Origin of the sequence: Oribacterium sp. HCP28S3_H8, assembly GCF_052064775.1 — a bacterium.
In the GTDB taxonomy this organism is placed as follows: domain Bacteria; phylum Bacillota; class Clostridia; order Lachnospirales; family Lachnospiraceae; genus Oribacterium.
Genome location: NZ_JBQHUZ010000004.1, coordinates 288357 through 331669, shown reverse-complemented (window position 1 = coordinate 331669; position 43313 = coordinate 288357). Strand labels below are relative to the sequence as shown.

Genomic DNA, 43313 nt, shown 5'->3' with positions numbered 1-43313 from the left:
ACCTCCGGTTAGTTTTTTGTTTGAGCACTTAAAATTTTACCCAAAGGTACTAGTCATGTCTATTTTTTTATTCGGTTTTAAAAGAATTTGCGCAATTAATTATACGTTATCTTAAGGTAAAATATTTATTCTCATCTTTTGTCAGGTGAACGCAGTGCCATGGATCGATTCTTCGATCAATGCCTTGTTATCTCCCTGCATGGCAACAGCTACCGGGGGTTCAAGATGCGGAAGAGATACGGGTATTGAGAAGAGGAGTGAAACCCATCACCTCTGTTTGAACTTATGCCACTCATGTCTTGCTACATATACGAATAAAATCCCGATCAGATACCCCATCACATCGAACGGAATGTCTGTGATGTCGAATTCGCGTCCCGGGACAACGATCTTACTGAGCTGGTCACATATCGACACAACAGGCGCATTCAATGCACCGGAATTGCCAAATGATCTTCTCTGAGAATTCACCATATGCAATCAACAGCGATGTCTTCTCTTTATGTCTGGCAATGTAAGGCATGGATAGCCTTTATCTTCCAGTAATGCCTTATGAGCCATATCGTCATCATCAAGTGGAACCGCCTCAATGTAGTTTGGATCTAAATCTAGTTCTATGTCTCCAAAGTTGGTCAGCTTTAAGTAATCTACTTTAGAGGCATTTTCCATCAAATGTAACAGCTCTTTTTCGTCAAGCGTATCTATAAATTTTAAGTTTCCTATTTTGTCCATGTCATATGATATTTGAATCTCACACTCAGTTTCTGCAATTGCCCTTTTAAAGCCGATTTGCGTATATGCATATATAACCCACTCACGATCTTCGGAGTCCCATACTGACCGATCTTCATCAAAAACTGTTCCTTCACCGTCCACTAGGCATCTCGCTAAAGTCTTTATGATGATTTTATCATGTGTAATTTTTAAAGCCGTTACTATGTCCGGATCACAATTAACTTCTGAACTATATATATTGTTTATTTCTGGTCCTTCCTCAAAATCATATTTCTCGGTTCCGAAGGCTTCTACTGCAAATCCATCTTCAGCTCTTTGGTTAAGCTCTTGCGCATTTGCTTCAAGTATCTTATTAATGAATCTGATAGGTAGTATTGATTCGTCTTGTTCTAATAATTTCATGGCATCATCAATACCTTTACAAATGACAATTTGATTAAATCCCTTGATTGTATTTTCCCAATCTTTGTCATCAGAAATCAAAAGCAACCTACTCTCGCTATGTTCCTGCAGATATGATATTATTGAGCTCAGAACAAAAGCATCTGGAAATTCATATTTCTTTTTCCCAGTCTCACTAAACGGGGGCATAGATGAGAAATATCTATTAAATACTTCCTTTGGATCCGCATAGTGCAACATGATTGCTGAAGTGTAATTATTCTTATAGGCGCTATAAAGATCCTGTGCAATATTAATCTTATCTATTGGTAGTTTTGACTTGATCTCGTAGTACTTGAGCAATTTCTCATTCTCACGCAAATTCTTCTTCAATTCCAAAACTTGCCTCACCAGAGTGGAATCCTCTATATGCTTCTTTACCTCTTGGTCAAGAATATCGGATTGTAGCAGAGTGATGCCCTTACTTCGTAGTTGCTCAAAAAACAAAGGTAATGTAGATGAGCGAATTCCTAAGAAATCACTATTGTTTTTGATAAAAATATTTGTATCTATTATTGCCGTATTTATATAGGTATTTTTTTCCATGTGATTGTGCACCTTCGCCCAGATCGTATTAACATTCCCACCGTCGCATGCTAATCACCTTATGTCCCATACTCCTCTGCCGCCAGAGATATGAATCGTCTCGCCTGCGAGCATATCACCTGCATCGCTAACAAGTAATTTCGCGTATGTGGCAATCTCATCTGGGACAATCATTCTTCCGAGTTTATTATCCTCTGAATAAATGTAAACGGTAAATAATCAGTGCTTTTCTGCCCGAAAAAAGGATCGCTTCTCAGCGACTCTTTTTCCGACAGATCTCTGGTAATTCTTCCGACCAGGGAAGCAGCCGCTCCATGCTGGCAGCTTCGTCCTCATCGGATTGAAACTCACCAAGCTTTGGAAGTTCGGTGAGCAGATACTCGAAGTATTGATACAGGTTAAGGCTGTTGGCCTTGGCCGTTTCAACTAAGCTGTATATCACGGCGCTGGATTTTGCTCCGGAGATGGTGTCACACATCATCCAGTTTTTCCGTCCGACTGTGAAACCTCTGATTGTGGCCTCCGTGCGGTTGTTGTCCAGCGGAATCTCTCCGCATTCAAGGAACGTCAGGAGATATGATTCCTGGTTAAGGCAGTACTGGAGGCCTTCCTGGGTCTTATCACTCATCAGGATGCTCTTATCTTCTGATATCTTATGAACCCACGCAAAGAAAGCGTCAACAAGAGGACGTACTTTATCCATACGTTCCTTCTGACGTTCTTCAGGGCTAAGGTCCTGCAGTAGTCCTTCCGCATGATAGATAGCAGCTATCATGCGGATCGCATCTTTTGCGATGGTTGCCGGGAGCTTTACCTGCCTGGACTCTGCTGCTTTGACTGCATCGGAGAACTTCCTTCGGGCATGCGCCCAGCACTCGGCGATCTTTATGTCTTTTACCTTTCGGTCCAGTGTTTTGTAACCGCCGTAGCCATCGCAAACCAGGTATCCGGAGAAGCCTTTCAGGAACTCCAGCGGATGATCGCTGCCTCTGGTCTTCTGGTATTCGTAAAGGACAATCGGATGGTCAGTATAATACTGACCGGTCCGGTAGATCCACATGTAACTTTTGGCTCCTGCTTTCCGACCGTCTTTTGTTACTTCAACGGTCGTTTCATCCGCCTGCAGGACCTTATACTCTGAGATGAGTAGTTTCCGCAGGTAGCTGTAAAGCCTCGAGAGGTACCGGTCTGTACACTTGATCGTCCAGGATGCCATGTTTTGCTCTGAGATATGCACGCCGTTTCTATCGAAGTCTTTTTCAACCCTTCTGAATGGGACAGCGTTGACATACTTGGCATTGATAAGTGCTGACTCCAATGACGGGCTCACAATGCTTCCGCGAAGCAGATAAGGAGGTGTTTCACCTTTTACAAACTTCGGAAGACCGGTCTTGCTGCGATAGACAGCGACATGCGTTTCCTCAACTTTCCAGCCTGCGGGTATGAAGACCAGTCTCTTATAGACTTCATCATCCATCCGGCGGCAGTTGTCGAGAGAACCGAATTCCCGGATCCTTACTTCTTCCGGAACGTCATTCGTAGGAAGCTGGATGACCGGAATACCTTTAAGATCAGCCTCTTTCTTTCCCTTTGGACGTGGTTTTCTGATCCGGACAACGGTCTCGATCGAAGGCTCTTCGGGATCCGGGTTCTGATCATGGATTGCTTCGGCTTCATTAAAGTAGATGTTGCCGTCCGCATCGAACCATCCCTGGCCTTCCTGCTCACTTAGCTTTTCCGTGTGCCTGCCAAAACGATAGTTGTTGGCGATCGCGATCTGCTCGGTCAGCTTGTCCAGCTTTGCATTGACAGAAGCAAGCTGCTCCTGCATGGACAGAACCATGAGTACGAGCGCTTCCTTGGAAAGCTCATTCAGTTTTTCAGGTGTATAGTTCTTATCCATGATGACCTCCGAATACGAACTTATTATACCTGAAAGCCTTATAAACAGCCACTTTCAGCCGCTGGGGCTGTCGTCATAATGCCTACGGACCAGACATCGCAGGACGGCATCAGAAGAAGGTGATATACAGTTGTCAAAGATCATTCCTGCTTTTCCGGACGCTCACATACAGTCATACATTGAGCGTCAGAGCTGTTAACAGGAGATTCGAAAAACGATTCCGGGTACCATTGGAGTGCCTCAGAACACAGAAAAATTTCTCCGTATTGCACAAACAATTCATCCAATACGCTTCGGATGGATCTCGCCGATCAGTCCGGATTGTAGTGGATTAAAGCCCTTCATCAGCTCGGCGAACTGTTCCCGTGTCAGCTGTTTAGCTTCGGCGACAGTCCTTGGCCACTGGTATCGGAATCCTGGAGCAAGCCGCTTATAAAGAAGGAGAAATCCATCTCCTTCGAAATAGAGCCCTTTGATCCGGTCACTCTTTCTTCCACAAAAGAGGAACAGGGTTCCTTTCTCTGTCGGAGTAAGATGGAACTTCTCCTGAATCAGGAAGGCAAGTCCATCGATGCCAAGTCTTAAGTCGGTGTAGCCGCAGGCAATGTAGATCTTTGAAACACCGACTGCATCCTTAAGCATTGCGAATCACCTGAAGGACATCGGTAAGAAGCTGTCTGGATGTTCCTTCTGAGACACCAATCGTGACTCCGTTTAAAGTAATGGTGAGCTGCATTCGGAAGTCACTTGATTGTTCGAACCCTGGCAGCGCAGGCTCCGCTGAATTCACCTCAGCAAACACTGGAGTATTGCTCTGGAGGATTTCAGCTCTCAGCTGTTTCCTTCTATAGTAGAAAGTCTTTGTACTGATCTGGTTCTGGCTGCACCATTCGGCAACAGATAACCCACTTGAAGATTGCTGCTGGACCATGGTCATCCAGGATCTGTGTTGAACTTTCGTAACCAATAACTCGGCGCCCATAAGATTCCCCCTTTGTCTTAAGGTTCTTAAGAACCTCAAGAATTGTCTAAGGGGATTATCCCAAAATCAGGGCATGACAAGAAGACACTTAATATTTACCGTTTACGAATAAATGCTGTCTCCCTCATGAATTCCAAGCAGCGGTGTGGCAGTTGACCCGGGAGCGATGGCATTTACAATGATTCCTTCCGGCGTCAGGATTTCTGCTAGCCCTTTTGTCATGCCATTAATTCCCCATTTTGAAATGCCATATGGAGACCAGGCAGGCTCTGATCCTCTGGAAGAAGAAATCAGAAGAATATGCCCTTTCCTCTGCTTTTCCTTCCAGTATTTTGCCATTTCGACACAAGCGAAATATACACCTTTAAGATTGATGTTCATAACCCGGTCATACTCACCCGGTGTCATTGTCCAAAGATTAGCATTCTCACTGTGAACTCCCGCAGAATTGACAAAAATATCAATGCTACCAAACTTAGTTTCTGCTTCTTTGATTGTGGAGCCAATAGAATCTGTGTTAGATAGATTGAAGATAACTGACTCTACACCTCCATCAGGAAACTGTTTTTTACATTTTTCCAGCTTCGCGGTATTTGTTCCACCCAGAATCACCTTGCATCCGCACGCATGTAATTCTTTTGCAATAGATATTCCAATACCTCCGCTGCCACCAGAGATCAACGCCACCTTCCCTGCGAGTAGCTTCTGCTCTGATACCGGCTTCTCAACTGGAATGATTTTCTTTTCTCTTGTTGCTCTTATAATAGATAAAACTGCACCTTTAATTCCCATCATTCATCACTCCATTGTATCCTTGGCAAACGCTTTTTCAGCATTTTGTAATGAACGCTTTGCAAAATATACTGGCAAATAAGATTTCAAAACGATACCAATCTTCTGCTTTGAAGAAAGGTGTGAGTGTTTTATAACCAATGGCTCATAACGTTTTAATTCTTTTTTTGCTTTCAACAATTCCTCATAATATTTCATTTCTTCCTTTGCCCCAACAATGTACATGAGTAAGTTGAAATAGTTAGTCCAGATATGCCAATTAAATGCTTCTGTTATTTCGGGCGACTGCAATTTGATTTGATCTTTAATATAGAAGATATTATTTAATGAACTAATTCCGTTTTTCACTTCTCGCTGTGTGCACCCACTATTAGGATTATTCAATCTATAATCATAAACTTTTCTATGTCCTACAGCTACACGTGGTGATGCTTGAGCAACCATAGCAGAGAAATAAAGTCCTTCTCCAAACCATGCAACCGAAAATGTGATATGATTTTCCTTTATAATATTCGCCTTGTAGAGCTTGTTCCATGGACCGACGGGAATAATGAATGTATTAATAATACCTGCGACTGCTTCTTTATTAGTCCAAATTCGAACATTATCTGTATCATTTTGTTTACGATCTCTGGTAGTAAATATACTGTCAGTCATCGACATATCAGCATTGTTGTCTTCAAGGATTGATACAAGATACTCTACACAATCGGATTCAAGCCAATCATCCCCATCGGCAAACATGATGTATTCCCCAGTTGCTTCTAACAAGCCTTTATTTCTGGCAGAGCACGTTCCTTCATTTTTCTGATGGAATGATTTAAAGCGACTATCTTTTTTCGCATACTCGTCTGCGATGATTCCGCTGCGATCAGGGGATCCATCATCGATGAATACAACTTCTAAGTCACGATATGTCTGGTTTAAAATAGAATCAGCCAGCTTTCGTATATATTTTTCCGATTTATATAATGGTATGATAATTGAAACCTTCATAAATTCTACTCCCGATTTTATTTTTATACTTAAATATAAGTCCAATTTGGATTTTTATATGGTTAATATTGATAGGCATCTTTTTTCTTGAACCACCCTCTATATTTTTATAGTCAGACAATATCTGATCTTTCTCTGAGAAAGTCGATTGATATCGCTTTAATCTCTGTGTCCATATGATCAAGATAATCTACAATCTCAATGAAGTTTGTTGGGCATATGTCAATACATGCCGCAGCTCTATGTATACTGATAAATTTCACCTATTATCTGCATAAATGCTTATCGCTTGGCCTTTCTAAAAATACTAAGTAAAATAGGCTTCCATGAATCTTTAAATAAGAAAATTGCGGTAACTAGTAAGATAACCTGTACTCCAAAAGCCACATGCCCTTTCATATAGGTACAAAATGAGGACAATAGCAAAATTACTGTTCCTCCTATAAATTCAATGTTATTGATTTTATATATAATATATTTTCTGGTATGTACCATTCTGAATAAAAATACCAGAAAGTAGCTAATACAAGTAGCTAATGCAGCACCATATACTTGTATGATTGGTATCAGAATAAAATTTAACGTCACATTAAAAGCAGCTCCAAATATACCCGAAAATAAATACCCAAAACCATCTTTATGAACCGTATAACTCGTTGCTATAAAAGTCCCTAATGTCAAGTAAACACAGCCTATGGTTAAGAAAGGTATGTATTTCCATGCAGTAAAGTAATTAGCCGATACATATATTCTTAGAAACAGCTTCGAGAATGTCAAAATAGCTATGCCTACTAGCATAATAAAACCTGTCAACGCTTTAAACACTTTATTATTATACTCGCTCTCATCCACAGCATTTTGTTCTCTGATTGCAGAATATCCCCACGCTTGATTAAAGACCTGAGTTAATGTTATTACAAGCGTCGGCAATTTATAAGAGATAGCATAGATACCGTTTGCTGCTATTCCTACCATCCCGGTGACCATTATGCGATCAGATGAATTCATGATCCACCACATAAATGAATTTGGAATCAAAACAATTGAATATCTGACCATCTCTTTAAGTAATGGAACATTTATTCTTCTAATTTGAGATTTAGAAAGGCTTTTTCCGACAACAATCGCATACAATGCGGTTATAAAGTTGGCTAAAATATATGCCATTAGGTATCCTTCAATACCTCTAGAAAAAACAACAAGTAAAACGACATTGAAAACAGCAATAAGTAAAGTATTAATTATGTTTCCAATAGAATATTGTAACAGCAGTTCTTTTCCTCTCAAGTCACATAGAAAGAGTTGACTAAATGCTGATGAAATCACATAAAAGTAAGTAAATATCGAATAAGCGGATAAGCTTCCAAATATTTTACATATTGGAATAATAATAATACCAAATAAGCTTCCTACTAATAGTACGTATATACCACATCTTGTTATCATTTTATGGTCTGCATTTTTATCAAGTGCAAACCGCATCACTGATTCTCCAATATTCAAAGTAATTATGGGTACTGCCACTGTACTAACCGTAGTAATAAGATCAACTGTACCATATTGACCTGTTGTTAAGGCATTAGTATAAAGAGGTATCAAAAAAAATGAGATGAATTTTGAGCCCAGATTACCTATTGTAAAAAGCATGGTATTTTTTAACAAATAATCTCTTCGTGAATCCGTATTCATATAATGCAATTCCTTGAAATTTATATACCTGCAGCAGAAAGGTAGTCCATAGTTTTATTTCTGTTTTCCATGATTATGGAATCAAATTTTTTATAGTCATCACAATACTCAAGTCTATTTCCTATCATTTCAGCATTGGAAGCTACATGTTCACTCAAATTCAATCTTTTTACGAGATCCTCTAGTTTATTCTTATTACTATCTCTGATTATGACAGCAAATTTTTTATGAAAGATACTACTAATTACAGTCCCATGAAATGTATCTGTGACTACACATGCTGCATTGTCAAAATAATGCAAAGCTTCAAATGGGTCAACAATGATATAATCATCAGCCCAATATTGAAAAGATCCTAGACATACCGTTTTTAAATTATGATCTTTTGCAAATTTCTTAATCGCTAATATCTCGTACTCATCGGATATTCTATTTCTATAAGAATATATAATCATATACCGATTTTTATATCTGAAGCTGGAACTTTCTTTGTAATGCACATCATTTTGAAAGTCATATATAAGTACTGGATCCAAATTAATCGTAGCTTTTTTATTCGTAATACCAGTGACAAACTCGAAAGTGTTTTTATCACGCACTGAAATACTATTAAGATTATTTAGATATAATCTGATCTTTTGTTTCCATTCGGATGACAAGTCGTCAATCGTAGAATATCCGCATGATGCTGCGTAAGATATGACTTCTCTAGAATTATGAAGACCGCCAAAAAAATCAGGAGAAATTCCCCATGGGTTAGATGGATTAAAATTAAAGACCTCATCGCTTCCAATGATGGTTAAATCTGCTGGTTTGTCAAAAACAAGATGGTTTGTTACGCCCAAATATTTTCTGAGTGAATCAGCATACATCCTTTCGAATTTTTTCTCTTTCTGTTTAAATATCAATCTATTTATACAGTATTTATCAATGCGTTTATTTTTTGAGGGTACAATTGGTTTACATGTCTTGGATCCAGGTTCAGGGTCAATGAAAGTAACTTTATGTCCAAGTGTTTCAACGGTCCTTTTTAATGCATAGGCCTGGAGAAAAGATCCGTAGTTATATACCCTATGCATTGTTAAAATATTAATATTCATATTGGGTTAACCCCTTGTCTGTTTTAATTTTACTGTTCCAAAGTAAAGATAATCCCAAGAAAAAATATGCTGATAGGTTAATTTCTACCATAGAACAAATAGCCATGCCGTAAATAAAAGCCATAATGGGATAAGATGTTCGATAATCACTCTTATTTGAACTACTGAAAGAATGAAAGCAGACCGCTAAGAAAAAAACAGTTCCAATAATACCATAGTCAAGAAGCATCTTTAATAATCCATTTTGAGCATTCCCCCATGTCAATACGTCTTCTACTATGGTCGAATTAATCCCATAGCCAAATATTGGTTGTCTATTTATCGCATTGATTGCAACGTAGTACATATCCAGTCTTCCAGAAAGCAGTTTTGTTGTGTGCGAATATGTTTGAAAAATATTATAAAAGAATTTGTTGCTCAATAATACATTTGTTCCAACTAGTAAAAATGTTGACCCTATAAATATAAATACGAATACAATTGGCTTAGAAAGAAATACACATACTTTGTCTCTTTTTCCAATGAAAAATACTATTATACCAATAACTAAACAACCTATTGTTCCAGTTACACAAGAAATAAATCTAGTTAAAGCTAAAGTATATAGCAAAAGAATCCAAAAAAATCGCTTCTTAATTTTAACATCTTTAATAAAGTAATTCTGATTAAGAAACAATGAGAGAAAAAACATGTGAATATATGATAATGTAAATTTTGAGCCAAGCAGATACAAATTTAATATGCCATTTGATCCTATACCTTTCCCTCCTGTAAAGAAGACACATAGATCACCAATAATAGCTAATAGAGAAAAATAGGTAAATAATATATTAGCAACATATTGATATTTAGTTTTATTTGATATTTGTTCTGTAATAATAAATATCAAAACATACTTCAATCCTGTAACTATGGCATTTATGGTTCTTGTTCCGGTTTTAACATTTATATATGTACATATAACCGACACAACCATGAATAGAATTATACTTGCATTTTCATATATTACTTGTTTTTTTACAGGTCTACTTAGCAGCCAAATAACAAGTAATATTTCCAATGTAAGACTAAATATATTATTTGCCGTTTGTGAAATGTATGGTATTGGAGTTAAAAGAAAACATACTAAAATATATATAAATGTAGTTATCTTTATTTTCACGATTTTATCCTATATATTAAATTTATTCTTAAGCTGCATAGTCAATATTAGAGCAGTAGTATTATGATGAAAAACCATACTATTCACTATCTTTGACTTCACAGCAACTGATTTCCTGTCAAAACGGTTCATGCATTGACATACATAAGGGTCAAAGCAAATTTCATTTATTCTTTTTCTTACGATATTTTTTTGATTAATGTTTTGCTTTACTTCTAGTTTAATGCAGTATCTTGTAATAGATAAAAATGTATTTAATATTCTTTGCTCACCGATATAATAGATTCCACAATTTTTTGCCCTCCTAATTACTTCCTGAATCATTATCTTTTGTTGGTTAAAACGTTCAGGATTATATTTAGTTGTCAAAGAGTCTTCATTATCATAATAATGATATCCGACATCTGTGGATACTACCGTCCGCGAACTTAATGGATAATAATCGAAATCAAAAATAAGATCCTCACTTATAAATTCTCGTTCCGAGTGGAATTTCAAATCATATTTTTTAATAATTTCCGTTGAGAACAGTACCATGCAGACGGACATTTCAATATAATCAGATCCGTTTGGAAGTTTACCGAGCATTCGAACAAGAATATTATTCTTGACTTCATCTCCCTCGTACTCTCTTCCAGCGCAAACATTAATATGTTTTTCTTTTCTTGTCTTGTGTACTTTGGTATGTCCGCCAAGACAAGTGTCTGCATTTTTTTCTTTTAGACATAAATATAAGGACTCAATATGATTTCTTTCTACTGAATCATCTCCATCTACAAACGTTAAGTACTTTCCAATAGCTTTTTCAATACCTGCATTTCGTGCGCTTCCCAAACCACCATTAGCTTTATGAATCACTTCTATTCTGGAATCTTTTGACGCATACGCATCACAAATATTGCCGCTACTATCTTTTGATCCATCGTCAACAAGAATAATCTGAAGATTCCTGTAAGTCTGATTAATAATACTATCTACGCAGCGTCTAAGATATCTTTCAACATTATAAACTGGCACAATGACACTTATTTTATCCATTTCAAAACCCATAAACTTTTTCCAGTTCCTGCACAGTCCCTGTGATAGAATATCCCTTTTGCGAAATTACTGATGGTGCTGATAATCTTACATTGACTCTTCCTTGTTCTAATATTCTTTTTGCCCATACTTCAGCACTCAGATTTAGCGGAAGCATCCGCGCATTATCAGTAATCATTATCTGCTTATCGATTTGATCTGAGAAATAGCAGGGCAATCCTTCACACTGTGCTTCAACGCCAACAATAGGAAGCCCCTCGTATAAAGAGGGCATTAAAAAGACATCAAATGCACTGTAATAATCTTCTGTCCGGGGCTGCTTTCCGGTATATATAATTGAATTATTAATGCCCATTTCTTGACCAAGATCTTTTATCCTATTCTCATCTTCACCTGTTCCCACAAGCATTAGCTTGGCTTCTGGATTAATTTTCAATATTGCCTTAAAAATTTTCAGAATAAACGGATGGTTTTTTTGCTCAGAAAAACGCCCAACGTGTCCAATTACCAGCTCCTTACCAATCCCATACTCATTCCGTACCATGGATCGATTAATCGGATTAAACGTGAATCGTTTAGTATCTATTCCATTGATAACTATTTGAGTATGGTCAGCCTCTTTCATTCCAAACAGCCATTCTGCCGCCACCCTTGAACACGCCAACCGTTTGTATGTAACTTGATTAACAACCGTTCTAAATATTTTATTTATGCATGGTGAATACCCATTTCCATTATGGCTATGGCTAATTACTTTAATTCCATATTTCTTACAAAATGGATAGGCATAAAGAATCTCAGCTGTCGATCCTGACTGAAAATGAATATAATCATACTTATGTCCATTATCAGCATAGAATCTCTTTAGATCTGCAATACATCCGATGGGATTCTCTTTATATTTCCGAACAAAGAAAAAGTGCTGCTCGCCATCGTCGTAGAACTTTTCTATTTCCTTCTGAAATACACAATGATCCGATCCATGTACCAAGTAATCGTATTTATACTTTGATTTATCAGAAAAGATAGTTGTGTTATAGATAAACGTCTCAACGCCACCCATCCGTTCTGTTAAGCCTATTATTAATATTCGTTTCGGTTTGTTCATTTATCTTAACCTTTGTAACGCTAAATACATCTTTTGATACGGAAGATTCACCTTCAACAATCGTTTCATAAATCCGGTCTTCCATCGGCATTGAAGGAAATCATTTTTCAATTCGTTTTTGTGTAATATGTAATGTGTCATCCCCTTGGGCGCAGCCAGCCTTTGTGTGATACCTTCATCGTAAAACTCCATATCAGCAAAGAGTTTTAAATCATACGAATTTGGATCTGTTCCGGTCTCATAAATCCCGGCAAAAAGCTCAGACGGCTTATATTTAAATTTGCTCAGTAATGAATCTCTAGCTGCTATAGAAACAAAATCAATGGCTCCATGCTGGATTTCCTTGATTTTCAGATAGTCCTCTGTAGGTTTCCCATCTTTGAAATATTCATATGGATATCTCTCTGCAACTACTCGTCCATTTTCACTCTTATATCTTTTAACAGAGCCTCCCTGCTCCAAAAATAGGGTTTCAAATAATCCCACGAATGAACTCCGACAGTCAACAGCATGTGGATTATGTTTGAAGTCAAACAAATAGCCGTTTAAATCCAGATCAAGTCCGTCCACTTCATTTTTCTTATAGAAGTCAGCGACACCAAGATAAAATCCTGTGATCTGATGCTGGATCTCAAGTTTATTCAGAGTTTGCGTCAGATAGCGCTGCATGCTTCCGGCATAGCCAATATCTACAATGCCAAATTTGCCTAAAACTCCTTCCTGTTTCAAATACTCAGTCAGAAGTGAATACTCCTTTTTAGAATTTTCTATAATGTCCGTTGTCAGATCTGTAAGCAACTGCTTTAATTTTTCATCCAAAAAAATAGTTCTTCGGTCAAATATCGTGTCCCTATGAAAACCATACTGGTCCAGCTGTTCTTGATAACGATCAATATCCATTCCCAGACCATCAAAGATAGATTCTATTGAAACAAGCTTGGCATTAACTACCATATTCAGAATTGTCTCAAAGGAATAATCCATCCAGAGGATTGGGCCTCGAAGACTTCTCCTGGAAACCTCAAGGTACTTTGTTTCAATGGAATGGTCCTCAACACATATATCATAGGCTTTTTTCATAATGTAACCATCTCTTGCAAGAAAAAAGAGCTTCGTTATTCCTTTTTCTTTAGCTACATCATGAATCCAATGTGCATAGCCCCACAAAACTTTTCCAAACTGAGCAAATCCAAATTTGTAATATGGATCATTTGTACAGGGCACAACGTTATTGATGAAAGTATTAAGATAGTTCATGCGCAGAGATGAATAGTTCTCATCTCCACGATACTTAATATTTTTTGTATATCTCGGTATCTGAATTGCCTTGACCCCGAGTTTTTGAGGTTCTGCATAGTCGCCAGCTTTGGAATCACCGATATGTATTAATTCCCTTGAATTAATATGTTCTGTATTAACTAAAAGAGTAAACAATGAACCATCACTTTTTACGGCTTGCCTCGAACTCGAAAGGTACAACCTCTTATACGAAACAACACCTATTTTTTCGAGCAATCTCTCAGTCGTTTCCTGTGGCCAATACATATCGGATGTGATAAAAACCGTTTTACCTTCTTTCAAGCATCTATTGTAAACGTCTATCACAGGACGGTTAGGAATAAGAAGCTGAAATTCTGTGTTTAGCTCTAGATCTTTCAGTTTCTTTCTTTCGGATGCAGGAAAGTAACTATAGATATCTTCCATAGTTACTTCCTTTCTGCCACTATTTACTAGACCTTTTCTAGCCTCTCTTTCTGCTCTGATCCGCTTGTCTGCAAAACCTTTACCAACTATGCGTTCCATTAGTCTGAACACATCAGTTGGATTTTCTACATTGCGCTTGACAAGAGTATCAAAAATATCAAAGGAAACATACTTATATGGTTTAATCTTAAGGTAGAGTTCATCGGCATTAATTGAGCTACCACTATTCAATTTCTTTTGTACGGTGCTCTTAAAGCTCATATACTCTCCTATCTCTTTCGAACATCATCTTGTATAACCACGTAATGGGCCTTAGTCTTTCTTTTTTATAATCCGCATCGGATTTCCCACAACAGTGCAATTATCTGGCACCGGTTTCGTTACTACTGCTCCTGCCCCGATTGACACGTTGTTTCCAATTGATATATTTCCTATAACTACAGCATTAGCATAAACACTTACATTGTCGCCAAATGAAGGAGTGTCCACCCCCCCCGATTTGGTTTTCGGATTTCTTCCTATAGTTACGTTCTGATACACATTAAAATTCTTTCCCGCTTTATTGCAGACTATTACATCACCTACTCCGTGGTAAATTACAAACCCACCTGCAATATCTCCCCAAATATCAATCTTATGATTTCTAAGCAGGATCTGAGACAAGTAATAAACTAAGTAATGCTTTTCATGCCATAATCTAAAATAAAAAACCGAGCGAAACGGAAGACTTACGTTTAGCAGGTAATTAATTGACCGCAGCTTCTGCTGACTATCAAATGCTGATAAATAATTACTAGAAACCTCATCTTGAAAAATAAGCCCTTTCATAGATGCATCAAAATTCAATGATATGATGGGGAGAAATGTTCGTATGAATCCCAAATAAGATATTGCCCTTTTGATATTTTTGTATCTCATCTCTTTTTTCCATTGTTACCAACCAGCTCATTAGCTAGTTCTTCAAACTTCTCACAGAACTTTGCATTATTATCCATTCCTCCACCGTGCATACCGGCGGACAATTTATCGTATTCTTTTATGATATCTCCCAGCTTCTCAATATCTTCCACGACAATCAGATTGCCGTATCTTTCCTTGACAGCTCTTGCAAAGAGAACCTGATGATCGTTAACATGCTCATTGAACTTGCTCTGTCTAGGTACGACGATCGGAATTTTTCCAATCTGGAGAGGCATAATAAAAGACGATGGACCTCCGTGAGTAATGACAATTCTGGCCCGTTCTACATACTTTCCCATGTCCTGAAAAGGAAAGAGTTTCTGCCACTTGCAGTACTTTGGCTCATACGTAGAGAAGCCAGTCTGTATCACCACATCCTCTGTGATCACACCGTCTCGTTTTAATTCGTCGATTTTTTGTACCAATCGATTGAAGGGCTGTTCGTGAGTGCCCACTGTAACAAATATCATCAGAATATACTCCCCAGATTAATAGCTTTAGGATAGATTTTCTTCATTTCCTCCCACTCAACGATGAACTTATCCGTAACTGGATAAACCAATTTGCCGCTTAGTGTGGATTTATCAATACGGTCAAAGACCTCTATGTACATCGTCTTGGCTCCGAACATTTTCCCAAGCCAGAAGAACGGAACCGCCACGGCAGCACCAGAAGAGATAATAAGATCAGGCTTTTCTTTTCTAAGCACCTTCCATGCAAGTCGTGTATTAATGAGAAGACCTTTAAGGGAGCGATTTGTCGGATAATAGCAGGGGATCATCCTCTCATCCTTGAGAAGGCTCTTTGCATCTTCTTTATCAAATGTGACCCAGAATCTTTCTTGTTTTTCCCAGAATGGCTTAAGCATATACAGATGGGTTAAATGCCCACCTGATGAGCCCACTAAACATATCTTCATCCTAACTTTCTTTACCCCCTCTATAATCTCACCCTGCTATTCCAAAGCAGTAAATCTTCTATAATTGAAATGCGCTACCATATGCTTACCAAGAACTCCAGTCCCTACTCTTCCATTCACCCGCGGGTCTAATCATTCTCTCGCCTGTCGATCGCTGACCAACCCGTGAATGAATGCCATAGTGTGAAATACAAACAATCATAAGCAAGCGCTTGTTAAGCTCAGTGAAGAAAAGGCACCTGTCTTCTATCCATCAATTATTTATGCTCGTATTATGCTAGTACATTTTCTCTTAATTTGCAAGCATAAAAAGAGACACAATGCTTTTGCCTTGCATTATGTCCCAAGATTATATCATATTATTATCAATTTCTCTACTTACTTATGCGTACATATCTTCGCTGTCTCCGCCCTGCCGGTACAGCTGCAGGGTGCGCTGGGCTTTTAAGCAGATCTGCTGGCGGAGGCTCACGGGTTCGAGGACTTCGATTTCGTCCGGATATCGAAGTGCCCAGTTGAGAACATCTGCTGCCGGGACATGGACACGCACGAGGAGCTCCGACATACCATTCCCTTGCGGACTCTTGCGAATGGATTCGATCCGGTAGTTTTCGCCGATGCGCTCGGTCAGTGCGTCCCTGTGGGCAGCTTGCATTCGCAGAAGCACAAGGCTCGCGGGATCCGAGTCATGTATGCATGCACGGATTTTATGGAGATTCAGGCCTTCGCGGTATTCCGGGAGGCTGTGAAGCTCGGTCCGTGGTTTACGAAGCAGGTAAATGTCGCTCATGCGGTCAATGCGGAAGCTTCGGAGGCGTTTGCTGGTTTCATCGTAGGCGATGAGGTAATAATGATTCTGCTCGATCAGGGTGAGGTATGGGCTTACAATATTGGAGTTAAGTGTGGTGCGTGTGAGGCGTCCGTCAAAGCTAAGGATGTTATCAAAAAAACTCAGCATGCGGCGTTTCTCGATGGCGGATTCGATTTCCGGGAGGGCCTTGCTGATCCGGCTGCTGTGGTGTTGAGTCTGCGGCGTAAGGCTGAGCGGATCTGCGGTCCCCGGAGTGATTTTGTCTGCAGGGCTCAGGGTAATTAGTTCTGCAGGTTTCCGCCCGAGGGGCATAAGTCTTGCGCTGAGTTTCTTTTTCTCCTCATCTGTCAGGATGCTGCTTGCGTGGATGAGGTCTACCATGAGTCTCAGATCTGCGGCGCGAAACTCCGGGTTCATAAGGCAGCAGCCATGTGTGTCGGAAAATACGTCATAGCCAAGTTCCCGGAGGTAGCTGTATTGATTGGTGATGGTACGGCGGTCGATTTTGATGGCGTACCGCTGACGGAGCTCGTTCAGGATATCCTGCTGCGTGATCCGATGCTCCGGGTCCGTGCGGCGTTTCAGGATGTCCAGGATTAAGATGTTGAGATTTACCTTACTGGTTAAATGGTAAGTATTCATTGGCATAGAGCCGTCCTCCTTTGGTGAGATGAAGGTTCAATGTAGATTAAACCTTGCCATTTATGAGTGGATATCCGGATATGTTTTAGATTGTATAATACTTATATAATCTCGTAAATATCCAGCATTTGTTTTGGTGTTTGAAAAGTTGCTGTGGTACGGCAGGTTTTTGAGGTTTGCGCGCCGGGATGCGCGGGAATACACGATATTTTTGCGCATAAAAAAACAGGTCAGAAGCAGGATTGCTTCCAACCTGATGGATAAGATAATGGCACTATAAAAAGTTCAGAATTTATATTTTACTGCAGTTGATCCTTAAATAATGCTTTTTCTCCAAAATACTGTTGCCATTTTGCTACAATCATATCACTATAGACTTCAATAATTTTAAGGATTTTTCTCAAATCCTTAAGTGGAATTCTTGAATTATTATTTGCCACCTCAGCACTTCCATCACTCAAAATCCAGATTTTAGTACTATTGGCACTTATCTTCTTACCTATGTGAACGTGAATCGGTTCCATGGGGTATCCTTCGTTACTCCAAAAGAAAATGATATATCCATAGGCTTCAAAACATTTAGGCATATTTCGGATCCTTCTGAAATTCCAATGCAAGTAGTCCTGCTTTGGCTACATGCTCCCACAGTTGATGTAATTCCTCTGTATTATAGCCAATGACATTCGTAAAACTGCCTCCCGGATAGTTACACTGTGCAGACTTAAAATCTGTTCCATCATTATTAGGCTGTTCAAAATAAATGGTCACGTATTCTGATCCGCTCTTTTTCTTTTTGATATCAGAATAAGTTATTTCCAGACCATTATCAAAAGATAAAAATGGATGATGTTCCATACGTTCCCCATATCCTTTCTGCCTTTGTGCGCATGCTGGTCGCTATTTCTCCTGTAATTATCACAAAAAGATTTAGTACTTTCCGGGTCCTGATACATAAAGAGTATCACACTTATCCTGCTTTGGCTACATGCTCCTGGAACACAATGTCAGGTTTTTAAGCGTTGGCTTGAAGGGCCTTAGTCATTCCCCCATCAATTTTTATTTGCGCGGGGGAGAATAAATTTCTCTCGAAATCAATCTTTTGCCACTAGTCCCCGAACCTGGTATTATCTTTAAAAAAGATGCCGCCTGTTGGCATCTTTTCTGTTTTTTGATGCCGGAGACCGCATAAATCCGTGCTTTTCCAGGCGTATAAAAAATCAGTGAAATCCGCCGGATTCCTGGTTAATCTTAATGTACTGCTTAAATTCCAGCCGCGCAAATATTAAATTTTAATATATTTGGATTTTGGTTACAATTTGGACCTTGGATTTTAACTTCGGATTTTGATTTCTGATTTTGGCTTCAATTAGGATTTTATAGATTAAGGAGAGATATATATGTTTTATTACCAGAAACTGATTCAGGCTTTTGCCGACATGGGGAAGACGATGTACCAGCTGGAAGAGAAGGGTCTGATCAGCCGCAGCGAGCGTCTCGCTCTTGAGAGCAATGGTGATGTTAATACGCGTCTCCTTGCGGTGCTTTTTAAGATGCTGGAAAGTGAAACGGATCCGATGCGTCTTGTACAATATGTCCCGGATCCAAGTCGCATTATTTTGCCTGAGCTTCCGGACAAAAGCTACTCGGATGCGCATTACCGGAGGCTTGCAGAGAGTCTGACCAAGTCTGACCGCGACAGAATCGTAGCCGGGATCCGCTATCTCCTCGCGGAACAGCATCATTCACAGGTGTGGCTCTCAGAGGCGAGCGGCATTCCCATCTCCACACTGCGCCATGATCTCAGCCTCCGCGGTGCAGAGGTCCTCTCCTGGACGAATCTCCACACGGTTCTGGCGCACCTCCATGTTCCGCTGGAGTATCTGCTTTTTATCGGCAGCGAACCTATCCATCTAAAATACAACATCTAACCCTGCATAAGCTCCCAATCGGAAAGCTTATTTTTTTGTCCTCATTTAAGAAGAGTCATCCGAGATCCGCACTACCGCGGGTCCCGGATGACCTCATGCTTTTCCTTATTAAATCAGGTGAAATGAAACCGGGTAAACCGGATAAATGAAACTAGGAAAATTTATCCCTTGCGATCGGTACTGCTTGCATGTGCCGGGTTGTCGTATCCGCCGTAGCCGTAGCTTCCGTAGCTCTTGCCATACTTATGGTAGCTGTAGTAGCTTGAGTAATAGCCGCTCTTGGACATATTAACCTTGTTTAAGATCACACCGAGGAAGCGGATTCCGGTGCGGTCGAGCTGCTCCTTGGCTCTCTGGAGAAGTCTCCGTGTGGTGACCTCTGCTTCGCATACAAGGGCTGCACCGTCTGCATAGCGGGTCAGGATGGCAGCATCAATAACCGTACCAATCGGTGCGGTGTCGATGATCACAATGTCGTACTGCAGGCTCTTGATATAGTTAAAGAGTTTCTCGCACATCTCATCCTCAAACAGCTCTGTCGGATTGGGCGCGTACGGACCTGCAAGGATGACGTCCATGTTGGGAACTTCCGCTACTGAGTAGATTCCTTCCTCAACCGGGATTTGTCCGGTCAGGATCTGGGACAGACCGACGGTTTCTTCCTTGATATCATGCACCTGCACGACTTCGGATTTCCGTATGTCGGCGTCAACCAGCAGTGTTTTCTTGCCGGACTCTGCAAATACCCGCGCAAGATCCATGGAAACCGTCGACTTGCCTTCATTCGGCTGCGTAGAGGTAAGCAGGATGTTCTTTACCTTGGAGCCGGAAAAAAGAAGGTTTGTACGGAGGGTACGAAGTGCCTCGGAATAGCGGAAGTCCGGTGTCTGGTCAAATGTCATGGACAATGTTTTTTTATTTGTGCCCTGCATCAGTGTCTGCCTCCCTTCCGCTCATGTCTCCGATAGTTCTCTCCCTGCTTCTCTGCGCGGCGGGCAGCCTCCGGATCCTTCTTTGGGATCGCGGCAAGCACCGGAACGCCGAAGTAGTTCTCGATATCATCCTCGGTCTTGATGGTGTCATTGGTAATGGTATCAATAGTAACCCATCCGGCAACCAGCAGCATGGCAATCACGCCGGCAATCACTGCATTACGGCTATTGTGCGGACCGGTTTTCTTAAGCGGTACCTCGCCGTACTCGATGATCTTGGGCGGATCCTGTTCCATGATGTCCGCGATATAATTGGAGGCACTCTCCGCAACCGCGTCCGTGATCTGCTTAGCCTTCGCCGGGTCCGTGTCGAGGACGGAAATATTCAAAATACGGGTATTGCTCGGATTTTCCAGTGTGATCTTGCTGCGGAGCTGGTTATAATCCATATCGAGCCCGAGCTTCTGGATTACGTCCTCCATGACGGTGCGGGAGGTAATGAGGACCTTATAGTCCGTGGTCAGCTGGGAGCCGATCTGCAGGTCCGCAAGGGATGTCAGTGTGGTCTCCTTGGTCATGACATAGATCATGGATGTAGAGGTATAGGTCGGAGTCAGCACAAACCGGGACACGCCGAATCCAAGTCCAAGCCCGAGTACCAGTGCTAGGAGCAGGTACACTATCTTCTGCCGCAGTGCAAAAAACAGCTGGCCGAGATCAATTTCAATTTCGTCATCTTCTGGATTGCCTGTATGTACTCGGTTGAGTGTGGCAATCACGTTGTTGTTTTCTGGCATATGTTCATCCTTTTATAAAAAATCCTGGTCCTGAAGCATCCGTTTCCCATTCCCGTTTAAGAGCTCCTCGCAGTAGTCGCGGCTGGTGTGGTCTCTCACCCATCGGACGGCATCAGACAATACCGGAGGTCTTCGGTCCATGCGGTGCATATCTGTACCAAGGAAATGTACCTGATGCTGCTTCACTGCATGGTGCAGAAACCTGCTCTCTCCATCGAGCAAAGCCTTGATGCCGGACCTTCCAAGCGGCTCCGTGGAGACCTGGATATAAGCGCCCTCGGAAATCACTTCGCTGAGTCCATGCTCCCGCAGACTCTTGAAACGCTCGGCATGCGCAATGATCGGACGGTATCCCGCCCTGCGGATCTTCCGTACTGCAGTGAGGATCCTTTGATAACTGTCAAGTGGATAAAATTCAATCAAAATAAAGCGGGTCTCCCCAAGCGTCAGAATGCGTTTCTCCTTGAGATGCTCAATCATACTGTCAAAATACAGGACTTCATTGCCTGGATAAAGCTCGACCTCGAGACCTGCCTCCTGCACCCTGTCCTTAAGCTCCGCAAGCTTCTTACGCACAATTTCCGGGTCCAGCGGATACTCTACACTATAATGCGGTGTAGCAATCATCTGCTTCGCCCCCTGCGATGCATCAGATGTAACAAGCTCAACTGCTTCATCCAGTGTGCGGGCGCCGTCATCGACATGATAGATTATGTGGGAGTGAATGTCATACATCCCCGGAAGCTTCCTTTCGTTCCATTGATTCTTTTAAATCCTTTGTTTCTCTTGATTTTATTTCTTTTAATTCTTTTCTTTGACAGAACGAAAGACAGCGGGGAGTAGACTCTCTGCTGTCTTGATTTTGTCTCTGAATGATTGTCCCGCTGGGATCAGATTAGCGAACCCATGCGCCGTTTCCGTCAACTGTGTAGTTGTCCGGAGTGGTCTTAGCCTGATACAGAGATCCCTTCGGCTGATTAGCTGCGCGGTTAGCTGCAAGATAGTACCAAGTACCATTGATAAGCTGCCAGCCCTCGAGCATCTTGCCGTTGGCACCGATGTAGTACCACTGATTGTTCTTAACAACCCAGCCGGTCCATACTCCAGAACCCTTCTCATCGTTGGTAAGGGACCATGTACCATCAGCGTTCTGTACCCAGTGACCGTTGGTCTCTGCACGGTTTGCATAAGTTACAGCGCCTGAGCCTGAAACTGTATTGGTAGTAGTAACAGCGCTTGAACCTGCGCTTGATCCGGAGCCTGAACCTGAGTGTGTAGCTCCGATATGACCGGACTTTGATCCAGCTGCGAATGCAGGCATAACGGAAGATACCGCCATAATTGCAACAAGTGTAAGTGTAGCAAATTTCTTCATTTCCTTTACTCTCCCTTCAAAAATGTAACGCATCAAATCACATGTGTTGCGATTTTATCTACGCCTCTGCATATATTAACACTTGATGCGGTTGGATTACAAGCCTTATCAGGAAAAATATTACACAATTTCTTAATTTTGTGCATTAAATGTATATGCCCAATACCTTTCAGCTGATGGTTCTGTAGAAATCGGCGAGAATCAGCTGATCAAGTGCCTTGTAATCCGGATAGAACTGATCGTACATCTGGTTTTGGTTGGTATCCGGATTGATCTCCTCTCCCTGCCGGGACTCTCCGGGGATCGTTTCAAAATCCTGGTCTTCCAGCGGTCCGGAATTTGCCATATCCAGCGCGACCTTGAGATACTGTCCCTTATCCATATTGGTCTGAATGTGGTCCTGAATCAGCTGAAACATATTGGAAATAGTTTTATTATCTTTTTTCTGCTTTGCGAGCAGTACATCCGAGAACGCAATGGCGTACTGTCTCTGGCGGTTCATACGGGTCATTGCCGTGAAGTCTTCTGTGATGTCCCGGTAGCGCACATATTTCTCTGCAAGATCTCCCTGAAGTGAGACGGTCTGACCTTTTACAAAGCCTGGATCTGCCCGGGTCATGAAATCATCCTGGACGGTCACGGGCACACCGCCGACAAAATCATTCAAGCTTGTAATCAGATCCATCGAGCCTGCCAGGTATCCGTCGATCGGTAGTCCCGCAAAAAGCCAGCTCACGGCCTGCATGGACAGCTGTCCGGAGAAATCCGCGCCGTTTCCGTATGCCCAGGCTCTTGAAATGTGATCCGTGATCTGTCCGTCAATCCGTCCTTTGGTATCCACGGTATTGATAAGGGTCATGGTGTCTCGCGGAATCTGCAGTACATGCACGGTATCCTTGGCGGTGTTATGCGCAATCAGAAAAATCGCATCGGTGGCATCCTCTGCATACGGGTCGCCGGGTTCCAGATCATCCAGATCACCGCGGGTATCGGCGCCGAGGATCAGATAGGTCTTGACTGCGGTATTTCGCTGGTATTCCACGCCGTCGTAGCGGATGTGGTCATTGGCAAAAAAATGTGGGCGTCCCGGAGCCTCGACGTCATTCACACGATAATAGACGTTGCCGGTGTCTGGAGAGACCTCCGTGGTAATGTCCTGCAGTGTGTTGGTGGAATCCTTGAATGTTGATGTATCAAGTGTCTCGCGGTACGCGGCATTGGCGGCTTCGGTCTGCTTCCGCTGCTGGTACTGGCTTCCGAGCCAGACGCCTCCGACAAGTGCCAAGCCCAGTACGACTGCGCCGAAAATGATTTTGCTTTTGTGAATATGATGTTCGGATTTGCGCGGATCACTGCCATGTCCATTGGTACTACCGGTTAAAAAGCGCATATTTTGATCCTCCTTTGTATGATCTTTATTATAATAGCGTATCATGCCGAGGATGCAACCGGGTTTTTGTATTTTTAAGAGAAACTATATTGTGGTTTGGATTCAATATTCGGGTATGTTTGACCAAATCCTGGCGCCTATAGACCGAATTCGGCATCCATTAAGGTTTATAAAAAACATAAGTGAGTATGTTTAATCTAGCCATTACATATAGGTCGAAACCGACACTGAAGCGGCCCCTTTCACTTTAAAGCTTCCGTCGTGGAGATAAGATAGCCACGGTAAATCCATGCTTTCAGCAGACGTCCATCCCCAATGAAGCTAAATTTGAAGGGGAGGTAGTTTCTTGCCTCGCGGGTAATGGCTTCTCGGAACGGATTTTCGGCCTATGATGACGTTTCTTTGGAAACGTACCCGAATCAGCGGCTTAAAAGTGCTTGGCCCTCTGACTTTTCAGCGGGTTTTCGGCCTATGATGACATTTCTTTGGAAACGTACCCGAAAAAGTATTCGGAATTCGGGTACGTTTTTCTTACCTTGCGAATATAGTCCGAATGACCTTTAAGAATTATCGTATTAAGGATAGTTTCTCTCTAATTTTGGCTGCGATTCGGGTACATTTGATCCGATCGTCGCATATAGGCCGAAACCTGCAAGGCGTTTTCCATCCTGCAGTCGAGGTTTACTCTTCAAGGAAATAAAACTCCAGCATTTTGCTGACGCGGGCACTGTCAAATGGAATATCATCCGTTTCGTATGTCATTAGCAGATTATAGTAAGGAATATAATTACAGCGGCGATATGCCCGCAGCTTCCGAAGAAAGCTCTCAAAATATCTGTCATTGTCATAGAGCCCAAAGTGCTCCAGAATCACAGTCGCACCTGTTTTAGGATGTCGAATGGTGAAATCCGGATATATTATTTCATCGCCGAGTTCCAACTCCGCTTCATAACGATAAGGAATGTGATTCATCTGTAGAAATGTGGCAATAAAAAGCTCTGACTTAGACCGAACATATCCCCCGTTTGGTGTTTTGCAGACAAGATGTTCCGGATGATTGGGATTGGATCGGTATTCTGCCTGCGACCATTCCCTGAGTTCCTCTTTCAAATTGCCATACGAAACCTCATCGCCTGAAAAATCTGCCGTAAACCGACTGGACTTAAGAAGCGACAAATATTCCGGCGCACGTTCCAGATATTTTTCCACTGCCGATTTCCCATTCAACTTTTCCATGAAACATTTGATCTGCTTAAGCTCCACCGCATTATCTTTAAGCTTTCCAGCGCTGTAACCCTTGAATGCCAATGCTTCTGCTAATTCGCGATTCTCTTTGGAAATATACATTCGCTTTCCGTGATTTCCATGCGGAACCTGGTACCATTTGCAATACGTCTTTCCTTTTTTGGTATCCTTTGTGCACAGAAGCTTTCCATCCGGAGCCTGCCGCAGATACTCCATTAGTGCTTGATTTTCGAGTTCAATTTCTCTTTTACGTATACTGAGAATTCTTATGATTTGAGATGATGCGCTCGTTTTGATAAAATTATCCTCCATTTTTGTTTATGGTGTTTTCATCTGAAGCATTTTGGTCTGGAAAATGAAATTTCAAAAGATCCATGGCTTTGTTTATAATTTGCGTCAAGCGAATGCTTATCCATTCCTATATGGAAGGATTGAAATAATCTGAAATTTTATGGAATGATATTCTATGATAAAATTTGGGAAATGCTTATTTTAGAAATTTACAAAATTTATAACAGCCATGCTATTGATTCATATTTTAATAGAAACAATAAGATAATTCAAGAGAAACTATTCTTTAAAGAAATATTTATACTCATTTCGCATTTTCTTCCTATTTATATGCCATTTCTATATAAGTCATTTCCTGCGTGATATTATTAAGCAATAGACATTTGCAGGGATGCAGAGGAGGTTTGGAGTCAACTACCCAAACAGGACTCCTCCTACCACCTAAAGGTAGTGGGGTTCCGCCTACGAAACAGAAAGGATTTTATTTATGAAGACCTGGATGAAAGTTCTGATCGGCACGTTTATCGCGGCAGTGCTTGTATGCTATGGCGGGCTTAGTTATTTCCTCGGGCGCATTCAGCGGATCTCCCCGGCAGACAGTACACGAGTGGTCACAGATTCCGGGCTGATCCGAAGCGAGACACCTGCCACTGCGGTGGATCTGAGCAAGGTGGACAAGGATATTGTCGATGATAAAGGAGTCTCCAACATCCTGCTGATCGGTGAGGACCAGCAGTCCGCTGACACCACGGAGCATCGTTCAGATTCCATGATTCTTGCGAGTATCAACCATGAGACCAATCAGATTACACTCGTGTCCTTTATGCGTGACATGTACATTGACATCCCGGGGTATAAGGACAACCGGATCAATGCTGCCTATGAGCTTGGTGGCACGCAGCTTCTCGACAAGACAATTGAACGGAATTTCGGGATTCCGATCGATGCCAACATTGTGATGGGATTTGATGGTTTTGTAAAGGCATTGGATGTCCTGGGACCGATTGAGATCAGACTCTCTGAGGATGAAGCCAGGTATTTAAACTCGGATGAAAGTCACAATCCGCTCCCGAAGGACGATCCGCTTTATGGAAAATTTCATGCCGGTGCCAACACGTTGCATGCGACGGAGCTCCTGGCGTACGCGCGCATGCGGCACCTCGGGCAGAGCGACTATGACCGCACCGCCCGCCAGCGGAAGCTTATCACAACGGTGTTTGACAAGGCGCGGAGCATGAGCCTGATTCATCTTTTCGGACTTTCCAATGAGGCACTGCCATATGTGCAGACGGACATGACAAATGCGGAAATTCTAGGCTATATTTATGCGATTGTTTCGCGGAAAATGACAATCGGCGGCACGTATCGGGTACCTCAGGATGGCACGTTTCGTGAGAAGCAGATCCACGGTGCGGATATGCTGTCGGTGGATTATGATGCGAATGCAGCTTTGCTCCACACGTGGCTGTATGGAGAGACAGCCGCTGCGGAGGATTAAATACCGCCTCGCTGCATGCGGGAAGTCATTACCTACGGGGCAGAAACTATCTTCCCTTCAAATTTATCTTCATAGATGATTAAACTTGCTTTTGGGTGGTCATTACCCGCGAGGCAAGAAATTACCTTCCCTTCAAATTTAGCTTCATTGGGGATGGACGTCTACTGAAAGCATGGATTTATCGTGGTTATCTTATTTCCACCACGGAAGCTTTAGTTTGAAAGGGGGCTGTTTCAGTTCCGGGTTCTGGTCTATATGTCATGATTTGGTCAAACATACCACTTATGGTTTTTATAAACCTTAATGGATGCCGGATTCGGTCTATAGGCGCCGATCAGATCAAATGTACCCGAATCGCAGCCGAAATCAGAGAGAAACTATCCTTAATACGATAATTCTTAAAGGTCATTCGGCCTATATTCGCAAGGTAAGAAAAACGTACCCGAATTCTGAATACTTTTTCGGGTACGTTTGCAAATTATTTTTCTATAGGCCGAAAACCCGCTGAAAAGTCAGCGAGCCAAGCACTTTTAAGCCGCTGATTCGGGTACGTTTCCAAAGAAACGTCATCATAGGCCGAAAATCCGTTCCGAGAAGCCATTACCCGCGAGGCAAGAAACTACCTCCCCTTCAAATTTAGCTTCATTGGGGATGGACGTCTGCTGAAAGCATGAATTTACCGTGGCTATCTTATCTCCACGACGGAAGCTTTAGTTTGAAAGGGAGCTGTTTCAGTTCCGGGTTCTGGTCTATATGTCATGATTTGGTCAAACATACCACTTATGGTTTTTATAAACCTGTTGATGCAGGTTTCGGCCTATATGCGACGATCTAATCAAATGTACCCGAATCGCAGCCGAAATCAAAGAGAAACTATCCTTAATACGATAATTCTTAAAGGTCATTCGGCCTATATTCGCAAGGTAAGAAAAACGTACCCGAATTCTGAATACTTTTTCGGGTACGTTTGCAAATTATTTTTCTATAGGCCGAAAATCCGCTGAATAGTCAGCGGGCCAAGCACTTTTAAGCCGCTGATTCGGGTACGTTTGCACGGAGAAGTTTTTACTTAACTTTATCTTACTTCCGGTTAAATGCGCCGAATCCCGGGTACTGGGCGCTGCTGCCGAGCTCCTCCTCAATGCGCAGAAGCTGATTGTACTTGGCAACTCTCTCGGAACGAGAAGGTGCGCCGGTCTTGATCTGGCAGGTGTTGAGTGCAACCGCAAGATCTGCAATCGTCGTATCCTCTGTCTCACCAGAACGATGAGACACAATGGCAGTATACCCTGCCTTATGTGCCATCTTGATTGCCTCCAGAGTCTCGGAAACCGAACCGATCTGGTTAAGCTTGATCAGGATACTGTTGCCGCATCCAAGCTTGATGCCCTTTGCAAGACGCTCTGTATTGGTAACAAAAAGATCATCTCCCACAAGCTGAACCTTGTCCCCCAGCTCACGAGTCATCTTCTGCCAGCCTTCCCAGTCCTCCTCGTCAAGACCATCCTCAATCGAGTAGATCGGATACTTCTCAACAAGGCTCTTCCAATGCTGAATCAGCTCATCAGAAGTGAAATCACGTCCTGACTTCGGCTGATGATAGAAGCCCTTACCCTTCTCGGACTTCCACTCGGATGATGCCGCATCCATTGCAAGCACAAAATCCTTGCCCGGTTCATATCCTGCATTGCGGATGGCAGCCAGAATATGCTCAATCGTATCCTCATCATCCTTAAGGTTTGGAGCAAAACCGCCCTCATCGCCGACAGCGGTTGTATTGCCTTCTTCCTTCAGAAGCTTCTGCAATGCATGATACACCTCTGTGCACCATCTAAGTCCCTCCTGGAAGCTGGAAGCGCCCGCCGGCATAATCATAAACTCCTGTGTATCTACGGAATTACTTGCGTGTACGCCGCCGTTTAAAATATTCATCATAGGAACCGGAAGCTTGTTGCCCTGCACACCGCCGAAGAAGCGATACAGCGGGATCCCGAGGCTTGCGGCAGCAGCCTTGGCTGCAGCGATGGAAACCGCGAGGATCGCATTGGCACCAAGCTTGGACTTGTCCTTGGTTCCGTCCAGCTCAAACATCTTGCCATCAATGGCATAGGTGTCAAATGCATCCATTCCCTCAAGTGCCGGGGCGATGATGGTATTGATATTCTCCACTGCCTTGGAAACGCCCTTGCCTCCGAACTTTGTCTTATCTCCGTCTCTCAGCTCCAGCGCCTCAAACTCACCGGTAGATGCTCCGGAAGGGGATGCACCGCGACCAACGGATCCGTCCGTTAAAATAACCTCGGCTTCAACCGTAGGATTTCCACGGCTGTCAATAATCTGCCGGCCAACGACTTTTTCTATTTCCGTATTATTCCACATAATAATTGCCTCCTTGTCCTCTGCTGCCTAGGCAGCCAACGCTGTTAGCTTTTACTAACCATCAACAATATACTATATTTGCTAACAGATTGCAAGTACCGGCACATATTCTTGTGGTATCTATGCATCATCCAAACATTTGAAATTTAAATAAAAAACGGCTGCCACACCCAAGCCGTAGCTTAAATGTGATAGCCGCCAAAGTTTTCCATCAGCCTTCTGTTAACAGTTCTCCGCTGAACCCGTGATTCACGCTGAGTCCGCAATTGATCTATCATCCGGGAAGCGCAAGCGAGTTAAAATCAGTCCTCATCCACAGACTGTGAAGCTGCTGCATTGGAGTCTGTCTGATTCTGAATCGCAGTAAAGTTATACTGATCTGTAACCTCTCCTTTGATTGGTGCAATACCCTTGGAGGTGCTGGCAGATCCCTTAACCTTGTGGTACTTCTTGACAATGCCGTTCCTCTTGGCTGCAGCACTCGTCTTGGTTTGTACCGAATTATTGACAACCCACTGACCATTTGCATTCACATCATAGTTGTCCGGTGTCTTGGTATTGGCAAGCATCCAGCCCTGTGCGTCAAAGTAATAGCACTCAGCTATACCGTCATTATTGCCATCAATCCACTGCCAGGTATTGGATGGATAGGAGCCATCTGCATTCTGATACCACCATTTGCCGGAATTGGCGCCTGTGCCCTGATTCCAGTTAGCCATTGCCGGTACAGAAGCCAGCATAGAAAGCATAGCAACAGCTGTAGCAGCCTTTAAAGCAAATCTTTTCATTTAAAACCTCCATCATGATCCATGCTGCCCGGCACGGATTTTTGTTTATATTCTAATCTTTGATTGATTGTATCGCCCGGATCTCCATCCGAAAATCAGGTAGTACCAAGGCTAATGGGATTATAGCCCGGCATGGTATGCAATACAAATTAAGAAATTGTGAATATTAATTTCTTTATTTTGTATATCTGCCGTACGCATATGGGGTGGCATAGAACACGTCATGCTCTCTTACATAGTCACCGCTGTGCGTATTATGCACTATAGTACCATTACCGGTATAAATACCCACATGGTAAATACTGCTTGGCGAACTACCGCTTGCATAGAACACAAGGTCGCCCGGCTTTAATTCCGATGCGGAAATCTTGGTTGCAGATGCATACTGCGAACGTGAATCTCTCGGAATGTTGATCCCGAAGTGCCGGTAAACGGACTGCGTAAATCCGGAGCAGTCTGTACCGCTTGTCAAAGAAGTGCCGCCAAAGACATATGGCAGCTCTCCAATATAGGAACGTGCATACTCGACAAGCTCCGTCGCCTGTGCCTTCGGCAGCTCAGCAGAGCTTCCGCCGACCGATTTCTTAGAACCGGACTTGCTACTCGTCTTGCTGCTTCCACCTGCCGGACCACTGGCAGATACTACGCTTCCCGAGCCTCCCGCACCCGGACCGCTGTACTGGTCGGATGCATTCGCTGCGTCGGATGAGCTATTTGCAGAGGAGCTTGTATCCTTGCTGCTGTTCTTGGAACTATCTGAACTTCCGGAGTTTTTGGAGCTGTCCTTAGAGTTGTCCTTGGAACCGGAAGTATTGTCCGTCGGTGCTCTACCCGCCTCAACTGCATTGGCCTTATCTGTCGCCTCGGCGGCATCCTCCTCAATCTCCTCCTGCTGAAGAAGTGCGCTCTCCTCCGTACCAAGAGCCATATCTGATCCAAGCTCAATCGTGCCTTGGGAAATCTCGTTGGCTCCGGAGGTGAGGACAACATTCTGCGCACCCGCAACATCCTCCGTCTTGATCACGCCGTTTTCTACCCAGGCGCCGTTTTTATTGACTGCATAGCCGTCCGGAGTCTGTCTGCCTGTAACAAGCCAGCCATTGCTGTCAAAGTAATAGCACTCGGCAACGCCATCGTCATCGCCGTCAATCCAGGACCACCCGTTTTTAGCGTATGTCCCATCCTGATTGTTGTACCACCACTTCCCCGCATTTTTGCCGGAGCCTATCTGCCACCGTCCTGCGAATGCCGGTGCCGCCATGATTGTCGATATTGCGGCAGCAGTTCCTGCCACCCGCAGCGCAAGTTTCTTTGATCGTTTCATCTGCAAACAGACCTTTCCTGAGAATTAACTGTTTCGTATTTTACACTTATGCCGTTTTAATTACAAGAAAACTTTTAATATCGTAACATTTGCACCAGGAATTTTAATTTTCTGACATGCCGGAAAGATAATCTGTAAGAAATTTGTAATCATCCCTATGCAATTTAAACAAGCCCGTTTACAGAGAATGTTCATCCGATTTAAGGGGAATTTAAAAAATAGTCATCCGAAAGTCGCAAAATCGCGTGTAGTCGGATGATCGGCTGCTTTTTTTCTCAAAATCTTATAAATTTCCCGATGAGGATCAGAATCACGGCAATCACAAGGAACTTAAAGCCGCGTTTCTTAAAGCTCTCATCATTTTGCTGAAATCCCGGGACCAGCTGCATGAGCGCATAAATCAAGAGCACCACTCCGCAGACATAGAGAATCTCCATGAAAAGGTTGAGAGGGTTAACAGCCTTGATCGTATCCAGCAATTGTCTACGCAGGTCTGTCTGTGCCGCAGCTGTACTTTCTGCAACAGCTGTACTTCCAGCTGCCGCAGTACTCGCTACAGTAACTGCATTTCCACCTGCAACTATGCTCTTTTCTGCTGCAGCGGCTGACGCCTTAGCTGTCTCTGTCATTTTACTGAGTAATACCGGAATCTGGTATGAAGAAATATTCATAAGTCAAATCCTTTTTATAATCCTTTTATAATATATAATCCGCTCAACTCTTTGTCGGATCAAATCCATCAAATATAAAAACCTGGAAATGCTTTCGTGCCTGCGCAAGCTCCTCCGGCGTATGAATTGTCCAGGCAAAATTCTCTACCGGAAAAAGCTTTCGGATCAGGCGGTACGAGAACTGGTTAAAATATTTATGATTATAGGAAATAAAATCCGGCCTTGCAAGGAAATTAAACAGGAGATTACTGAGCGCAAACTGCGCGATCCTTGGCTGATTTTCCTCATCCTTAAAAAAATTTGTGGCAAGCTGCCCTCTCAGCACATATGGTCTGTGGAAGCGAAACCATGCCGTAATCAGCGGATGGAAGCTTTCCATGCACCAGATCCCATGATACTGGTCCATCACCTTGGCAACCTCCCGTGCGGTTTTTTTCCAGTCGCCGTCCGGCTTGATCTCAAGCACAAGCGGAACTTTGCCGGCAATGACATTCAAGACCGTCTGAAGCTCCGGGATATGCTCCCCGGAATTAAGCAGCGTCTCCTGCCGCACCTCCCGGAACCTGGACATCCAGAGCTTCCGGTTTGTGCCGCACATCCGCTTCATATTTTCATCATGAAAAACCATCAGATGCCCGTCTGTCGTCATCTGCACATCCATCTCAATTCCAAATCCCCGGGCGATGGCGCGCCGGAACGCAGGCATGGAGTTCTCGGGATGATCCGTACCGTTTTTAAAAAAGCCACGATGCGCGATATAGGTTTCTTCAAATGGCTTCATGCGGCGTCCCCGGTCCTCTCCCGGCTTGATCCCGTAAAGATACGTCGTAAGCGTTGTAAGTGTTGCCAGAGCGCCAAAACGTGAAATTTTTTCCAGCTGCTTAATCTTATGTTTCAATAGATGCCATCCTTCCGGATTCCCTGCGTTTTATGCTCTGATGTCACAATACGAATCCGTATACTTTATATCACAGAACAAGATCTGCAAGGAAACATTATAGCAGATATTTCAGTAAATTTTTATATTTCAAGACAACAAAAAAGGCCGCCATTTGACGACCTTTTCATTATGAGTTTTTCAGTTTATCTTGGTGCTGCGAATGTTTCCGGACCGGAGGCATTCGCTTCCGCCAAACTGGCAGACCCGGATTAAGCCTCCTCGATGGCGCCTACCGGGCAGTCCTGCATTGCCTGAGCAGCGCTCTCTTCTGCGCCTGCCGGAACTTCTTCCGCGATTGCGTGCGCAACGCCGTCATCACCAACCTTAAAAACCTCCGGGCAAGTGCCTTCACACATACCGCAGCCAATACAAGTGTCATTTACAACATACTTCATAATTGCCTCCTAAAATGAATGGTATCTATGTGATCAACCGTAAGATGTCGCGCTTACTCACATGGTGAGGAGCAGTGCCATCTTGAAGCGGCTGTTGACAGCTTTAACATAATGGCGGCCGTTTTTATCAAACTTGAAATTGTCGCCTGCATGCAGGGTATATTCCTTTCCCTCATATCCGATGACGCCTTCTCCATCCAGCGCCCAGATCAGTGCCTCGCCCGGCGCCGCATGCTCGCTGAGTCCGGTTCCCTGATCAAAGCTCATGAGTGCGAGTGTCAGGTGATCCTCGTCGATCAGATCCATGTTGACAATTTTTCCCTCCTGATACGGGAGCAGCTCTTTTAATTTAAAAACACTGCCGGATTTTAAAATCTCATTCATCTTGGCATCCTCCTTGAGTGTGATCTCTGTATACACGGCTTCTTTGCCGGTCCTTAAGCCGATCGGGATATTGACCGGAGTTACCAGCAGCTCCCCGGCGGCAAGTACCGGCGAATGAAGGCTTTCCGCGCCTGCTCCAATCGTCTCGACGTTTCCCTCCTCCATATAGATGAGCTTCGGATAAGCATAGCTCTCGGCGCTGATCCGGGTACCGGCTCCCATCGAGAAGTACGTGATACCAAAGTCGTGTTCGTCGCTCACAAGCTTGGAGATGGTGCATCCCGGCACGGGACGATTGTCTTCTGCGATTTTGAAAATCCTTCCTGCGGTTTCTCTCATGTCATTTCCCTCCCTGTAGTATTATGCTACCGCAGATTCCCTGGGATTTCCGTCACATAGGTTACGGATTTAAGTTTTTACCATTATTTTCAGCGCAGGTAATTTTAGAGTAGTATCGAGTAATTTTTGTTTTAAAAGACAAGGGTATTATGCACATGGTCCCAAAAGCAAATAAAAAATGCGACTGAAGAGAATCGCTCTCCAACTGCACTTTTATGATGATGCCTTTATGGTAATAAAAAAAGCCACAAGCCGGACTTGAACCGGCGACCTACGCATTACGAATGCGTTGCTCTACCAACTGAGCCATTGTGGCAACTTCCACAATATACCATATTCTGATCGGATTTTCAATATGATTTTTTAAGATTAAGGCTTAACCGGGGAGGATCGTAACCCGCTCGGCGTTAAATTCATCCGAATGAGTAACTTCTTGCTAAAATGGATGAAATCTTCCCGGTGAAGTGAAGAAAAAAGTCATCCGAAATCCGCAAAACCGCGGAGAATCGGATGACCTCTACTAGTTTACCTGTAAAATCACTTCCCTGTCTTTCCCAGGAAATACACGATCAGTGCGATGAGGATCATCACGATAAACAGACCGGCCATGCCCTGCCACATGATGTTCAGCGCCTGAAGTAAATTTGCACTCATAGTCACACCTCTCTTTTATCGGAAAAATCCAAGGATGATACCACCCGCAACCGCGGATGCAATCTGTCCGGAAACATTGGCACCAATCGCATGCATCAAAAGGTGGTTGGTCGGATCTTCCTTGAGTCCCATCTTCTGGATGACTCTCGCGCTCATCGGGAATGCAGAAATGCCGGCTGCGCCAACCATCGGGTTGATCTTTTCCTTAGAGAAAAGGTTGATGAATTTTGCAAGCAGGCACCCGCCGATGGAGTCAAAGATAAACGCCACCAGTCCGAGTCCCATGATGAGGATCGTGGAAACCTGTACAAACTGCTCTGCTCTCATAGAGAAGGAAATCGTAATACCGAGCAGCAGGGTGATGAGATTTGCAAGATCATCCTGCGCGGTCTGTGACAGAGAGTTCAGTACGCCGCACTCCCGGATCAGATTTCCAAACATGATCATACCAACAAGAGAAACCGAGTCCGGTGCTACAAAGCCTGCAATAAAGGTAACAATGATCGGGAATGCAATCTTCGTTGCCTTGGACACGGAACCCGGACGATACTCCATCCGGATCAGACGCTCCTTCCGGGTCGTAACCATGCGGATCGCCATCGGCTGAATGATCGGCACAAGCGCCATGTAGCTGTACGCCGCAACAGCAATCGGTCCGATGTAATTACTATGCAGAACCTGTGAAACAAGGATCGAGGTCGGACCATCCGCAGCACCGATGATACCGATGGAAGCCGCATCCTTAAGATCAAATCCCAGCAGCACGGCAACAACAACGGTAAGGAAAATACCGAACTGTGCGCCGGCGCCAAAAAGGAACATCTTAGGATTGGCAAGCAGCGGTCCGAAATCAATCATCGCGCCAATACCGATAAACAGAAGTAACGGGAATGCCTCGGACGCTGCAATTCCGCTCTCAAAGAGCCACTGGATGATGCCGTGGGTCTCTCCCACGCCCTCCATCATCTGATTGATTGCCGAAGTTCCCGGCAGATTGACAAGAATTGCGCCAAATCCCATTGGCAAAAGAAGTGATGGCTCGTATTCCTTTTTGATGGCGAGCCAGATGAGCAGGATACCGACGATGTACATGACAATCTGCTGCCATGTCACGGCAAGGATTCCCTCCCACAGGAAACTTAATCCACTTAACATTTATCCTCCTGATTGATTCTGAAGCGTTTTCTCCTGTCTATGGATCTGGTTTTGCTGTCCCCAAACGGCACCACTGCACATTTTGTACGCATAAGCATGACATAAAAGTCATTGCATACATGCAATCCCTGCGGATAACACGATCCGTATGGTAAAACTAGAATCCAAAGAGGACAGAAGCCCATAGTTTCAGAGACTCTTCCCTCAGAAATAAATAAATGTCCCGTCCATCTCCACGGCACAATTCTAACCGACAAAAGCTTAAAAAGTGTATCATAATATACACAAAACTTCAATGACTTTCACTTGCAAAAATTTCAGTCTATGCTTCAGTTCGCAGCTGCTATGCGGCTTGGCGCCAGTGTTGTGCCTGCCTCGGCACTTCCCGTTGATCTCAAAGCAGCTCCCTCATGCACATATCCCTCGTCATCTACGGAAATGTCGTTGGAGATCTGCTCCATGGCGTCGTAGGCACTACTTATGTCTCCTGCGTCAGTCAGCATCACTGTGCTTCCGTTAGAGGAAGTCCCCGGAAGGATGCGAAGCTTAAGTCCGGACGCATCTTCCTCAGAAGACTTCTGCTTCTTATTTTTAGAAGTCATCGATGACTGTCCGGCTGATTTTGTCAAAGCCGCCTCGGACCTTGACCCGGACTCCATTTCTGTTTCGGTTTCCCCGTTTCCGCTTTCCGCTCCAAAGGTCACTTCCAGCAGCGCGGTGCTTGGGATCGAGCTTCCGAAGACAAAATTTCCAAGGCTGTATACGATCGGCTTGCCATTGTAGTATTCAATTCCCTGCAGCACATGCGGATGCGCTCCAACCACGAGATCTGCGCCGGCATCAATCAGTGCATGTCCCATGTCCGTCTGCACCGAGTTGGGCTGCACCGCCCGCTCTTCGCCCCAGTGCATGTACACAACGACATAATCCACCTGCCGCCGGACATCCTTGATTTCCTTGGTCAGCTGTTCTGCATTGTCATAAGCCGAAAACAGTCCCGGTTCATTTGGTCCCGCAGCCCAGTCGATTTCCGGCATGACTCTGGTGCAGCCAAAAAATGCAAAGGTCTTGCCTTTGATATTCAGAATCAGCGGGCGTCTCGCAAGCTCCTGATTCTTGCCGGCGCCGACATACTGAATCCCGGCATTTTCCAGTGTCTCAATGGTATCCCCAAGCGCGTCCTCTCCATAATCCAGCGTGTGATTGTTGGCAAGCGTCACAAGCTTAAGGCCCATCTCACTTAAAATATTTACATGCGCAGGATCCACTCTAAATGTATACTGCTTGTTTTCCGCCGCGTCCCCGCGGGTACTGAACGGAAATTCTTCATTCGCCATAAAAAAGTCCGCATGGCTGATTGCGTCGAGGTAGTCCTGAGATACGACTCCGGTGATGTCGCCCTTACTCTGATAGGCGTTGAGGGCATACTCCGAGAGGTAAACATCACCGCCAAACATCAGCCTGACCGCGCCGTCCATTGCCTCTTCCGCACCGCTGCCATCTGCGTCACCCGCGGCCTGCGCATCGCCGTCACCGTTTCCCGTGCCAGCGTCGTCCGGAAAAAAATGGCGCACCCCGGGGATCTGCGGTCCAGCCCAGTTGATAAACCCTTCGGCATTTTTCCGGAAACCTGCATTGAATGTAAACAGTAGTGTAAAAACCACTTCGAGCAAAAGCACAACACCGATCACAGCTAAGACTACCATGCCCGGATGATGTCCCTCGTCGGTATGATCCCAAAACTCCTCCTTAATATGCCCTGTGTGGCGGTCAGCCCGGATCGGATACGGCGCAATCCTCTGACTCTCTCCAGCGCTTACGGATGTATGGTTCATTCCGGTCTCGGACCCGGCTTCCTCTAAAGCTTCAAATTCCGTTCCGGTTCCACCGATTGCCGGATGATTTGTGACACGTTTCACCATCCTGCCATGCGGGCGGTGTCCCCCGGTCTCTTTGGATACAGTGGATGCCGGAATCGGGGTGTCATGAGCAGCGGCTGCTTCAGGGCGCTTGTTACTTGCATCCGGGTCTGTGTCTGCCTCCGCTTCTGTATATCCACCTTTTTTGCGGGTGCGCTTCTGCATCCGAAGCTGCTCCATCTGCTCCTGCCGCCTTGATTCCGCGCGTTTCCGTTCATATTCCGACTGCTCCCGGGCAGCCCTGTCCTGATCCTCCTTATTCCACCTCTGAAGATCCGCCATAAGCTTAAGCTGGTCCTGGTACTCTCTTTGCTCTTGCTCCCTGGTTTCTGCTTCTTTTGCCCTGGCGTCAATCTCTGCCTGCGCTTTATTTTCAGAAAGCTCCCGCCTGCGGATCGCCTCGGCCTTATCAAACTCCTCGGCAAGCTCCCGGATTGGTTTCTCTGATGCCGGAACCGTGTTTTGATCTGATGTTGTATCAGCCCTTTGTTCCGAAGCTTCATCGATCTCTACTGGTCGTACTGCCTCCGCTTCGGGCGGATTTGCTGCTATGTCTCCTGCCGGACCTTCCACCGCGCTTTTACGCAAATTCTCCGCCGGGCGTTCTACCGGCTCCTCCAGATCCAGAGACTCCTCCTCAAGATCACCCTCCTCAAGGTGCTTTGCCTTACGGGACTTGCCACGGGTACAGGTTTTCATGGCTTCCTCCCGCTGGATCCGGAGACGCTCCAGCTGCTCCTCTTTTTTTACGCTTTGAAGCTTCTCAAGCTGTGACTCCTGCTCTTTCCGGGCCGCATCCTGCTGTGCCTTACGATACTCCTCCTCTGTGAGCCCCAGCTCCTCCAGCTTCTGCTTCTCCGCGAGCTTCTGGTCCAGCTTTTCCGTCTCGACCCTCTGCCGAAACGCATCCTGCTGTGCCTTAATCTCGGGGTCTTTGAGATTATAAATATCTGCCTGGATCGGCACCCGTTCCTCGCGAATGTTTCCGATTCTGCGGATCTCGTCAATATGCTTACGGATCGTGGTCTGATCCGACTCATTCTGTTGATTCTGCTTATCCATACATACCTCATAAAAAGAGTTTCCTGATGTCTGCCAATAGGAAGCTCTCTCAAATTATACTATATCTTAACACAGAATCTCATAGCCTCAAAATTAAAATTTGACGGGAGAGGATGGCTGCCTCGGCGCGCATTCCATCCATATGGCTGACTCTCAGCCAAGCACGTCCAGCCCGGCCTTATACATCCTCGTTAAAGATGATACCGATCGTAGTTCCGACGCCAAGCTCACTGTGAAGGGAAATCCTGGCATGGTGCAGCTCGATGCCATGCTTTACGATGGAGAGTCCGAGTCCGGTACCGCCCCGCTCCTTGGAACGGCTTTTATCTACCCGGTAAAAACGCTCAAAGATCCGGTTCTGCTCGGCCTCCGGGATGCCGATGCCGGTATCCGATACAACAAGCTTTTTACCGGAAATATCCTTTCCGACCCAGACCTCCACACTGCCGCCTTTTTTATTATACTTGATGGCATTCTCTACAATATTATAGATCATCTCATCCAGTACCTGCCGGATTCCGCGGATCGTACAATCCTCCCCGGATAATGTCACCCGGACATCAAATTCCGCAGCCCTCGGTCCAAGCCGCTGTATCACCTCGCGGGCAAGCGCGTAGAGATTAACATTCTCCCAGTCCAGCCCGATCTTATTTTCATCGAGGCGGGACAGCTTCATGATATCATTGATCAGATTGACCAGACGGTTGGCTTCTTTATATATGCGATCCGAAAAATTGGAAATATCCTCCGGCTTGACAAGTCCGTCTCTGATAATCTCAGCATAGCCGGAAATGGACGTAAGCGGCGTTTTTAACTCGTGAGAAACATTGGCAGAAAACTCCTTACGCATATCCGCAAGTGCATCCTTGGCCCGGTTCTGCTCGTCAATACGATGCAAAAGCGGTGTCAGCTCCTCATAGGTATCGTTGTTGTTAAGCGGATCATCCAGATCCAGGTGGTTGATCGGCTCCACCAGATGCTCTGCCTGCTGGTTGGCGACATAAGCTGCAAAGGCAAGCATCAAAGCGCCGATCAGCAGCATGACCGGAAGAATTTCCAGTGCAGTAAACAAAACACTCCGCACTGGCTTTGAAATGCGTATAACTTTACCGTCCGAGAGCCGCTCTGCACAATAAAACATATCCTGCCGGAGCGTATCGGAACGGCGGGCATCCTGCCCGATCCCATGTTCAAATGCTGCTCTCACTTCCGGTCGGTCTCCATGATTCTCAAGAGGCTCGCCATGCTCCTCCGAATCATAAAGCACAGTTCCATCCGTATCAATCAGCGTAAGACGGCTGCCCGGCTCCACTGCATCCATCTCTTGCAGAAATCCCTCCCCGGAAATATTGAGCGCTGCGGCAAGATATTCCGTCTCATACCGGACATCCTCCTCAGCGAGCGTCCGCACTCTACCATAGACAAAAAAGAGCGTGATGGCATATGCGATGGCAAGCGTTGTCAACACCACCAGCAGCATGCTTGACTGGATTTTTTTACGCATTGATTTCATAAAGCCCATCACTCCACAAGCTTATATCCGACACCGCGAACCGTCTGGATCATGTCGCCCGCTGCTCCGAGCTTCTGCCGGAGCGTCCTCACATGCACATCCACCGTGCGCGTTTCGCCATTGAAATCATAGCCCCAGATGTCCGTAAGCAGCTGCTCCCTCGTCAGCACAACCTCGGTATTCATCATAAATTTGTTAAGGAGCTCAAATTCCTTAAGCGTAAGGTCAATGTTCTGCCCGTCCACATTCACAAGATGCTTCCGGGTATCCATGCGAATGCTTCCTACCTCAAGCATATCCGGGGATCCAGAACTACTTCGGTTCGCTCTCCGGAGTACCGCCTTGATGCGGGACACAAGCTCCATCATACCAAAGGGCTTTGTGACATAATCATCCGCCCCAATGTCCAGTGCCTGCACCTTGTCATATTCCGCGCCCTTGGCAGTCAGCATAATCACGGGAATGTTTTTGGTCGCGGCAGATGCCCGGAACCTGCGGAGCAGTGAGATCCCATCCTCCCCGGGCAGCATGATGTCCAGAAGCACAAGCTCCGGAAGCTCATTCTGCACTGCCGCTTCAAATTCTCTCCCGCCCGGAAACCCCTTGGCAGGAAGACCGGTACTATCCAGGGTATATACTACAAGCTCTCTGATGTTGTCATCATCTTCCACACAGTAAATCATAAACCCGTCCCTCTGTTATTCTCAGCGTTAATCCTACAGCAGCTCCATGGCAATGGCATAAGTCCCATCCCCCATGTAATTAAAATCCAACCTGAGTATATGTATAAATCTACGGTAATTTACCTGTCACGGCATAAAAATCACCAGACATGAAGCTCTAGGATCGATCTGATCAAGCTCATGCCTCCGCCTTCATCCCCAGGCCGAGATCCTCAGGATTCAGGAGTCTTACATTGTCTAATGTCTCCTCGGAAATGCTCACACAGTTATCCGCAATACGGTCCATATTGCTTAGAATATCCGAGTAGATTGGCGTCATGGCCTCGCTGCAGACACCATCGCGAACTCTCGCAAAATGCGCCTTGCTGAACTGCTTGCCGCTTTTTCTCAGCTTATTTTTAGCCTTCTGAATCATTTCCGCACCGCCGTCCGCATCTGCCTCGTGCCGCTCCAGCATGGCGACAGCCTTACGGAACATACTCTCCGCCGCGTTGACGCAGACCGCGAGCTCCTTGACTGCATCCCTGGAAAAGGCATTTCCCTCCTGCTCTGCGGTTTCCGAAGAACGCACGATGTCATGCAGTCGGTCGGACACACGGTCGATATCATTAATCACCGCCATAAGACCGGATGCCTGCTCGGACTGCTCCTGTGAAAGAGATCCTACCGTAAACATTTCGGACAGATAGTCAATAATACTTTTCTGGATAACCTTCGTATCCTGATATGCCTGTGCAAATGTTTTTTCCGTGAGTGCCAGACTCTTCTCTCCCTTCTCCGGTACACCCCGAAGCTCAACTCTTGTGAGATGGAACAGCTCCTCAACATTATCCAGGCAGCGGCGGATTTCCTGCGATACAAGATAGAGCGCCGGCACAGGCTGATTGAGCATCTTGCGGTCTAAGTACATTGGCACAGACGCTTCCATAGCATCTCCTTGTTTTTCCGGAATCAGTGTCATGACGATCTTCACCATAAGTCCGATCAGAGGAAGCCAGATGATGGTCATGGCAATGTTAAAGCAGGTGTGGGCGTTGGCGATCTGGCGGGAAATCACTTGGATTTCCGGACCTTTAGGGGAAATCATCCGTACAAAGCCGGCAAAAAGAGGGATGATAAAGGAAAACAAAATCGAACCGGAAATATTAAAGATGCTGTGCGCAACTGCAGTGCGCTTGGCATTCCGGGACTGGCCGACAGACGCAAGCAACGCTGTGATCGTCGTTCCGATATTGTCACCCAGCAAAATCGGGATTGCTCCGGCAAGACCGATTGCGGAACTGATACCATCTGCCGCAGGCTGTGAAGCAAAGCTCTGCAGCACTGCAATCGTTGCCGATGAAGACTGTACCACCAGGGTCATGACAAGACCGAGCAGAATTCCAAGCACCGGGATATCTGAAACCTTGGCCATAAGATGAGTAAAAATCGGGCTGGCAGCCAGCGGCTTCATTACGGAAGACATGATCTGGATCCCTTCAAATAAAAGTCCAAAAGAGAAAATCACCATTCCAATGTTTTTGACTTTTTCTTTTTTGGAAATGAAGTTAATCATAAATCCGACAAAAAGAATGGGGTAAATGTAATCGCTGATATCAAATGCGATTAGCTGTGCCGTCATCGTGGTACCGATGTTGGCACCAAAGATCACGGAGATCGCCTGTGGGAGTCCCATAAGTCCCGCGCTGACAAAACCGATCACCATAACAGTGGTTGCGGAGGAAGACTGCAGGATTGCGGTAACAAGCGCGCCTGCCAGAGCGCCCATAAACGGATTCCGTGTGAGGAAGCCAAGGATCGACTTCATTCGCTCGCCCGCCGCTTTTTGCAGTGCCTCACTCATGCTGTTCATCCCATACAGGAACATCGCAAGACCGCCAAATAGCCCAAAAAGTGTCGTTATGACTGATGACATAAATTTTACCTCATATTTATGATGGTTTCAGGTTCAGTGTAAGCTGCTGCTTTGCATATGGACGCGTTTTTATGATCGAGCACACCTGCGTTTGTCCGTATGCGCGGCATAGCGAAATATTACATGGTCGTTTCCACCATTTCACTATCTCCAATATGCAGGGCTTCTGTTAAATTAACATACGATGAAATGTAAAATCTATGTAAAA

The 43313-nt window shown here is 44.5% G+C and carries 39 protein-coding genes and 1 tRNA gene; 2 read left to right on the top strand and 38 right to left on the bottom strand.

Going from position 1 to position 43313, the window contains the following annotated elements; genetic code table 11:
* Window positions 1–267 precede the first annotated feature (267 nt).
* The 19 genes from ACTNEN_RS07175 to ACTNEN_RS07085 form a co-directional block, all read right to left on the bottom strand.
* On the bottom strand, window positions 268–474 hold the full coding sequence (locus ACTNEN_RS07175) for a VanZ family protein (protein ID WP_441205433.1): 207 nt from the start codon (window positions 472–474) through the stop codon (window positions 268–270).
* Between the two features lie 6 nt (window positions 475–480).
* Window positions 481–1722, bottom strand: coding sequence for a PIN domain-containing protein (locus ACTNEN_RS07170; protein ID WP_441205432.1), 1242 nt, complete (start codon window positions 1720–1722; stop codon window positions 481–483).
* A 253-nt stretch (window positions 1723–1975) separates the two neighbouring features.
* A complete protein-coding gene (gene tnpC, locus ACTNEN_RS07165) occupies window positions 1976–3625 on the bottom strand; it encodes an IS66 family transposase (protein ID WP_441205431.1) in 1650 nt (549 codons plus the stop codon).
* A gap of 279 nt (window positions 3626–3904) precedes the next feature.
* On the bottom strand, window positions 3905–4267 hold the full coding sequence (gene tnpB / locus ACTNEN_RS07160; RefSeq protein ID WP_321048298.1) for an IS66 family insertion sequence element accessory protein TnpB: 363 nt from the start codon (window positions 4265–4267) through the stop codon (window positions 3905–3907).
* Window positions 4260–4607 (bottom strand): IS66 family insertion sequence element accessory protein TnpA, encoded by a 348-nt coding sequence (tnpA, locus tag ACTNEN_RS07155; RefSeq protein WP_441205430.1) that lies wholly within the window; start codon window positions 4605–4607, stop codon window positions 4260–4262. The genes tnpB and tnpA overlap by 8 nt, the downstream gene beginning before the upstream one ends.
* A 102-nt stretch (window positions 4608–4709) precedes the next feature.
* On the bottom strand, window positions 4710–5402 hold the full coding sequence (locus tag ACTNEN_RS07150) for an SDR family NAD(P)-dependent oxidoreductase (RefSeq protein ID WP_441205429.1): 693 nt from the start codon (window positions 5400–5402) through the stop codon (window positions 4710–4712).
* 3 nt (window positions 5403–5405) lie between these two features.
* Entirely contained in the window at window positions 5406–6395 is a 990-nt protein-coding gene (locus tag ACTNEN_RS07145) for a glycosyltransferase family 2 protein (RefSeq protein WP_441205428.1), read from the bottom strand.
* A gap of 282 nt (window positions 6396–6677) precedes the next feature.
* Complete coding sequence (locus tag ACTNEN_RS07140) at window positions 6678–8084, bottom strand: oligosaccharide flippase family protein (RefSeq protein WP_441205427.1); 1407 nt, start codon at window positions 8082–8084, stop codon at window positions 6678–6680.
* 20 nt (window positions 8085–8104) lie between these two features.
* Window positions 8105–9184, bottom strand: coding sequence for a polysaccharide pyruvyl transferase family protein (locus ACTNEN_RS07135; RefSeq protein ID WP_441205426.1), 1080 nt, complete (start codon window positions 9182–9184; stop codon window positions 8105–8107).
* Window positions 9174–10346, bottom strand: a complete 1173-nt coding sequence (locus ACTNEN_RS07130; protein ID WP_441205425.1) for an O-antigen ligase family protein — start codon at window positions 10344–10346, stop codon at window positions 9174–9176. The genes ACTNEN_RS07135 and ACTNEN_RS07130 overlap by 11 nt, the downstream gene beginning before the upstream one ends.
* A 9-nt stretch (window positions 10347–10355) precedes the next feature.
* Window positions 10356–11396: a glycosyltransferase family 2 protein gene (locus ACTNEN_RS07125; RefSeq protein ID WP_441205424.1), complete on the bottom strand. Its 1041-nt coding sequence runs from the start codon at window positions 11394–11396 to the stop codon at window positions 10356–10358.
* Window positions 11386–12492 (bottom strand): glycosyltransferase, encoded by a 1107-nt coding sequence (locus tag ACTNEN_RS07120; RefSeq protein ID WP_441205422.1) that lies wholly within the window; start codon window positions 12490–12492, stop codon window positions 11386–11388. Before ACTNEN_RS07120 ends, ACTNEN_RS07125 begins: the two co-directional genes overlap by 11 nt.
* Window positions 12493–14457 (bottom strand): hypothetical protein, encoded by a 1965-nt coding sequence (locus tag ACTNEN_RS07115; RefSeq protein WP_441205421.1) that lies wholly within the window; start codon window positions 14455–14457, stop codon window positions 12493–12495.
* Window positions 14458–14508: 51 nt separating this feature from the next.
* Window positions 14509–15114 (bottom strand): serine O-acetyltransferase, encoded by a 606-nt coding sequence (locus ACTNEN_RS07110; protein WP_441205420.1) that lies wholly within the window; start codon window positions 15112–15114, stop codon window positions 14509–14511.
* Window positions 15111–15626: a glycosyltransferase gene (locus ACTNEN_RS07105; RefSeq protein ID WP_441205418.1), complete on the bottom strand. Its 516-nt coding sequence runs from the start codon at window positions 15624–15626 to the stop codon at window positions 15111–15113. The genes ACTNEN_RS07110 and ACTNEN_RS07105 overlap by 4 nt, the downstream gene beginning before the upstream one ends.
* A complete protein-coding gene (pssD, locus tag ACTNEN_RS07100; protein WP_441205417.1) occupies window positions 15626–16075 on the bottom strand; it encodes a PssD/Cps14F family polysaccharide biosynthesis glycosyltransferase in 450 nt (149 codons plus the stop codon). The genes ACTNEN_RS07105 and pssD overlap by 1 nt, the downstream gene beginning before the upstream one ends.
* Before the next feature lie 382 nt (window positions 16076–16457).
* On the bottom strand, window positions 16458–17534 hold the full coding sequence (locus ACTNEN_RS07095) for a helix-turn-helix transcriptional regulator (protein ID WP_441205415.1): 1077 nt from the start codon (window positions 17532–17534) through the stop codon (window positions 16458–16460).
* A 293-nt stretch (window positions 17535–17827) separates the two neighbouring features.
* On the bottom strand, window positions 17828–18115 hold the full coding sequence (locus ACTNEN_RS07090; RefSeq protein WP_441205414.1) for a DUF4160 domain-containing protein: 288 nt from the start codon (window positions 18113–18115) through the stop codon (window positions 17828–17830).
* The gene (locus ACTNEN_RS07085) at window positions 18108–18383 is read right to left on the bottom strand and encodes a hypothetical protein (RefSeq protein WP_441205413.1); all 276 of its coding nucleotides are present in this window, start codon (window positions 18381–18383) and stop codon (window positions 18108–18110) included. Before ACTNEN_RS07085 ends, ACTNEN_RS07090 begins: the two co-directional genes overlap by 8 nt.
* Window positions 18384–18925: 542 nt before the next feature.
* Between ACTNEN_RS07085 and ACTNEN_RS07080 the strand changes: the two genes are divergently transcribed.
* Complete coding sequence (locus tag ACTNEN_RS07080; protein WP_441205412.1) at window positions 18926–19456, top strand: hypothetical protein; 531 nt, start codon at window positions 18926–18928, stop codon at window positions 19454–19456.
* A gap of 161 nt (window positions 19457–19617) precedes the next feature.
* On the opposite strand, the gene ACTNEN_RS07075 is transcribed toward ACTNEN_RS07080, so the two are convergent.
* The 6 genes from ACTNEN_RS07075 to ACTNEN_RS07050 all read right to left on the bottom strand — a co-directional run bounded on the left by ACTNEN_RS07075 (window position 19618) and on the right by ACTNEN_RS07050 (window position 25411).
* Window positions 19618–20388 carry a polysaccharide biosynthesis tyrosine autokinase gene (locus ACTNEN_RS07075; protein ID WP_441205410.1) on the bottom strand — a complete coding sequence of 257 codons (771 nt, stop codon included), beginning with the start codon at window positions 20386–20388 and terminating at the stop codon, window positions 19618–19620.
* Complete coding sequence (locus tag ACTNEN_RS07070) at window positions 20388–21185, bottom strand: YveK family protein (RefSeq protein ID WP_441205409.1); 798 nt, start codon at window positions 21183–21185, stop codon at window positions 20388–20390. The genes ACTNEN_RS07075 and ACTNEN_RS07070 overlap by 1 nt, the downstream gene beginning before the upstream one ends.
* Before the next feature lie 12 nt (window positions 21186–21197).
* On the bottom strand, window positions 21198–21920 hold the full coding sequence (locus ACTNEN_RS07065) for a CpsB/CapC family capsule biosynthesis tyrosine phosphatase (protein ID WP_441205407.1): 723 nt from the start codon (window positions 21918–21920) through the stop codon (window positions 21198–21200).
* Between the two features lie 160 nt (window positions 21921–22080).
* On the bottom strand, window positions 22081–22560 hold the full coding sequence (locus ACTNEN_RS07060; protein ID WP_441205406.1) for a choline-binding protein: 480 nt from the start codon (window positions 22558–22560) through the stop codon (window positions 22081–22083).
* A 169-nt stretch (window positions 22561–22729) separates the two neighbouring features.
* A complete protein-coding gene (locus ACTNEN_RS07055) occupies window positions 22730–23950 on the bottom strand; it encodes an LCP family glycopolymer transferase (protein WP_441205404.1) in 1221 nt (406 codons plus the stop codon).
* 681 nt (window positions 23951–24631) lie between these two features.
* Window positions 24632–25411 carry a hypothetical protein gene (locus ACTNEN_RS07050; RefSeq protein ID WP_441205402.1) on the bottom strand — a complete coding sequence of 260 codons (780 nt, stop codon included), beginning with the start codon at window positions 25409–25411 and terminating at the stop codon, window positions 24632–24634.
* Window positions 25412–25973: 562 nt separating this feature from the next.
* Between ACTNEN_RS07050 and ACTNEN_RS07045 the strand changes: the two genes are divergently transcribed.
* Complete coding sequence (locus ACTNEN_RS07045) at window positions 25974–26984, top strand: LCP family protein (RefSeq protein WP_441205401.1); 1011 nt, start codon at window positions 25974–25976, stop codon at window positions 26982–26984.
* 1080 nt (window positions 26985–28064) lie between these two features.
* On the opposite strand, the gene eno is transcribed toward ACTNEN_RS07045, so the two are convergent.
* The 13 genes from eno to ACTNEN_RS06980 all read right to left on the bottom strand — a co-directional run bounded on the left by eno (window position 28065) and on the right by ACTNEN_RS06980 (window position 43105).
* On the bottom strand, window positions 28065–29363 hold the full coding sequence (gene eno / locus ACTNEN_RS07040) for a phosphopyruvate hydratase (protein ID WP_441205400.1): 1299 nt from the start codon (window positions 29361–29363) through the stop codon (window positions 28065–28067).
* 302 nt (window positions 29364–29665) lie between these two features.
* Entirely contained in the window at window positions 29666–30151 is a 486-nt protein-coding gene (locus tag ACTNEN_RS07035; RefSeq protein WP_441205398.1) for a choline-binding protein, read from the bottom strand.
* 175 nt (window positions 30152–30326) lie between these two features.
* Entirely contained in the window at window positions 30327–31475 is a 1149-nt protein-coding gene (locus ACTNEN_RS07030; RefSeq protein ID WP_441205396.1) for an NlpC/P60 family protein, read from the bottom strand.
* Between the two features lie 275 nt (window positions 31476–31750).
* Entirely contained in the window at window positions 31751–32146 is a 396-nt protein-coding gene (locus tag ACTNEN_RS07025) for a hypothetical protein (RefSeq protein ID WP_441205395.1), read from the bottom strand.
* Between the two features lie 43 nt (window positions 32147–32189).
* Window positions 32190–33044, bottom strand: a complete 855-nt coding sequence (locus ACTNEN_RS07020) for a glycerophosphodiester phosphodiesterase family protein (RefSeq protein WP_441205393.1) — start codon at window positions 33042–33044, stop codon at window positions 32190–32192.
* Between the two features lie 251 nt (window positions 33045–33295).
* On the bottom strand, window positions 33296–33481 hold the full coding sequence (locus ACTNEN_RS07015) for a ferredoxin (RefSeq protein ID WP_441205392.1): 186 nt from the start codon (window positions 33479–33481) through the stop codon (window positions 33296–33298).
* Window positions 33482–33538: 57 nt separating this feature from the next.
* The gene (locus tag ACTNEN_RS07010) at window positions 33539–34204 is read right to left on the bottom strand and encodes a cupin domain-containing protein (RefSeq protein ID WP_441205391.1); all 666 of its coding nucleotides are present in this window, start codon (window positions 34202–34204) and stop codon (window positions 33539–33541) included.
* 243 nt (window positions 34205–34447) lie between these two features.
* Window positions 34448–34520 (bottom strand) — tRNA-Thr (locus ACTNEN_RS07005).
* Between the two features lie 353 nt (window positions 34521–34873).
* Window positions 34874–36013, bottom strand: a complete 1140-nt coding sequence (locus ACTNEN_RS07000) for a sodium ion-translocating decarboxylase subunit beta (RefSeq protein WP_441205390.1) — start codon at window positions 36011–36013, stop codon at window positions 34874–34876.
* Between the two features lie 329 nt (window positions 36014–36342).
* Entirely contained in the window at window positions 36343–38994 is a 2652-nt protein-coding gene (locus tag ACTNEN_RS06995; RefSeq protein WP_441205388.1) for a CapA family protein, read from the bottom strand.
* Between the two features lie 178 nt (window positions 38995–39172).
* Window positions 39173–40498, bottom strand: coding sequence for an ATP-binding protein (locus tag ACTNEN_RS06990; protein WP_441205441.1), 1326 nt, complete (start codon window positions 40496–40498; stop codon window positions 39173–39175).
* Between the two features lie 17 nt (window positions 40499–40515).
* Entirely contained in the window at window positions 40516–41190 is a 675-nt protein-coding gene (locus tag ACTNEN_RS06985) for a winged helix-turn-helix domain-containing protein (protein ID WP_441205387.1), read from the bottom strand.
* A gap of 178 nt (window positions 41191–41368) precedes the next feature.
* Complete coding sequence (locus ACTNEN_RS06980) at window positions 41369–43105, bottom strand: Na/Pi cotransporter family protein (RefSeq protein ID WP_441205385.1); 1737 nt, start codon at window positions 43103–43105, stop codon at window positions 41369–41371.
* Window positions 43106–43313: the final 208 nt, after the last annotated feature.

What these genes read in the sequence shown, in the direction of transcription:
- ACTNEN_RS07175 (WP_441205433.1), bottom strand. Translation starts at nt 474, where the DNA reads ATGGTGAATTCTCAGAGAAGATCATTTGGCAATTCCGGTGCATTGAAT.
- ACTNEN_RS07170 (WP_441205432.1), bottom strand. Translation starts at nt 1,722, where the DNA reads ATGGAAAAAAATACCTATATAAATACGGCAATAATAGATACAAATATT.
- tnpC (WP_441205431.1), bottom strand. Translation starts at nt 3,625, where the DNA reads ATGGATAAGAACTATACACCTGAAAAACTGAATGAGCTTTCCAAGGAA.
- tnpB (WP_321048298.1), bottom strand. Translation starts at nt 4,267, where the DNA reads ATGCTTAAGGATGCAGTCGGTGTTTCAAAGATCTACATTGCCTGCGGC.
- tnpA (WP_441205430.1), bottom strand. Translation starts at nt 4,607, where the DNA reads ATGGGCGCCGAGTTATTGGTTACGAAAGTTCAACACAGATCCTGGATG.
- ACTNEN_RS07150 (WP_441205429.1), bottom strand. Translation starts at nt 5,402, where the DNA reads ATGATGGGAATTAAAGGTGCAGTTTTATCTATTATAAGAGCAACAAGA.
- ACTNEN_RS07145 (WP_441205428.1), bottom strand. Translation starts at nt 6,395, where the DNA reads ATGAAGGTTTCAATTATCATACCATTATATAAATCGGAAAAATATATA.
- ACTNEN_RS07140 (WP_441205427.1), bottom strand. Translation starts at nt 8,084, where the DNA reads ATGAATACGGATTCACGAAGAGATTATTTGTTAAAAAATACCATGCTT.
- ACTNEN_RS07135 (WP_441205426.1), bottom strand. Translation starts at nt 9,184, where the DNA reads ATGAATATTAATATTTTAACAATGCATAGGGTATATAACTACGGATCT.
- ACTNEN_RS07125 (WP_441205424.1), bottom strand. Translation starts at nt 11,396, where the DNA reads ATGGGTTTTGAAATGGATAAAATAAGTGTCATTGTGCCAGTTTATAAT.
- ACTNEN_RS07120 (WP_441205422.1), bottom strand. Translation starts at nt 12,492, where the DNA reads ATGAACAAACCGAAACGAATATTAATAATAGGCTTAACAGAACGGATG.
- ACTNEN_RS07115 (WP_441205421.1), bottom strand. Translation starts at nt 14,457, where the DNA reads ATGAGCTTTAAGAGCACCGTACAAAAGAAATTGAATAGTGGTAGCTCA.
- ACTNEN_RS07110 (WP_441205420.1), bottom strand. Translation starts at nt 15,114, where the DNA reads ATGAGATACAAAAATATCAAAAGGGCAATATCTTATTTGGGATTCATA.
- ACTNEN_RS07105 (WP_441205418.1), bottom strand. Translation starts at nt 15,626, where the DNA reads ATGATATTTGTTACAGTGGGCACTCACGAACAGCCCTTCAATCGATTG.
- pssD (WP_441205417.1), bottom strand. Translation starts at nt 16,075, where the DNA reads ATGAAGATATGTTTAGTGGGCTCATCAGGTGGGCATTTAACCCATCTG.
- ACTNEN_RS07095 (WP_441205415.1), bottom strand. Translation starts at nt 17,534, where the DNA reads ATGCCAATGAATACTTACCATTTAACCAGTAAGGTAAATCTCAACATC.
- ACTNEN_RS07090 (WP_441205414.1), bottom strand. Translation starts at nt 18,115, where the DNA reads ATGCCTAAATGTTTTGAAGCCTATGGATATATCATTTTCTTTTGGAGT.
- ACTNEN_RS07085 (WP_441205413.1), bottom strand. Translation starts at nt 18,383, where the DNA reads ATGGAACATCATCCATTTTTATCTTTTGATAATGGTCTGGAAATAACT.
- ACTNEN_RS07080 (WP_441205412.1), top strand. Translation starts at nt 18,926, where the DNA reads ATGTTTTATTACCAGAAACTGATTCAGGCTTTTGCCGACATGGGGAAG.
- ACTNEN_RS07075 (WP_441205410.1), bottom strand. Translation starts at nt 20,388, where the DNA reads ATGCAGGGCACAAATAAAAAAACATTGTCCATGACATTTGACCAGACA.
- ACTNEN_RS07070 (WP_441205409.1), bottom strand. Translation starts at nt 21,185, where the DNA reads ATGCCAGAAAACAACAACGTGATTGCCACACTCAACCGAGTACATACA.
- ACTNEN_RS07065 (WP_441205407.1), bottom strand. Translation starts at nt 21,920, where the DNA reads ATGTATGACATTCACTCCCACATAATCTATCATGTCGATGACGGCGCC.
- ACTNEN_RS07060 (WP_441205406.1), bottom strand. Translation starts at nt 22,560, where the DNA reads ATGAAGAAATTTGCTACACTTACACTTGTTGCAATTATGGCGGTATCT.
- ACTNEN_RS07055 (WP_441205404.1), bottom strand. Translation starts at nt 23,950, where the DNA reads ATGCGCTTTTTAACCGGTAGTACCAATGGACATGGCAGTGATCCGCGC.
- ACTNEN_RS07050 (WP_441205402.1), bottom strand. Translation starts at nt 25,411, where the DNA reads ATGGAGTATCTGCGGCAGGCTCCGGATGGAAAGCTTCTGTGCACAAAG.
- ACTNEN_RS07045 (WP_441205401.1), top strand. Translation starts at nt 25,974, where the DNA reads ATGAAGACCTGGATGAAAGTTCTGATCGGCACGTTTATCGCGGCAGTG.
- eno (WP_441205400.1), bottom strand. Translation starts at nt 29,363, where the DNA reads ATGTGGAATAATACGGAAATAGAAAAAGTCGTTGGCCGGCAGATTATT.
- ACTNEN_RS07035 (WP_441205398.1), bottom strand. Translation starts at nt 30,151, where the DNA reads ATGAAAAGATTTGCTTTAAAGGCTGCTACAGCTGTTGCTATGCTTTCT.
- ACTNEN_RS07030 (WP_441205396.1), bottom strand. Translation starts at nt 31,475, where the DNA reads ATGAAACGATCAAAGAAACTTGCGCTGCGGGTGGCAGGAACTGCTGCC.
- ACTNEN_RS07025 (WP_441205395.1), bottom strand. Translation starts at nt 32,146, where the DNA reads ATGAATATTTCTTCATACCAGATTCCGGTATTACTCAGTAAAATGACA.
- ACTNEN_RS07015 (WP_441205392.1), bottom strand. Translation starts at nt 33,481, where the DNA reads ATGAAGTATGTTGTAAATGACACTTGTATTGGCTGCGGTATGTGTGAA.
- ACTNEN_RS07010 (WP_441205391.1), bottom strand. Translation starts at nt 34,204, where the DNA reads ATGAGAGAAACCGCAGGAAGGATTTTCAAAATCGCAGAAGACAATCGT.
- ACTNEN_RS07000 (WP_441205390.1), bottom strand. Translation starts at nt 36,013, where the DNA reads ATGTTAAGTGGATTAAGTTTCCTGTGGGAGGGAATCCTTGCCGTGACA.
- ACTNEN_RS06995 (WP_441205388.1), bottom strand. Translation starts at nt 38,994, where the DNA reads ATGGATAAGCAGAATCAACAGAATGAGTCGGATCAGACCACGATCCGT.
- ACTNEN_RS06990 (WP_441205441.1), bottom strand. Translation starts at nt 40,498, where the DNA reads ATGCGTAAAAAAATCCAGTCAAGCATGCTGCTGGTGGTGTTGACAACG.
- ACTNEN_RS06985 (WP_441205387.1), bottom strand. Translation starts at nt 41,190, where the DNA reads ATGATTTACTGTGTGGAAGATGATGACAACATCAGAGAGCTTGTAGTA.
- ACTNEN_RS06980 (WP_441205385.1), bottom strand. Translation starts at nt 43,105, where the DNA reads ATGTCATCAGTCATAACGACACTTTTTGGGCTATTTGGCGGTCTTGCG.